The 55842-nt window shown below is 70.0% G+C and carries 51 protein-coding genes, 1 tRNA gene and 1 pseudogene; 32 read left to right on the top strand and 21 right to left on the bottom strand.

Annotation, left to right across the window (positions count from 1 at the left end; all coding sequences use genetic code 11):
• Positions 1-202: 202 nt before the first annotated feature.
• Positions 203-1705, top strand: a complete 1503-nt coding sequence (locus tag ABIA38_RS42425; RefSeq protein WP_424644363.1) for a polysaccharide biosynthesis protein — start codon at positions 203-205, stop codon at positions 1703-1705.
• A gap of 110 nt (positions 1706-1815) precedes the next feature.
• Entirely contained in the window at positions 1816-2256 is a 441-nt protein-coding gene (locus ABIA38_RS42420; protein ID WP_424644362.1) for a pyridoxamine 5'-phosphate oxidase family protein, read from the top strand.
• Positions 2257-2324: 68 nt separating this feature from the next.
• On the opposite strand, the gene ABIA38_RS42415 is transcribed toward ABIA38_RS42420, so the two are convergent.
• Together ABIA38_RS42415 and ABIA38_RS42410 are read right to left on the bottom strand one after the other, a co-directional pair.
• Complete coding sequence (locus tag ABIA38_RS42415) at positions 2325-2588, bottom strand: hypothetical protein (RefSeq protein ID WP_424644361.1); 264 nt, start codon at positions 2586-2588, stop codon at positions 2325-2327.
• Between the two features lie 169 nt (positions 2589-2757).
• A complete protein-coding gene (locus ABIA38_RS42410) occupies positions 2758-3219 on the bottom strand; it encodes a VOC family protein (protein WP_424644360.1) in 462 nt (153 codons plus the stop codon).
• A 181-nt stretch (positions 3220-3400) separates the two neighbouring features.
• Here ABIA38_RS42410 and ABIA38_RS42405 point away from each other — a divergent pair, with 181 nt between their 5' ends.
• Positions 3401-4546 carry a helix-turn-helix transcriptional regulator gene (locus ABIA38_RS42405; RefSeq protein WP_424644375.1) on the top strand — a complete coding sequence of 382 codons (1146 nt, stop codon included), beginning with the start codon at positions 3401-3403 and terminating at the stop codon, positions 4544-4546.
• Positions 4547-4688: 142 nt separating this feature from the next.
• On the opposite strand, the gene ABIA38_RS42400 is transcribed toward ABIA38_RS42405, so the two are convergent.
• Entirely contained in the window at positions 4689-5894 is a 1206-nt protein-coding gene (locus ABIA38_RS42400) for an ROK family transcriptional regulator (protein ID WP_424644359.1), read from the bottom strand.
• Positions 5895-5992: 98 nt separating this feature from the next.
• Between ABIA38_RS42400 and ABIA38_RS42395 the strand changes: the two genes are divergently transcribed.
• Together ABIA38_RS42395 and ABIA38_RS42390 are read left to right on the top strand one after the other, a co-directional pair.
• Positions 5993-6334 (top strand): hypothetical protein, encoded by a 342-nt coding sequence (locus ABIA38_RS42395; protein WP_424644358.1) that lies wholly within the window; start codon positions 5993-5995, stop codon positions 6332-6334.
• Between the two features lie 191 nt (positions 6335-6525).
• Positions 6526-7629, top strand: coding sequence for an MFS transporter (locus tag ABIA38_RS42390; RefSeq protein ID WP_424644357.1), 1104 nt, complete (start codon positions 6526-6528; stop codon positions 7627-7629).
• A gap of 1157 nt (positions 7630-8786) precedes the next feature.
• Here ABIA38_RS42390 and ABIA38_RS42385 read toward each other — a convergent pair.
• Positions 8787-8999 (bottom strand): annotated as a pseudogene (locus tag ABIA38_RS42385) (hypothetical protein); the annotation flags it as partial.
• 326 nt (positions 9000-9325) lie between these two features.
• Here ABIA38_RS42385 and ABIA38_RS42380 point away from each other — a divergent pair.
• The gene (locus tag ABIA38_RS42380; RefSeq protein WP_424644356.1) at positions 9326-9754 is read left to right on the top strand and encodes a phosphotransferase; all 429 of its coding nucleotides are present in this window, start codon (positions 9326-9328) and stop codon (positions 9752-9754) included.
• Between the two features lie 319 nt (positions 9755-10073).
• Here the strand turns inward: ABIA38_RS42380 and ABIA38_RS42375 are convergent, their stop codons facing one another.
• Positions 10074-10499: a hypothetical protein gene (locus ABIA38_RS42375; RefSeq protein WP_424644355.1), complete on the bottom strand. Its 426-nt coding sequence runs from the start codon at positions 10497-10499 to the stop codon at positions 10074-10076.
• Positions 10500-10664: 165 nt separating this feature from the next.
• Between ABIA38_RS42375 and ABIA38_RS42370 the strand changes: the two genes are divergently transcribed.
• Positions 10665-11231, top strand: a complete 567-nt coding sequence (locus ABIA38_RS42370) for a TetR/AcrR family transcriptional regulator (RefSeq protein ID WP_424644354.1) — start codon at positions 10665-10667, stop codon at positions 11229-11231.
• Between the two features lie 80 nt (positions 11232-11311).
• Here ABIA38_RS42370 and ABIA38_RS42365 read toward each other — a convergent pair whose 3' ends face one another.
• Positions 11312-12154: an oxidoreductase gene (locus ABIA38_RS42365; protein ID WP_424644374.1), complete on the bottom strand. Its 843-nt coding sequence runs from the start codon at positions 12152-12154 to the stop codon at positions 11312-11314.
• Between the two features lie 75 nt (positions 12155-12229).
• On the opposite strand from ABIA38_RS42365, the gene ABIA38_RS42360 reads away from it, so the two are divergent.
• On the top strand, positions 12230-12901 hold the full coding sequence (locus tag ABIA38_RS42360) for a DNA-binding response regulator (RefSeq protein WP_424644353.1): 672 nt from the start codon (positions 12230-12232) through the stop codon (positions 12899-12901).
• 271 nt (positions 12902-13172) lie between these two features.
• On the opposite strand, the gene ABIA38_RS42355 is transcribed toward ABIA38_RS42360, so the two are convergent.
• The 5 genes from ABIA38_RS42355 to ABIA38_RS42335 all read right to left on the bottom strand — a co-directional run bounded on the left by ABIA38_RS42355 (position 13173) and on the right by ABIA38_RS42335 (position 19531).
• Complete coding sequence (locus tag ABIA38_RS42355; protein WP_424644352.1) at positions 13173-13682, bottom strand: hypothetical protein; 510 nt, start codon at positions 13680-13682, stop codon at positions 13173-13175.
• 145 nt (positions 13683-13827) lie between these two features.
• Positions 13828-14295 carry a barstar family protein gene (locus ABIA38_RS42350; RefSeq protein WP_424644351.1) on the bottom strand — a complete coding sequence of 156 codons (468 nt, stop codon included), beginning with the start codon at positions 14293-14295 and terminating at the stop codon, positions 13828-13830.
• Positions 14292-18773, bottom strand: a complete 4482-nt coding sequence (locus ABIA38_RS42345) for a DUF6531 domain-containing protein (RefSeq protein WP_424644350.1) — start codon at positions 18771-18773, stop codon at positions 14292-14294. The genes ABIA38_RS42350 and ABIA38_RS42345 overlap by 4 nt, the downstream gene beginning before the upstream one ends.
• Before the next feature lie 13 nt (positions 18774-18786).
• Entirely contained in the window at positions 18787-19152 is a 366-nt protein-coding gene (locus tag ABIA38_RS42340) for a hypothetical protein (RefSeq protein ID WP_424644349.1), read from the bottom strand.
• The gene (locus ABIA38_RS42335) at positions 19145-19531 is read right to left on the bottom strand and encodes an SseB family protein (protein WP_424644348.1); all 387 of its coding nucleotides are present in this window, start codon (positions 19529-19531) and stop codon (positions 19145-19147) included. Before ABIA38_RS42335 ends, ABIA38_RS42340 begins: the two co-directional genes overlap by 8 nt.
• Before the next feature lie 162 nt (positions 19532-19693).
• Between ABIA38_RS42335 and eno the strand changes: the two genes are divergently transcribed.
• From eno to ABIA38_RS42315, 4 genes are all read left to right on the top strand, one after another.
• Positions 19694-20974 (top strand): phosphopyruvate hydratase, encoded by a 1281-nt coding sequence (gene eno, locus ABIA38_RS42330; protein ID WP_424644347.1) that lies wholly within the window; start codon positions 19694-19696, stop codon positions 20972-20974.
• Between the two features lie 55 nt (positions 20975-21029).
• A complete protein-coding gene (locus ABIA38_RS42325) occupies positions 21030-21692 on the top strand; it encodes an FtsB family cell division protein (RefSeq protein WP_424644346.1) in 663 nt (220 codons plus the stop codon).
• 167 nt (positions 21693-21859) lie between these two features.
• Positions 21860-22375, top strand: coding sequence for a DUF501 domain-containing protein (locus ABIA38_RS42320; protein ID WP_424644345.1), 516 nt, complete (start codon positions 21860-21862; stop codon positions 22373-22375).
• Complete coding sequence (locus ABIA38_RS42315) at positions 22372-23325, top strand: exopolyphosphatase (RefSeq protein WP_424644344.1); 954 nt, start codon at positions 22372-22374, stop codon at positions 23323-23325. Before ABIA38_RS42320 ends, ABIA38_RS42315 begins: the two co-directional genes overlap by 4 nt.
• Positions 23326-23329: 4 nt before the next feature.
• On the opposite strand, the gene ABIA38_RS42310 is transcribed toward ABIA38_RS42315, so the two are convergent.
• Entirely contained in the window at positions 23330-23602 is a 273-nt protein-coding gene (locus ABIA38_RS42310; RefSeq protein ID WP_424644343.1) for a type II toxin-antitoxin system Phd/YefM family antitoxin, read from the bottom strand.
• Between the two features lie 445 nt (positions 23603-24047).
• On the opposite strand from ABIA38_RS42310, the gene ABIA38_RS42305 reads away from it, so the two are divergent.
• Positions 24048-25397: an NAD(P)/FAD-dependent oxidoreductase gene (locus ABIA38_RS42305; RefSeq protein WP_424644342.1), complete on the top strand. Its 1350-nt coding sequence runs from the start codon at positions 24048-24050 to the stop codon at positions 25395-25397.
• Positions 25398-25477: 80 nt separating this feature from the next.
• Here the strand turns inward: ABIA38_RS42305 and ABIA38_RS42300 are convergent, their stop codons facing one another.
• Positions 25478-26233, bottom strand: coding sequence for an ABC transporter ATP-binding protein (locus ABIA38_RS42300; protein ID WP_424644341.1), 756 nt, complete (start codon positions 26231-26233; stop codon positions 25478-25480).
• Between the two features lie 435 nt (positions 26234-26668).
• Here ABIA38_RS42300 and ABIA38_RS42295 point away from each other — a divergent pair.
• Both ABIA38_RS42295 and ABIA38_RS42290 read left to right on the top strand, forming a co-directional pair.
• Positions 26669-26753: transfer RNA gene (locus tag ABIA38_RS42295), tRNA-Leu, on the top strand.
• A 2624-nt stretch (positions 26754-29377) separates the two neighbouring features.
• Positions 29378-30232, top strand: a complete 855-nt coding sequence (locus tag ABIA38_RS42290; RefSeq protein WP_424644340.1) for a Bax inhibitor-1/YccA family protein — start codon at positions 29378-29380, stop codon at positions 30230-30232.
• 248 nt (positions 30233-30480) lie between these two features.
• Here ABIA38_RS42290 and ABIA38_RS42285 read toward each other — a convergent pair whose 3' ends face one another.
• Positions 30481-30714, bottom strand: coding sequence for a DUF4287 domain-containing protein (locus tag ABIA38_RS42285; protein ID WP_161360502.1), 234 nt, complete (start codon positions 30712-30714; stop codon positions 30481-30483).
• 109 nt (positions 30715-30823) lie between these two features.
• Here ABIA38_RS42285 and ABIA38_RS42280 point away from each other — a divergent pair, with 109 nt between their 5' ends.
• Positions 30824-31255 carry a hypothetical protein gene (locus ABIA38_RS42280; protein WP_424644339.1) on the top strand — a complete coding sequence of 144 codons (432 nt, stop codon included), beginning with the start codon at positions 30824-30826 and terminating at the stop codon, positions 31253-31255.
• A 123-nt stretch (positions 31256-31378) separates the two neighbouring features.
• Here the strand turns inward: ABIA38_RS42280 and ABIA38_RS42275 are convergent, their stop codons facing one another.
• The 3 genes from ABIA38_RS42275 to ABIA38_RS42265 all read right to left on the bottom strand — a co-directional run bounded on the left by ABIA38_RS42275 (position 31379) and on the right by ABIA38_RS42265 (position 34642).
• Positions 31379-31963: a hypothetical protein gene (locus ABIA38_RS42275; protein WP_424644338.1), complete on the bottom strand. Its 585-nt coding sequence runs from the start codon at positions 31961-31963 to the stop codon at positions 31379-31381.
• 197 nt (positions 31964-32160) lie between these two features.
• Positions 32161-33381 (bottom strand): acetyl-CoA C-acetyltransferase, encoded by a 1221-nt coding sequence (locus ABIA38_RS42270; RefSeq protein ID WP_424644337.1) that lies wholly within the window; start codon positions 33379-33381, stop codon positions 32161-32163.
• Between the two features lie 157 nt (positions 33382-33538).
• A complete protein-coding gene (locus ABIA38_RS42265) occupies positions 33539-34642 on the bottom strand; it encodes an SGNH/GDSL hydrolase family protein (protein ID WP_424644336.1) in 1104 nt (367 codons plus the stop codon).
• A 255-nt stretch (positions 34643-34897) separates the two neighbouring features.
• Here ABIA38_RS42265 and ABIA38_RS42260 point away from each other — a divergent pair, with 255 nt between their 5' ends.
• The 6 genes from ABIA38_RS42260 to ABIA38_RS42235 all read left to right on the top strand — a co-directional run bounded on the left by ABIA38_RS42260 (position 34898) and on the right by ABIA38_RS42235 (position 38837).
• A complete protein-coding gene (locus ABIA38_RS42260; RefSeq protein ID WP_424644335.1) occupies positions 34898-36274 on the top strand; it encodes a cystathionine beta-synthase in 1377 nt (458 codons plus the stop codon).
• Between the two features lie 168 nt (positions 36275-36442).
• Entirely contained in the window at positions 36443-37036 is a 594-nt protein-coding gene (locus ABIA38_RS42255) for an N-acetyltransferase family protein (protein WP_424644334.1), read from the top strand.
• A 98-nt stretch (positions 37037-37134) separates the two neighbouring features.
• The gene (locus tag ABIA38_RS42250; protein ID WP_424644333.1) at positions 37135-37761 is read left to right on the top strand and encodes a helix-turn-helix domain-containing protein; all 627 of its coding nucleotides are present in this window, start codon (positions 37135-37137) and stop codon (positions 37759-37761) included.
• A 10-nt stretch (positions 37762-37771) separates the two neighbouring features.
• Entirely contained in the window at positions 37772-37894 is a 123-nt protein-coding gene (locus ABIA38_RS42245) for a hypothetical protein (protein WP_424644332.1), read from the top strand.
• Positions 37895-37985: 91 nt separating this feature from the next.
• Entirely contained in the window at positions 37986-38330 is a 345-nt protein-coding gene (locus ABIA38_RS42240) for a hypothetical protein (protein WP_424644331.1), read from the top strand.
• Positions 38331-38594: 264 nt separating this feature from the next.
• Complete coding sequence (locus tag ABIA38_RS42235; RefSeq protein WP_424644373.1) at positions 38595-38837, top strand: chaplin; 243 nt, start codon at positions 38595-38597, stop codon at positions 38835-38837.
• Positions 38838-39361: 524 nt separating this feature from the next.
• Here ABIA38_RS42235 and ABIA38_RS42230 read toward each other — a convergent pair.
• On the bottom strand, positions 39362-40132 hold the full coding sequence (locus tag ABIA38_RS42230; protein WP_424644330.1) for an SDR family NAD(P)-dependent oxidoreductase: 771 nt from the start codon (positions 40130-40132) through the stop codon (positions 39362-39364).
• A gap of 257 nt (positions 40133-40389) precedes the next feature.
• Here ABIA38_RS42230 and ABIA38_RS42225 point away from each other — a divergent pair, with 257 nt between their 5' ends.
• Complete coding sequence (locus tag ABIA38_RS42225; RefSeq protein WP_424644329.1) at positions 40390-40845, top strand: Asp23/Gls24 family envelope stress response protein; 456 nt, start codon at positions 40390-40392, stop codon at positions 40843-40845.
• A gap of 84 nt (positions 40846-40929) precedes the next feature.
• Here ABIA38_RS42225 and ABIA38_RS42220 read toward each other — a convergent pair whose 3' ends face one another.
• Positions 40930-41982, bottom strand: coding sequence for a hypothetical protein (locus tag ABIA38_RS42220; RefSeq protein WP_424644328.1), 1053 nt, complete (start codon positions 41980-41982; stop codon positions 40930-40932).
• A gap of 199 nt (positions 41983-42181) precedes the next feature.
• Here ABIA38_RS42220 and ABIA38_RS42215 point away from each other — a divergent pair, with 199 nt between their 5' ends.
• The 6 genes from ABIA38_RS42215 (at position 42182) to add (ending at position 49112) form a co-directional block, all read left to right on the top strand.
• Entirely contained in the window at positions 42182-43066 is an 885-nt protein-coding gene (locus ABIA38_RS42215; RefSeq protein ID WP_424644327.1) for a menaquinone biosynthetic enzyme MqnA/MqnD family protein, read from the top strand.
• Positions 43067-43148: 82 nt separating this feature from the next.
• On the top strand, positions 43149-44339 hold the full coding sequence (gene mqnC / locus ABIA38_RS42210) for a cyclic dehypoxanthinyl futalosine synthase (protein WP_424644326.1): 1191 nt from the start codon (positions 43149-43151) through the stop codon (positions 44337-44339).
• Between the two features lie 23 nt (positions 44340-44362).
• Positions 44363-45607 (top strand): amidohydrolase family protein, encoded by a 1245-nt coding sequence (locus ABIA38_RS42205; RefSeq protein WP_424644325.1) that lies wholly within the window; start codon positions 44363-44365, stop codon positions 45605-45607.
• Positions 45608-45820: 213 nt separating this feature from the next.
• Complete coding sequence (locus ABIA38_RS42200) at positions 45821-46519, top strand: demethylmenaquinone methyltransferase (RefSeq protein ID WP_424644324.1); 699 nt, start codon at positions 45821-45823, stop codon at positions 46517-46519.
• A gap of 119 nt (positions 46520-46638) precedes the next feature.
• On the top strand, positions 46639-47949 hold the full coding sequence (locus ABIA38_RS42195) for a geranylgeranyl reductase family protein (RefSeq protein WP_424644323.1): 1311 nt from the start codon (positions 46639-46641) through the stop codon (positions 47947-47949).
• 137 nt (positions 47950-48086) lie between these two features.
• Positions 48087-49112 (top strand): adenosine deaminase, encoded by a 1026-nt coding sequence (gene add, locus ABIA38_RS42190; RefSeq protein ID WP_424644322.1) that lies wholly within the window; start codon positions 48087-48089, stop codon positions 49110-49112.
• Between the two features lie 125 nt (positions 49113-49237).
• Here the strand turns inward: add and ABIA38_RS42185 are convergent, their stop codons facing one another.
• Both ABIA38_RS42185 and ABIA38_RS42180 read right to left on the bottom strand, forming a co-directional pair.
• Complete coding sequence (locus ABIA38_RS42185; RefSeq protein ID WP_424644321.1) at positions 49238-50410, bottom strand: hypothetical protein; 1173 nt, start codon at positions 50408-50410, stop codon at positions 49238-49240.
• Positions 50407-50985 (bottom strand): SigE family RNA polymerase sigma factor, encoded by a 579-nt coding sequence (locus tag ABIA38_RS42180; protein WP_424644320.1) that lies wholly within the window; start codon positions 50983-50985, stop codon positions 50407-50409. Before ABIA38_RS42180 ends, ABIA38_RS42185 begins: the two co-directional genes overlap by 4 nt.
• Before the next feature lie 186 nt (positions 50986-51171).
• Here ABIA38_RS42180 and ABIA38_RS42175 point away from each other — a divergent pair, with 186 nt between their 5' ends.
• The 3 genes from ABIA38_RS42175 (at position 51172) to ABIA38_RS42165 (ending at position 55591) form a co-directional block, all read left to right on the top strand.
• A complete protein-coding gene (locus tag ABIA38_RS42175) occupies positions 51172-51495 on the top strand; it encodes a PadR family transcriptional regulator (protein WP_078975830.1) in 324 nt (107 codons plus the stop codon).
• On the top strand, positions 51492-52934 hold the full coding sequence (locus tag ABIA38_RS42170) for a hypothetical protein (protein WP_424644319.1): 1443 nt from the start codon (positions 51492-51494) through the stop codon (positions 52932-52934). The genes ABIA38_RS42175 and ABIA38_RS42170 overlap by 4 nt, the downstream gene beginning before the upstream one ends.
• Positions 52935-53368: 434 nt before the next feature.
• On the top strand, positions 53369-55591 hold the full coding sequence (locus ABIA38_RS42165) for a BTAD domain-containing putative transcriptional regulator (RefSeq protein ID WP_424644318.1): 2223 nt from the start codon (positions 53369-53371) through the stop codon (positions 55589-55591).
• Positions 55592-55842: the final 251 nt, after the last annotated feature.

Below are 55842 nucleotides of genomic sequence, written 5' to 3'. Positions count from 1 at the left end.
CCGATGTGCCTGGGCCGCAAGTGACGCCGTGACCGTGGGGCCGTCGGGGTTGTGGGGGCAATAGGGGCAGTCGCGGGTACGACCGCCGGGGTGGGCGTGGTGCGATGGGGCGGGACGCCCATCCGCACCGGCGTGTCGGTGCCGCATGTGGTCGGTGCACGATCCTGAGCCGACCACGCTGCTCCCGACCGAGGGGGGCTTGATGGGTCGGAGTTCGGCAGCGACGGACATATCGGGAGCGGGTCTGCGGACCCTGGTCGTGGGGGCCGGGTCGGCGGGCAGCGCGTTGGCGCGAGATCTGTTGCGGACACCCGATTTCGGGTTGCGTCCGATCGGATTTCTCGACGACGACCCCGACAAGGACGGGGTTCGCGTCGCCGACGCGGACAACCCGCAACATCTGCTTCCGGTCCTGGGCGGGCTCGACGCCCTGACCGACGTGGCATTGGAGCACGGCATCGAGGTGGTCGTACTGGCCATCCCGGGGCTTGCGCACGAGGAGTTTCGCAAGGTGGCCGCCGGTGCCGCCGCGATCGGCGCCGCGGTGCGCTATCTGCCGTCCTTCCTGGTCGCGTTGCGGCGCGACGTGGTCGGCAGCGACATGCGCATGCTCGACGTCAACCGGCTGATCGGCCGCCAGGAACTGCACGTGGTCTCGGCGTCCGTACGCGAGGTGATCGCCGGCCGCCGAGTGCTGATCACCGGCGCGGGCGGCTCGATCGGCAGCGAGTTGTGCCGGCAGGTGTACGGCTTCGGGCCGAGCCGGATGTACATGCTCGACCACGACGAATCCAACCTGCACCGGCTGCAACTCGACGTGTGGGGCGAGGCGTTGCTCGACGACGAGACGTTGGTGATCGCCGACATCCGGGATCGGCCGCGGATCGAGCAACTCTTCCACGACCTCAAGCCCGAGGTGGTCTTCCACGCCGCCGCGCACAAGCACCTGCCGCTGCTCGAACGGCATCCGTGCGAGGCGGTCAAGTCCAATGTGCTGGGTACGGAAAACCTGGTTCGCGCGTCGTTGGACGTGGGGGTCGAGCGGTTCGTGCTGATCTCCACCGACAAGGCGGCGGATCCGGTCTCGGTGCTCGGCGCGACCAAGCGGCTCGCCGAGCTGATCGTGCAGGCGAACACGCAGGCGCCCGGGGTGTTCGCGGGTGTGCGGTTCGGCAACGTGCTGGGCAGCCGGGGTTCGCTGCTGTCCGTACTGGCCGAGCAACTGCGCGCGGGCGGCCCGGTCACCGTCACCCACCCGGACGTCACCCGGTTCTTCATGACCATCGAGGAGGCCGTGGGCCTGGTCCTGGAGGCGGGCCGGATGGCCCAGGGCGGCGAGATCTTCGTATTGGACATGGGCGAGCCGGTACGGATCGTGGACCTGGTGCACAAGTTCGCCGAACAGGTGAACCTGCCCAATGTGCCGATCCGCTTCACCGGCCTGCGCCCGGGCGAGAAACTCAACGAGACGCTGTTCGCCGCCGGCGAGGAACGACTGCCCACCGAACACCGGCGGATCCAGGCCACCGTGCCGCCGGGCCAGGCCCTGGACGCGGTGGTCCGGCTGCCGGAGCTGTACGAGGCGGCGGCGATCAACGACACCAAGGGGGTGCGCACGCTGCTGTCCGAGCTGCTCCCGGGCTACGTCACACCGGGGCCGGCCGGCGTCGAGGTGTTGTCGGCGCCGTACCCGGACGACTTCTAGCCCATTGGTCCGTCTCCGTACATATTTGGGACGGTAATCCCGTGACCGGTGGGGTGGAGGGCGCAGTACGGTGGCGGTGAGGCCCCTGTGCTGCGAAAGGCGGATCCTCCATGATCGACCCCGAATTGAAGACGGCTCTGGACGCGATGCTCGGCGATCCGGAGCACTGGGTGCACGTGGGCACGGTGACCCCGACGGGGGAGCCGCACGTGACCCCGGTGATGCTCGCGTACGACGACGAGTATCTCTACCTCAGCCTCACCGGCCGGACCAAGAAGGCGAACCTGGAACACGACCCGCGCGTATGCCTGTCGATGGCGCGGGACGGCGACATCGCGCACGTCATCGTGTGGGGCGAGGTGGCCATGCGCGAGGACGAATGGGCCCAGGAACGCTGGGAGTTCGCGATGCGACACATCCTGGGCGAGGCGGGTCTGGCGCAACAGCGCCGCCCGCTGTCCCGGGAGGGCACGAGCCTGGGGGTGGTGACGCCGAAGCGGTGGCGGGTCTTCGGGTTGGGACCGGGGCCGGGGGTCGACGCGGGTTTTTGACCGGGGGTCGGGAGGGGGCTCGGCGGGGGCTTCCGGCGGGGGTTCCGGCGGGGCTTTCTGACGTGCGGTCAGCAGCGCCGGGTGGCCTCGTCCGCCGCCCGGTGGATCTCGGCCTGGGCGAACAGGACCGAGGCCACGTAGCAGGGCAGTGCGATCAGCCCGGCCACGAGTACGACATCCTCGGCCCGAAACAGGCTCGTGGCCACCCCCAGCAGTGCCAGGGCCAGGGGCAACAAGCGTCGCCAGGCCACGAGTTCGGACATCCGAGCCACCTGCCCGGCCCGCACGAGCACGCCCCCGCCGGCCAGGGACACCAGAAGAATCGCCAACAACTCCACGACAGTACAAGGGCCTTTCCGCGCCGAATGCGAGTACGTGAGCAGGTGGGTACCTGAGCACGTGAGTACGCAGCCCTTAGCAAAGCAGAAGTCCCGGGCGGATTGGCATTGTTCAAGATCGCGATGCGGCCGGCCGGCGGGGGTATGGCGTGCGCGCGTCGGGTCAGTCCAGGCAGAACTCGTTGCCCTCGGGGTCGGTCAGCACGATGGTGCCGGCGCCCAACGGGGGAGCGGGCTCGAAGCGACGCACCCGCGTCGCGCCCAGTGCGACGAGCCGGGCGCACTCGGCTTCGAGGGCCGCCATGCGCTCGTCGCCGGCCAATCCGGGGGCTGCCCGGACGTCGAGGTGGACCCGGTTCTTGGCCACCTTGTCCTCCGGTACCTGCTGGAAGAACACCCTCGGGCCATGGCCGTCCGGGTCCTCGATGGCCGACCTCGAGTTGCGCAGTTCCGGCGGTACGCCGATCCGGGCGAGGAAGTCCTCCCACCCGGCGAGTGGATCGGCGCCCTCGGGCAGGTCGACACCGGGCGGGGCCGGGTGGACGTAGCCGAGCGCCTCGGCCCAGAAGGCCGACAGGGCCCGGGGGTCGTGGGCGTCGAAGGTGACCTGGATGTGGCGGCCCATGGGTGGCTCCGTTCGGGGTGGGGGTGTGTCTCGTCCCGGTGGGGGTGTGTGTCTCGTTCACGCCCTGACGCCCTGACGCCCTGACGCCCTGACGCCCTGACACCCTGACACCCTGACACCCTGACACCCTGACACGCATTGCGGACGGAATCGGTCCGCAATGACCGACAGGGTGGGCGACATGGACGTGGCGGATGGTGACCAGCGCGGTACGACGGAGCGCGTGCTGACCCTGCTCGGGCTGCTTCAGCGACGCCGGATGTGGACCGGCCCCGAACTGGCCGACCGGCTCGGGGTCACGCCGCGCACGGTGCGCCGGGATGTCGAGCGGCTGCGCGTGCTGGGCTATCAGGTGGAGGCCGGTCCGGGGGTGGGCGGCGGTTACCGCCTCGGCTCGGGGCAGGACCTGCCGCCGCTGTTGCTCGACGACGAGGAGGCGATCGCCACCGCGGTCTCGCTACTCGCGGGGGCGGGTGGTGCGGTCGCGGGTGCGGGTGCGGGGGACGCCGCGCTGCGGGCGTTGGCCAGGCTCGACCGGGTGCTGCCCACGCGGCTGCGGCACGAGGTGCGGGCGTTGGCCGGGTCGGTGGAGTTCTTCGGGGTGGGGGTGGGGCGGGCGCCGGTCGATCCGGAGGTGTTGATGACGTTGGCCGGGGCGTGTCGGGATGGGGTGGAGGCGGGCTTCGGGTATCCGTCTGGGGGCGCTGGGGGCGCTGGGGGCGCTGGGGACGCTGGGGGTTCCGGGGGCAACGGGGGTGCTGGTGGCCCTGGGAGTCTTGGTGGCTCAGGTGGCTCAGGTGGCTCAGGTGGTTCGGCTGGTTCGGCTGGCTCCGGTGGCTCCGGTGGCTCCGGGAGTTCCGGGGGTGAGGTGCGACGGCGGCGGGTGGAGCCCTATCGGTTGGTTGCCTCCGATCGGCGGTGGTACCTGCTGGCCTATGACCTCGATCGGGACGACTGGCGCAACTTCCGGGTCGATCGGATGACCGAAGTCGCCGCCCGGACCTGGCGCTTCCGGCCGCGCCCGGCGCCCGAGGCGGCGACGTATGTACAGGAGGGGGTGGCGAGTCGGGTCTACCCGCACCGGGCGCGTTTCCTGGTGCATGCGTCGGCCGAGACGGTACAGGCGCAAATTTCCGCGTCGGCGGCCGTCGTACGACCGCTGGACGGTGACCGCTGCGAGGTGCTCAGCGGTGCCCGCAGCCTCGACGCGGTGCTGATGCACGTACTCCTGCTCGGCCACCACTTCGAGGTCCTCGACCCGCCGGAACTCGCGGGCCGCTGCCGCGAATTGGCGGCGCGACTGCGGTCGGCGGCGGGCGAGTCGTGAGGTCGCGGCGGGGTTGGGTGGGTGAGGTTCGGCAACCGGGTACTGGGCAGTGGGGTGCCCGGCAATCGGGCGAGCGGCGGTCGGGCGCGCGGTGGTCGGCCCCGGTCCGGCGGGTCCTGGTCCGGGCCATTCGGTGCCCGGTTCAGTCGCCGGAGGGGAACAGCGCGTCCTGGGCGGCCTGTTGGGCGGCGAAGAGGGCACCGTGGAGGACGGCGGAGCCGCCGAGGGTGGTCGCGCGGACGACGGTGTCGACCGGACAGAGTGCGGCCACCTTGGCCTGGACACGTTCGGCGAGGTCGTCGCCGCCGGCGTGGCCGAGTTCGCCGGCGAGGACGACGCAGCCGGGGTCGAGGACGGCGGTGACGGCGGAGACGCCGAGGGCGAGGCGTCCGGCGTACTCGTCGAGGAAGGCGGAACCCGCGGGGCCGGCGTCGCGGGCGGCGTGGATGACGGTGGCGCCGAGCGGCTCGACCGCCTCGTCGTGCGGGGTGTGGATGGTCGGGATGAGGTGGCCCAGCCCGTGCCGTTCGGCAAGTTCGCATACGGCGGGGTTGTTGACGAGGGAGTGGAAGCCGCCGTCGCAGTCGTCGCGCGAGGGCAGGCCGGCGGTGCCTGGGACCGGCAGGAAGCCGAGTTCGCCCGCGCCGCCGGACGCGCCGCGGCGCAGTTTTCCGTCCAGGACGACGGCGGCGCCGATGCCGTTGGCGAGCCACATGAGCACGAACGTCTCGTAGTCGCGGGCGACGCCGAGGCGGCGTTCGGCGAGGGCGGCGAGGTTGGTCTCGTTCTCCGACCGGACGGTGGTGTGCAGGCGGTCCTGGAGGGCGCCGGCGAGGCGGCGGTGCCAGGCGGGGACGCTGCATGCCTGGCGCAGTTCGCCGGTGGTGGGGTCGATCAGGCCCGGCGCGCCGATGCCGATGCTGTGCAGGCGGGTGGCGCCGGCGTCGTGTGCGGCACGTTCGACCAGCGCGATGGTCTGGTCGACGGCGGCCTGTACGCCGTCGCTGATGTCGATGGGCGCGGCGGCGTCGCCCAGGTGGGTGCCCAGGAGGTCGGCGATCACGACACTGACGGTCTCGGTGCGGACGTCGAGCGCGGCCAAGTGCGCGATGTCGGCGACGATCCCGTACAGCCGTGCGTTGGGGCCGCGCCGGCCGGTCTCGGACTCGCCGACGTCGTGGATGAGGCCCGAGCTCTGCAGGCGTTCGACGAGGTCGGCCACGGTCGGCCGGGACAGTCCGGTGAGCGCCTTGAGCTGCCCCGCCGTCAGCGGGCCCTGCTGCTGGAGAAGCCGCAGGGCGAGCCGGTCGTTGTGGGCCCGGGCGGTGCTGGGGGAGGCAGGAGGCATGGGGTCGATCCTCGCAGATATTACTTTCAGGGAGGCTTCCTGATAGTTTATCGTCAGGTAGCAGGGCAGGCAAAGCCAGCGACCCAGGGGAGGGTTTCATGTCTTTCGAAGCGATTCAGGCGGCAGGCATCGTCGGTGCCATCCAGGCGGTCCGCTGTGGCCGGGGGCGGGAGCTGGGCATCGGTGGCGCTACCGGCGTCGCCGCCGTCACGCCGAGGCCCGGCATCGCGGATGCCTTCGATCCGCGTGGCCGGAAGGCCCGGCGGCGCCGAAGGCCGCGCGCCGGCGGCAAGACCTACGTCTGGCAGGCCACCGAGCCGGCCACCGCGAACACCTGCGATGTGGACGGCGCTCGCGGTGCGGACGGAGCTCGCAGTGCGGAGGGTGCTCGCAGTGCGGAGGGTGCTCGCGGTACGGATGGTGCGGATGGGCGGCGGTGACGGACGCCGGGCCGGCCGGGGCCGTCCCTGCGGCGGTCCCGGGCGCCGGGCCCGGGAGTGACCCCGGTGACGTAGGTGACCCCGGTGTCGTAGGTGACATCGGGGACGTAGATGGCGTCAGTGATGTAGGCGACATCGGGGGCCTCGCGGAGCGGGCGCGCGTCGTCCGCGGGCGTCGGGCCATCGCGGCGGTGTTCGCCGTGCACGGTGCGGTGACCGGCAACTTCGCCACCCGCGTGCCGTGGATCCAGGACCATGTGGGCCTCGGACCGGGGCAGTTGGGCGTCGCGCTGGCGTTCCCGGCGATTGGTGCATCGCTCGCGATGCCGCTTGCCGCGGCGATCAGCCACCGGCTCGGTGCGCGCTTCGCGCTGCGGATCCTGCTGTCGCTGTGGACGCTCGCGCTCGCGCTGCCGTCGCTCGCGCCGAACCTCGTCGTGCTGTGCGTGACGCTGTTCGTGTTCGGCGCGTCGGCCGGGATGCCGGACGTCGCGATGAACGCGCTCGGCGTGGAGACCGAGAACCGGCTGGGCCGGTCGATCATGTCGGGCCTGCACGGCATGTGGAGCCTGGGGGTGCTGTTCGGCTCCGCCGTCGGCACGCTCGCCGCGCACCTGGACCTCGACGCGCGGCTCCACCACCCGGGTGCCGCCGTCGTATTGCTGCTGCTCGGCGTGGCGGCCACGCGCGGTGTGCTGGACGTGCCGGCGGACCCGGACGAGGAGGCCCCGCCGAACTTCGCGCTGCCGCCGAAGTCGGCGCTGCTGATCGGCGTCGTCGGATTCTGTGCGGTGTTCGGGGAGGGGGCGAGCCTGGACTGGTCGGCGGTCTACCTGAAGGACGAACTCGGTACGTCGGCGGGCCTGGCGGCGGCGACCACCACGGCGTTCGCGCTGACGATGGCGGTGGCGCGGTTCGCGGGCGACGCGGTGGTGGACCGGTTCGGCCCGGTCCGCACGGTGCGCGCCGGGGGCGTACTGGCCACGACGGGCGGCCTGTTGGTGGTCACCGCGCCGGCCCCGGCGTGCGCGATGGCGGGCTTCGCCCTGCTCGGCCTGGGCGTCGCGGTCGTCGTCCCACTGGCCTTCGCGGCGGCGGCCCGCAGCGGCCCCAACCCGAGCCAGGCCATCGCGGGTGTCGCGACGGTCACCTACACCTCGGGCCTGATCGCCCCGTCCCTGATCGGCGGATTGGCACATGCGACATCCCTGGTGGCCTCGTTCGGCGCGGTAACGGCCCTGTCCTTCGGCCTGATCGCGGGCGCGAACGTACTGCGGACGAAGGCGAGGAGTTAGGACGCGTCGGGGGATTTGTGGTGTCCGTCCACGGTGTGGCCGCTGCTACCTTGGTCGGCTTGGCTGGCTCGTGGTCGGGGGCGGTTGGCGGCTTGGCGTCGTGGTGTTGGGCTGGTGCTGCGCTTGCCCTGGGTCCGTTCGGCGGGGCGGGGTCGAGGCGGCTGCCACCGTCTCGTCGTTGCACGTCCCCTCCGGGGCCGGGGTCTTTGCTTGGTGCTCCGCATCCGTTGTTGCCCGTCCACTACGTGGCCGCTGCCGCCCTCGACGGCTTCCCTGACTCGTGGTCGGGGGCGGTTGGCCGTTGGGCGTCGTGGGGTTGGGCTGGTGCCGTGGTTGGCCCTGGGTCCGTTCGGCGGGGCCGGGTCGTGACGGGTGGCCGCCGCCTCGTCGTTGCACGTCCCCTCCGGGGCCGGGGTCTTGCTTGGTGCTTCGCATCCGTTGTTGCCCGTCCACTACGTGGCCGTTACCACCCTGGTCGGCATCCCCCGACTCGCGGTCGGGAGCCGTTGTCCCGGCGGCGGCCCCCGGCGGTCGGTGGCCATGGCGCGTCTCGCAGCCCGTCACGGCTCCCGCTCTCTCCTCGGGACCGAAACCGGATCCCGACGAGACTCCCAAGGCTCGAGACGAAGCGCGACCTGCGGTTTTACCCGGCACCCGCATCTGCGCGGGCCGGCGAGTGCGGGTTTCGTGCTCCCCGAGCCGAAGCCGAGGCACGACAAGGCAGAAAAGGCCGCGCACCACGCCGGAAACGAAGCACCGGACACACACCCCGCCCAAGACCCCGAGCCGGCGCTCCACATGCACACCGCAACACCCGCCACCCAACCCCAGCGACCCCGGAACGCCTGCGCAGCGGCCGAACACCCCGACGCCCAATGCACAACGGCCCCCGACCGCGAGTCGGGGGATGCCGACCAGGGTGGTAACGGCCACGTAGTGGACGGGCAACAACGGATGCGAAGCACCAAGCAAAGACCCCGGCCCCGGAGGGGACGAGCAACGACGAGACGGCGGCAGCAGAGCCCGGATCGCTCGGGTCGACCCGCGCAGAACCGGCCGCCCCCGGGCAGGCTGCGCCGCCTACTTGCCCGCTTCGAGCCGGTTGCCTGGCCGCTCCGCAACCGGATCCTCGTTCACAACGCGGTGGCCCGGCATTCTCAGCTCGGCGCTCTACACGTGGCGGCCCGACACACGCCGCTGCTGGCGGCCGGGGGCTGGTCCTGGTCGTAGTACTTGGCGGCGTTTGCCCACGCCTCGTCGGTGACGCCGCTGGCCGGGTCGGCCATGCGGGCGCCCTATTCGGCCGGTTCGAGGGCGGCGCGCTCGGCGTCGATCTACACCGACGCCTTGCGCCAGGCTGTGACGAGATCCGTGTACGGGAGTTCGTAGCATCGGTCAAAGGTCCCGTGGAGTCGGTTGCGCCGGTGGTGGGTCCGTATACCAGTTCCTTTGCCGGGATGGCCGTTACGGCGGCGGGTCCGGTGTTCGTGAAGGCCGCCGAGGAGGCGTCGGCGCCGCGGTCGGCTCGGGCGCAGACCAGTGAGATCGCGGCGAACGCGATCACCGGGGTCATGTCGCCACACTGCTGCGACAGGGCGCCGTCGACGGGTGGCGCGTCCTCGTCTTCGAATACGTCGAGGACCGCCCGGTTCGGCTGTGCCTCGACTCGCCGGATCTGGCGCAGGTGGTCGGTGTCGTGGATCGGATCGGGCGGATCCGGCCCGGTCGTAGTGCCGGGTTGCCGACGCTGGTGGGGCGGTTGCGTGATCATGCCCCGCCCGGTCGGTGCGGGCCGCTGTGCGGGGATCGGCTGCTGCACACGGATCTGACGGCGGCGAACATGATCGTTCGGCCGGATGGGCGGCCGGCGGTGGTCGACTGGGGGCAGGTGGCGATCGGGCCGCGGTGGGCGGAAGTCTCCTTCCTCGGCGCGAACTTGGTGCGCGCGGGGGAGAATCTCGAGGAGGTTCGCCGGTGGATGTGGCACTTCCCGGAATGGCGCCGCACCCCGTACAGCGCCCGGCGCGCACTCGCGGAGACGTTGATCGCGCGCTCGGGCGGCGAGGCGCCCTGGTGGTTGAGGCTGGTGGATGTGCCGTTTCGGCCCGACGAGGTGAGCCGGTGACCGTGAGCGTGGTCGATCGGAGTGTCGATCGGAGTGTCGAATATCCCTGAGCTTTAGGGCACTTGGTGCGTACGTGCCACTCCGGCGGCGACTGGAGCCGAAGCAGCAGCGGGCAAGGGAGACACGGCCAAAGGCAGACACGGCCATTCGTACGCGGACCTGGCCGCCGCGCACAACGCGCCGTCGGGCTTGCCTGTGGCACCCTCGCGTCGCCCGACCGTGCGTGTCGGCATGCGCGGTCGGGCGACGGGCGAGGACCTGCCGAACGTGTCGATACGGGTTGATCTTCCGCCGGTGGGTGGGCAGTTCTTCGGTACGGCTACCTGCCGGCCGCAGCCGTCACGGCTTCGATCAAGTCCTGTCCGGTGTACGCGCGCCCGGCGATGCCCCAGCCGCCGTCCGGGGCGTTGAGTACGTTCACCCACGTGTCCTCGCGCCGATGGCCGGCGACCGTCAGCGCGTCGACGGTGTCGGTGGCCGCCGCGATGAACGCGGCGCGTGCTTCGAGGGAGTCGAGCCCGATGTTGGGGAGCTTGAGCTCGACCATGACAAGGGGGCGGTTGGCGCCGCCTCCATAGACGCGCTGGGCGTCGAGTACGTGGAGAGTGCCGCCGATCATCGCGATGAACGCCGCGTTGCCGCTCAACCCGCCGGCTCGGGCCAGGTCCTCGGTCAGGCGAGGCAGGATTTCCTGTTCGCCGGTGGGGGTGAGTACTCCCTGTGGGGCGGTGACGGTGATGGGCATGGTCGTGCTCCTTGTCTGCGTCGCCCGGTGGTGGTCCGGAGCGGGCATCGCTAGTACGTACGTACTAGCGAGAGGGAGTCTGGAGTAGGATGCCCGTACTAGTCAAGAGTTCGAGGTCTCGTCTGGTCTGGTCTGGTCTGGTCGGGGCGAAGGGCGGGAGCGGCGATGGCGGCGGATACGCGGGACCGGGTGGTCGAGGCCACGGTGGCGGCCCTGCAGCGGCACGGCGTCGCCGGGATGTCATTCACCGATGTGCTTCGGGAGAGCGGCGCGGCACGGGGCGCGATCTACCACCACTTTCCCGGCGGCAAGCGCCAACTCGTCGCCGAGGCCGCCGGGTTGAATGGCCGTCAGGTACGCGAGCGACTGGCCGAACTGCCCGCGGACAGCCCGTCGGCGGTTGTGGCGGCGTTCCTCGCCGCAGTACGTCCCGTCGTCCACGCCTCGACCACCGGCGGCGGCTGTGCGGTCGCGGCGGTCACCGTGGACGCGGGTTTCGAGCCCGGAGGGCAGGAGGACCTGCGGCGCGCCGCGGACACGGCGTTCTCGGCGTGGACCGAGCAGTTGGCCGAGCGGCTGGCCACCGCCGGCCTCGGTGGCGATCAGGCCCGCGACCTCGCGACCACGCTCGTCATGCTGCTGGAAGGTGCGCACGTATTGTGCCGCGCGTCCGGAAGCCTCGACCCCTTCGAACGCGCGGCTCGCACCGCCGCCGGACTGGTGCGCGACTGAACTCCGAGTATCCGTCCGGAGGCTGGTCCGGCGGTTGCGGCAACTGTCTTACGGGTTGGGCGACTTGCCGAGGCGAGTGGTCAGCCACGCAGGGTGGCCAGGTCCTCGTCGCTGAGGGTGAGGGCGTCCGTCGCGAGGTTTTCCTCCAGGTGGGCGAGCGTGCCGGTGCCGGGAATTGCCAGCATCGACGGGGACGTTGCCAGCAGGGCGGCGAGGGCGACCTGGGGGGTGGTCGCGCCCAGGCGGGCCGCTATCTTGCCGAGGCGTTCGGTGTCGAGCGGGGTGCCGCCACCGCCGAGCGGGAAGAACGGTACGAATGCGATACCGGCCTCCTCGCATTCGGTGAGCAGACCCATGTCATTGGCGTGCGGGTTTTGCACCGCCGCGACGGGCGCGATCGCGCGGGCCTCGGCGAGTTGGGCGGCGTCGACGTTGCTGACGCCCAGGTGTCGGATCAGCCCCTCGGCTCGGAGTTCGGCCAGTACGGCGAACCGGTCGGCGATCGACTCGCCGCCGGGGCCGATCATCCCGCCCACCCGCAGGTAGACCAGGTCGAGCCGGTCCAGGCCGAGGGCGCGCAGGTCGGCCTCGACCAGGCCACGCAACTGGTCGGGCGTCGCCTGCTCGGTCGGAATGCCGTTCGGCCCGAGCAACGGCCCGACCTTCGTCGCGATCACCAGGCCGTCGCGGTAGGGGGTCAACGCCGTACGGATCAGCTCGTTGGCCCGCACCGTCCCCCGGCCGTAGAAGCCGGCTGTGTCGATGTGGTTCACGCCCAGCTCGACGGCGCGCCGCAACACCGCGATGCCGCTCTCGGGAGCGCGCGTCGGGCCGTCGAAGGTACCCATCGCCAGGCGCATCGCGCCGAAGCCGAGTCGGTTGACGGTCAGGTCGCCGCCGAGGGAGAAGGTCTTGTTCGTCATGCCGTTCATGGTGTCCGCCGCGACGGTGTCGGGACAGCTCATGGCAGCTTGCTGCCGGCCTGGCAGACTGGCGGGGTGCGGAGTGAAGAGGTGTTCTCGGTCCGAGGGGACGCGGAGTTGGTCGCGCGTGCCGGTCATCTCTTCGAGTCCGCGCACAGCGAGTTCCTGTGCGCCGCCCGGGACCTCGACACCTGGTCGCAGCCGGAGGCCAGGACGGCGATCGTGAACCGGATGCGCGCCGGGGATGCTCCGGGCTTTCGGCCGCGCAAGCTGCTCAGCCCGGTGGCACTGGCCAACGAGGACACGCGCGCGCACCTGCGGCTGGTTCAGCGGGAGGGCGCGCTGGTGCGGATCAGCGCCTCACCGCTGCCGCACGAGACGATCCTGATCGACCGGCGGGTGATGATCCTGGCCGGCTCGGACACCCCGACCGGTCGGGAGTACACCGTGACGACCTCACCGATCCTGGTCGAGGGCGTGCACTCGCTGTTCTCGGCGATCTGGGACAACTCCCTTGATTTCGACACCTATCTTCAACGGGACATCCCGCACCTCGACGCCGACGGCCGCACAATCCTCGACGCCCTCGGCTCGGGACGCACCGACGAATCGGCGGCCAAACGGCTCGGCATCTCGCTGCGCACCTACCGCCGCCGCGTGGCCGACCTGCTGACCAAGCTGGAGGCTAACTCCCGCTTCCAGGCGGGGCTGCGCGCGGGCGAACTGGGATTGCCGCGTGGGGTGTAGCTGCTGTCCGGCAACTGCTAGCAGTGCGTGCCGATTTCGGGCCAGCCGTGGTCAGGCGGTGAGTCGAAGTGGGGAGCGGGGAACGTCAGACCAGCTTTCGCCGACAAAGTGGATCCGTGGCTCCCAGAGTGCCCAGATGCCCTTGGGCAACACCTCGAACCTACCATCCATCCCGATACCACATCTCGTGCAGCCCGCAGGCCCATGCCGGACTGGTTCGAGCGTGCTCTCGGCTGTCGCGTTGCGGTATGGGCGAGCCAATCTCGGGCAGTCAGCGGCGGACGAACCTGAACCCTTCGGCATCACTGCCTTCCTGATATCCCATGCCTCGGATTCCGCGATCTTCCGAAGAGCGCCGGCCAAAATTGATCAGAGGATCTTCGGTGTCCTCCACGTGCAATTCATGTGGGGCTTGAAAGGGCACACCCTGATCAGCCAGCAGCTCCCACGCCAGGTAGAGAAGGCTCAAGGTCGGGAGGACTTCGCGCTCATCGTCCGTTGATTTCATCGAAATCAGAGCCGAGACGATCCCTCGCCGAAGCGCCAGGGGATCACGATTTCGGACGGCGAGCGATGCCATGCGAAAGGCGTAGGTATCGAGAATTTCCCATCGCCCGTTTTGCTTTCCGAGTTCTATTGCATAGGTCAAATCTTTGCCGTCGCCGATGAGATCGATGAATGATCCAATCAGCCGATCCTTCTTGCTTCCGAGAGGACTGCTCGCGTAATCATGACTTCCGCGTGTTTTCAGCGCGTTCAGCTGCGCATTTGTTGGATCCATGGAGATTGCCTTTGTCGGCCCGTGCCTGGAAATGATTTGGTGGATGGTTCGTGAGGGACGACTTGCCGTGCGTGCAGGAAAGTCAGGAGTTTTGCCCGATCGAGCATCTGAAAGAGAGGCCAGTGGCATCGGGGCGGCGCCTTCTCTACATCAGCAAATTGCGTTTCGTATCTTCCAGCAATAGAGCATCGCAGTAGCACACGACATTGAATGCGATTTCTGTCCCTTGTGGTTTGGCCGGCTGATCCGGTGAAGTGCCGAATGTTCGAGCGGTCCGGTTCAGGATCTCGGAGAGAACCCGCTTACCCTCGGGTTCGTCTCGGAGGAGCAGCTCTGCTTGGAGAATGATCAACAGATACTTTTCGGCGGGGATCCATGAAAGATCTCTCGTGCACTCTGCGAGCGCGGGCCAGTTCCAGCCGAAGTGGATAGGAAATTTCAGCTCGCGAGAGAATGATTCGAACACCCCCTGGCTGTCGAGCATCTGCACTCCGTCCATTCGTGCGCAGTAGATGCTGCCACTTGAGGGCGCCGGGAGGACGAGTGGTTCGGTGTCGGGCACGAAGTGGAACCAGGGCTCCGAATGTTCCCAAATGCCTTCGTCAATACTCATTTGTATACAATCCATGATTTATAGTGATTGGGGCTGTAGTATATCGAACCATCCGATCCGGTGACGATTCTTTCGGTGCTTCTACTGGGGTCTCCTTTGGTTTGAAGAGATCCCCATTCCCTGTACGTAACGGGGGTTCCGCTCGCATCTTGAGCCGGCAAGAGTGTGCTGCCATTTCTGCCATCGTTCTGGAATGGAGTGGGCAAAGACTCCCCGTGTATACCATCCGCGTGTCCGTAGGGGTGTACACCGCGGTCCTCGATCCAGTGGATCACCTCCAATGATTCCTGCGGGATTTCCGATGGTAGCCACCAGCCGGCGGGCGGGTTGCCGAACGACGAGCCTGGACTGTACGGAGCAAGCCCCAATGGGTCGATCCACGTGAGCGGATTGATCACGTACCCGTGTGGATTGGGTGCAGGTTTTAGCCCCCAGGGATCCGCGCTTGCATACCCACCGAAAGTCGCGTCGTAGTGGCGGAAATAGTTCGATGAAAAACAACTCTCCTCATCGCGATACTGTCCCGGGAATCCCAGGGGGCAATATATCTGGTCTTTGCTTGGATGCCCGGCGTGACCCCATAGTGAAGTATGTGTTCCTCCTGTTCTCATGCCGAAAGGATCGATAATATCTGTGGGAGTTCCCGCAGGGTCGGTCAATATCGCATGGACGTTTATTTCTGTATTTGATCTTGTTTCCGAAATTGTGACCTGAGATATCGGGCGCGGAGTGTTGGGCTGATAGTCCCAATAGACAATCCTGCCGACATCCGTCGACTCCTCTGCGAGCTCGGATTGATCCCAGGCGTAGGTGTAACTCTGTGGTGGATTGTCGAGCGGTGGAAGGAGGCTCTTGGCGACTCGGCGCCCTAACGGGTCGTACGTATACGTCCATTTATCGCCGCTAGGAGTTTCTGTAGAGATGAGACGATCATCGGCATCCCATGTATATTTCCAGGTCTTTGAGCTCCCGGAGAGGGACTTCTTGGTGCGTCGCGTGATGCGTCCCTGGGCGTCATGGATGAAATGAGTGCGACCAGCGCGGCGGGTAAGGGTTCCGGATACCTCTCGTGATCCTTGTGCGCTCTTGCCAGTTCGTGGCCATTCGCCGTGGGTCTGATTTCCGGTCGCATCATATGCATAACGTTCGATCCAGCCGGGTGCATTTACTGCGAGTACCCGGCCGATTTCATCAAGATCGAAAGTTCTCGCACCTTCGACCGAATCGTCGATGGAGGTGACGTAGCCGTCGGCGCGATAGGCGAAGGTGCGATGAAGTGTTTGCGATGCTTCGCTGCTCGGATCAAGGATTGCAGCGAGACTGGTTGGAGATGATCCGACCTTTACTGCCTGGTCGACGAGACGATTGGTCTCATCCCATTCTTGAACGAGGGTGACATTCTCGCCCAAATTACGCCGCGTTTCGCGGCCTGCGGCGTCATGGGCGAACTCGAACATCCGGCCGGACGTGTGCAGGGTTATTGGCTTCCCGCCGGCATCGTATGTCCACGCGCTGACCTGGCCACTCGGGGTTTCGCGACGCGTCCGTCGCCCGAGCGCATCGTAGGTATTTCGGAGAGTACGACCGTTACAGGTTTCGGCGGTAAGTCGGCCTAGCGCATCCCGGACGAGAACCAGGTCTGCGTCCGGGTTGGTGGCCCTGCTGAGTCGGCCCAGAACGTCGTGCTCGTAGCGGGTTTCGCGACCGGTGCCTTCATGACGCTGGGTGCATATTTGACCCCGTTCGTCGCGAGTATATGTGACAGCCTCCCCGGCTCCGTTGACGCGACGAACCAACCGGCCAGAAGGGTCGTGGCGATAGGTCAGTTCTCGTCCGTTGAAATCGGTTTCCCCGAGTAGACGACCTGCCGGGTCGTATGCGTACTTCCAGATATGGCCTGATGGGTTGGTAACCCTGGTGAGGCGCAGTTCGGCGTCGTAGGTGAACTCCAACCTGGCGCCGTCGGGGCCGGTTTGGGCGGCTGGTAGGTCGAAGTGGGTTGACTCGTAGCTGGTGGTGAAGCCTGCCGGGTTTGTGTGGTGGCGGAGGTTGCCCTCTCCGTCCCAGGTCCAGGATTCGTGGGTGCCGTCTGGGCGTTCGCGGTGGGCGGGTTTGCCTTCGATGGTCCAGGTGGTTTTGGTGGTGTTGCCGATTGGGTCGGATGTGGTGATGGCTCGGCCGAAGGCGTTGCGGGTGACTCTTGTGGTGGCGCCCAATGGGTCGGCTATCGCTACCGGGAGGCCGGTTGGGTCGTGAGTTATCTGCGTGGTGTGGCCCAGGGCGTTGGTGGTGGCGCTCATGCGACCGGCCTCGTCGTACACGTACGACGTGGCCGCGCCCAGTTCGTCGGTGGCGGTGAGGAGGTTGCCGCGGTCGTCGTAGGTGTAGCGCCGTAAGCCGCCGTCGAAGCCGGTCACTAGCGTGGGGCGCGACAAGACCGGGTCGAAGTCGGCAACCGTGAAGGTGCCGTCGGGTAGGACGATGCCCACCGTGTTGCCCTGGGCGTCGTACGCGTAGCGGGTGGTGTGGCCGAGTTCGTTGGTTACCGCCACACGGCGGTTGTAGGCGTCCCATTCGGTGCGCTTGGTGCCGCCGAGGGGGTCGGTTGCGCGGACGACCTGGGACCAGTCGTTGTACTCGTACTCCGTTGCGGCGCCGAGGGCGTTGGTCATCCGAGTAGTCCGGGACGCCTCGTCGTACTCGAAGGTGTTGTCCATGACGCCCGCCACGCCGGAGCCGCGTACGCAGCGGCCCGCTTCGTCGTATTCGTACTGGTACCAGGTGCCGTTGCGGTCGGTCCAGGACGTCATGCGGTGGTGGTCGTCGTAGGTGAAACGCAGTGGGCGCCCGGAGGAGTTGAAGACTTCGGTGAGGTCGCCGCCGGATTCGTCGTACGTGAAGGAGACGAGGGGGATCGAGGACGACGGGTCGTCGGTCCTCATGTGGGTGACTGGGTCCGCGCCCACCAATCGGAACCCCGTGATCAGGCCGGCCGCCGAGTCGACCGCGACTCGGTAACCACCCGAGTGGGTGACCTCGCAGGGGACACCCCCGCCGTCATACCCGTAGTCGATCCGGTTCCCGTTGCGATCCGTCAACGCCCGCACCGGTATTCGCCGCGAGACTGTCCCCGGGAGCGCCGCGAACGACCAAGTCCACCCCCGCTGCGGATCGGTCACGGTGAATGTCCCGTTCGGCGTCCCGTCCCATACCAGCGGCCACCGATACCCGCCCATCGGCATGACCCGCTCACCCGGCCTCGGCACCGGATAGCGCAGCACCATCCCGTCCGCCGCCGTGAAGGTGACCCGGTCCGCGGCCAGTTGCAGGTACTGGTCGAACGTCGACGCCCATCGCTCGCCGAACCACCGCCCACCCCGAAACGCCGTACGGTGTTGCCGCTCCAGGACCAGCGGCAGCGCCCCCGCCAACGTCACGTCCGTCTGCGTCAGCACCATCTCGCCGGTCACCACGTCGATCGGCTCGCCCTGCCGCGTACACGCCTCCGCGCCCCGGCAACGCGGGTTGTCCCGCCTGGCGCTGTTCTTCTCGGCCTGTTCGATGGGCGTCAACGCCTTGTTGCCACCGCGGGTCGCAAACGTCAGCGCCAGGTCGGGGGCGATGTGGCCGAGCGTACGGGCCGGATTCTTCTTGAAGTCCTCCCAGGTCTTGGCGATCTGGTCCACCTCGAACCCGATCGGATCCCGGGCCATGGCCAGGAAGCCGGTGGCGATCTGCTTCAGGTCCGTCGCGTAGGCGCCCGGTTCGAGGTAGACCCGGGCCGGGTCGATGACCCCCGCGAAGCTTGCCAATTCGAGGAAGGCGTCGGCGCCGCCCTTGGCGAAGTCGACCCCCGCCTTCCCGAGCGTCTTCCAGATGTCCGGGTCCAGCTCCAGCACCCCGACCGACTTGCGCAGCTCCAACAGGGCGTGCGCGTCGGCCTTTTCGACCCGCTCGCGGACCCGCTGCAACTGCGCCTGCGCCTCGCGCAACATGTCCGCGCCCGGATGACCCTCGGGCTTGTGCGGCAACTGCGGCAGGCACTCCTTGCCGACGCCGTTGGCCTTCTGTACGTCCTGATTGCGCTTGGCGAGGTCGTACGACTCCTGCTCGCGCGCCTGTGCCTCGATCAGCCAGAAGGCCTGCTTCGCCTTGGGGATGATCTCGTTGGCGCACTCGCCCTGGGCGAAGCGGAGCACCTCGGCGAACTCGCGCAGCTTCTTGGCGACGCTCGGGTATTCCTTGCCGTGCACCTTCAGTACGTCGGTGACGAGCTTGAGGTCATTGCGGAAGCCCTCGGCCGCGCCGCCCTGCCACAGGTCCTTCCCGTCGACCTTGCCGAGGCGGTCCTTGGCCTCCAACGCCTGGACCGAGAACCGGGTCAGCACATCGGCGACGGTCTGTAATACCTCCCAGTCGCCCGGTATCAGGCCGCGTGGCTGCGAATCGGACGTGAGTGGTTCGCCGGACACCAACACCGTGCAACCTCCGTCAGTCCGAGCCGTCCGAGTCGGTGCTGCGCATGTCGTCGCCCGCGTGAATCGAAGCCGCGCCGCCGGGTGTGAAGAAGCGGGCCTCGGCGTCGCGTTCGGCGTCCTCGTACTGCTGGGCGGCCATCTCCAACGCGATCGCGATGTTCTCGCCGAGGCTGACCAGTGCGGCCATCGCCTTGGCGGACGTCAACACGATCTCCCCGGCCTGGTACGGCGAGGAGTAGTACTTCTGCAGCGCCACCAACTGATCCCGCAACGGCTGCTGCTTCCGGGCGATTTCCCGGGCGACCGACAACGCGTCGATCAACTCCGTACTCGCCCCGCGCACGAAGGCGCTGTCGACCTTGAACCCGTCGTCACCCATCCGCGCCGGCCTCCCCGTTCCACAGGCTCGCCCGCAGCCGTACCGGTCGGGGGCCGGCCAGGTCGATCGCGATGTCGTAGCCGGGCGGCAACAGCCGCACCAGGTCGGCGCCGTCGGTGGCGAACCACTCGCACGGGCCCTGGACGAACCGGGCCAACTGCTCCTCGGACGTGAACACCGGTACGACCCCGCCACCCGGTGGGCCGATCGCCGCGAAGCCGACCTGTTCGGGGCGTTCGCAGTACAGCCGGGCCGCGAGCAGCGCGGCCAGCAACGCGGGTGGCTCGCCTTCGCCCGCGAGCAGTCGGGATATCTCGTCCTCGAGCTCGCCTTCGAGCGGCGACGCGCCGCCCGCGACGCGCCCGTTCGGTTCGGTCATCCGTGCGCCCCCGCCCCTCGACCGTGCGGCACCCTACCGAACCGTTCGCCGCCGTGTCACCGATTGGTCGCCCACAGCTACCCGTTCCCGGGCGAATCCCACCGCGCGCTCCTACTAGGCTGGCCGGGCAGAGCAGCGTGCCCCTTGATCAAGGAGAAACTCGTGCCGTCCATCGACGTCATCCACGCCCGGGAGATCCTGGACTCCCGAGGGAACCCCACGGTCGAGGTCGAGGTCGTCCTCGACGACGGCAGCTCGGGCCGGGCCGCCGTGCCCTCCGGTGCCTCCACCGGCGCCTTCGAGGCCGTCGAGCTGCGTGACGGGGACGCGGCCCGCTACGGCGGCAAGGGCGTGCAGAAGGCCGTCGACGCGGTCAACGAGCGCATCTACGAGGAGATCGCCGGCACCGAGGCGGACGACCAGCGGCTGATCGACCAGGCGATGATCGACCTGGACGGCACCGAGAACAAGTCCGAGCTGGGCGCCAACGCGATCCTGGGCGTCTCGCTCGCCGTCGCGCACGCCGCCGCCGAATCGGTGAACCTGCCGCTGTTCCGCTACCTGGGCGGCCCGAACGCGCACGTCCTGCCGGTGCCGATGATGAACATCCTCAACGGTGGCGCGCACGCCGACACCAACGTGGACATCCAGGAGTTCATGATCGCGCCGATCGGCGCGGAGACCTTCGCCGAGGCGGTCCGCTGGGGCACCGAGGTGTACCACTGCCTCAAGTCCGTACTCAAGGCCCGCGGCCTGGCCACCAGCATCGGCGACGAGGGCGGCTTCGCGCCGAACCTGGAGAACAACCGCGCCGCGCTCGACCTGATCGTCGAGGCGATCGAGATGGCCGGCTACACCCCGGGCGCGGACATCGCGCTCGCGCTCGACGTGGCGGCGAGCGAGTTCCACTCGGACGGCGGGTACGTGTTCGAGGGCGCCAAGAAGACCTCCGCCGAGATGTCGGCCTACTACGCCGAACTGGTCGCCGCCTACCCGCTGGTGTCGATCGAGGACCCGCTGGACGAGAGCGACTGGGAGGGCTGGGTCGCGCTCACCGCGCAGCTCGGCGACAAGGTCCAGCTGGTCGGCGACGACCTGTTCGTGACCAACCCGGAGCGCCTGGCCCGCGGCATCGACGAGAAGGCCGCCAACGCGCTCCTGGTCAAGGTCAACCAGATCGGCACGCTGACCGAGACGTTCGACGCCGTGTCGCTCGCACACCGCAACGGCTACCGGTGCATGATGAGTCACCGGTCCGGCGAGACCGAGGACACCACGATCGCGGACCTCGCGGTGGCCACGGACTGCGGCCAGATCAAGACCGGCGCCCCGGCGCGCTCGGACCGCGTGGCCAAGTACAACCAGCTGCTGCGCATCGAGGAGATCCTCGACGACGCGGCGGAGTACGCCGGCCGCGGCGCGTTCCCGCGCTTCGACGGCTGACACCGGTCGCGCGGGGCAGCGCCGGCACCGAATCGACGGAACGGCGGGAGGACGCGTGAGCGAGCAGCGCGAGAGCGGTCGGCGCCAGACCGCGCCGACCCGGGCCGCGCGCGCGTCCCGGGCGGTCGCGCCGCCGCGCCAGGCCCGCGGCGCGCGGCCGGCGACGCCCGCCGCGCCGAAGGCCGCCGAGGCCGCCAAGGCCGCTCGGCCCAAGGTGCGCAAGCCGAAAGCCGCGGCCGGGTCCGGCAAGGGCTCGGCCGCGGCGGCCCGGCTGGCCCGGCTGCGGCGGCGCGGCGGTGGCAGGTGGATCGTGCTGACCCTGGTGGTGCTGAGCCTGGCGATCGCGCTGGTCTATCCGGTACGGCAATACCTGGCCCAGCGCTCCGAGGTGGCCGACCTGCGCGAGAGCACCCGCAAGCAGCAGTCCGAGACGGAACGCATGCGGTCCGATCTGGACCGCTGGAACGACCCGGCGTATGTGCGGCAACAGGCGCGCGAGCGGCTGCACTTCGTCTACCCCGGGGACACCGCCTACCTGGTGGTGCCGCCGCCGGGCGCGGCCGGCAACCCGGCGCCGCTGGCGCCGGCCCAGGCCGGTGCGGGACCCTGGTACCGCAAGTTGTGGGACTCCACGCGCGACGCGGACAAGACCACCGGTACACCGACCCCGAGCGCGTTGCCCAAGCCGACGTCCACGCCCCTGACGTCGATCGGGTAGCGGTCGGGCCGTCATCGGTCGAACCGGCCGGGACGGTCGAACCGGCCGGGACGGCCGGGACGGTCGGGACGGTCGGGGCGGTCGGATCGAACCGGCCAAGGCGGCATCCGGTACGTGGATCGAACGTCGGTCCGAGTCATCGAGCGAAACAGGACATACTCGCAGGCATGGATCAGCAGGACATCGACGCCGTCAAGGCGCAGCTCGGCCGTACCCCGCGTGGTCTGCGCGGTGTCGCGCACCGGTGCCCGTGTGGGCTGCCGGACGTCGTGGAGACCGCCCCACGCCTCGAGGACGGCTCGCCGTTCCCGACGTTGTACTACCTGACCTGCCCGCGCGCGGCGTCCGCGATCGGCACGCTCGAGGCGAACAACGTGATGCGCGAGATGAACGAGCGGCTGGCCGAGGACGCGGACCTGGCCGCGCGGTACGCCGCGGCGCACGACGACTACATCGCCCGCCGCGATGCGATCGAGGTGCTGGAGGGCTTCCCGTCGGCGGGCGGCATGCCGGACCGGGTCAAGTGCCTGCACGTGCTCGCCGGTCACGCGCTGGCCGCCGGGCGCGGGGTCAACCCGCTCGGCGACGAGACGCTGGACGCGCTGCCCGAGTGGTGGGCCAAGGGCCCGTGCGTGTGCGTCGGTACGGATGCCCCGGCCCCCGAGGAGGACGAGAACCGATGACCCGACGCGTCGCCGCGATCGACTGCGGTACCAACTCCATCCGCCTGCTCGTCGCCGACCTCGACCCGGTGGCCGGGACGCTGGTCGACCTGGACCGGCGGATGCGGATCGTCCGGCTGGGCCAGGGCGTGGACCGGACCGGGCGGCTGGCGCCCGAGGCGCTGGAACGCACCTTCGCGGCGTGCCGGGAATACGCCGCGGCGATCGGCGAACTCGGCGCCCACCGGCTGCGGTTCGTGGCCACCAGCGCGAGTCGCGACGCGGAGAACCGGGACGTGTTCCGGGCCGGCGTACGGGAGATCCTGGGCGTCGAGCCGGAGGTGATCAGCGGCGACGAGGAGGCCGCGTTGTCGTTCGCGGGGGCCACCCGGGAACTGGCCGGGACCGGCGCGGTCGAGACGCCGTATCTGGTGGTCGACATCGGCGGCGGGTCCACCGAGTTCGTATTGGGCACCGATCGGCCCGAGGCGGCCCGGTCGGTGGACGTCGGCTGCGTCCGGATGACCGAGCGGCACCTGCGCGATGATCCGCCGACGCCGGCCCAGATCGCCGCCGCGACCGCCGACATCGAGGCCGCGATAGCCCGCGCCGCCGAGGTGGTCCCGATGGACCGCGCCCGCACCCTGGTCGGCCTGGCCGGCTCGGTGACCACGGTCGCGGGGATCGCCCTGGGCCTGCCCGAATACGACTCGACGGCCATCCACCACGCCCGCCTGACCCTCGACCAGGTCCGCACGGTGACGGCGAACCTCCTGGCGAGCACCCACGCCGAACGCGCCGGCATCCCGGTCCTGCACCCGGGCCGCGTCGACGTGATCGCCGCGGGCGCCCTGGTCCTCCGCACGATCATGGAACGCACGGGCTTGAGCGAGGTAGTGGTCAGCGAACACGACATCTTGGACGGGATCGCCTGGTCGCTGGCGGACGCTCCGGCACCGGCCGCCGAGTAGCGCCTCACATTTCGGAGGCGGCCCGCTCGCCGAACAGATCCACGAGCAACTCGGCCATCGACACGGTCGGGCCGCCCTCCGCCAGAACGGCCTCGGCGGCCCGCGCGAGTGCCTCGTCGGCCGCCTCTTCCAGAGCCTCGTAGGCCGCGATCGGCACCAGGGCGGCCACCGGAACGCCGTTGCGGGTGAACACCGTCGGGGTGCCCTCTGCGGCGCGGTCGATGTGGTCCGCGAGGCGCGCGCGGGCCTCGCGAATGGTCACTCGGCTCTCGGTCATACCCGGAGTCCGCACGTGGTCGGGCGCGTGGGTCGGCGCATTGCCGGGATCGCCCGTCGAGTCGACAAAGAAGCAAGCAGCCATGTCCAACGTCCGGACACGGGGGAAAGTTTGTGAATCCCTTCACATGGTCGGCGGGACAAATCTTCGCCATGCGAGGCCGTTTTCCTCCCGATGGGTCGGTCGGATGCGGGCGCCGCCTTCGGATGGGGTGGGCCTCGGGGGTTCGAGGTGGAGATCACATTGCGTCGGACCGGGGGCTTACCGGCAGGATCGACGCAGGTCATCGGATCGCGGTGGCGAGCCCGGCGGTCGAGTGGATCTTCCTCGGTCGCACATCGTGCACAAATGCACAAGCAAAAGGACGAAGGGTACCAGACGGCCCCTTCGATACTGCGCGCGGCCTCGAAGCACCGGCGAGTTCGATCGGTGGATACTTCCAAACATGAGCAACACGGATCGCCCTCGCATCCTTATCGTCGGCGGCGGCTACGTTGGTCTGTACGCCGCGCAGCGCATCCTCAAGAAGATGCGCTACGGCGAAGCGACCGTCACGGTCGTCGACCCGCGGTCGTACATGACCTACCAGCCCTTCCTCCCGGAAGCGGCCGCCGGCAGCATCTCACCGCGCCATGTCGTGGTGCCGCTGCGCCGTGTCCTGCCCAACGCCGAGATCGTCAACGGCCGGGTCACCTCCGTCGACCACGACCGCAAGGTCGCGCTCGTCGAGCCGCTCGCGGGTGAGTCCTACGAGCTCGGCTTCGACTACATCGTCATCGCGCTCGGCTCGATATCGCGTACCTTCCCGATTCCCGGCCTGGCCGAGAACGGCATCGGTCTCAAGACCATCGAAGAAGCCATCGCACTGCGCAACCACGTGCTCGGACAGCTCGACCTGGCCGACTCCACCACCGACCAGGAGATCCGCCGCAAGGCGCTGACCTTCTGCTTCGTCGGCGGCGGCTTCGCGGGCATCGAGGCGCTCGCCGAGGTCGAGGACATGGCCCGCGACGCGGTCCGTTACTACAAGAACCTCAAGCGCGAGGACATGCGCTTCGTGATGGTGGAGGCGGCCAACCGCATCCTCCCCGAGGTCGGTCCGGAACTCGGCGCGTGGACGCTGGAGCGGCTCAAGGCCCGGGACATCGAGTTCCACCTGGAGACCTCACTCAAGTCCTGCGTCGACAAGCACTGCGTGCTCTCCAACGACGTCGAGTTCGACGCCTCCACGATCCTGTGGACGGCGGGCGTCAAGCCGAACCCGGTGCTGTCCGAGTACGGCCTGCCGCTCGGCCCGCGCGGCCACGTCGACACGCGCCCCACCCTTCAGGTGGTCGGCATGGACAACGTGTTCGCGGCCGGCGACAACGCGCAGGTGCCGGACCTCGCCGTCGGCGAGGGCGCCTGGTGCCCGCCGAACGCGCAGCACGCGGTGCGGCAGGCGCGGGTGCTGGGTGACAACGTCGTCTCGGTGATGCGTGGGTTCCCGCCGAAGGAGTACAAGCACAAGAACCTCGGCGCGGTGGCGGGCCTGGGCCTGCACAAGGGTGTCGCGGTGATGTTCGGCAGGTTCAAGCTCAAGGGGCTGCCGGCCTGGTTGTTCCACCGCACGTATCACGGTGCGATGGTGCCGACCTTCAACCGGAAGTTCCGGGTGTTCGCGGACTGGACGCTGTCGGCGTTCTTCCGGCGCGAGATCGTCTCGCTCGGGGCGATGGAGCACCCCCGGGACGAGTTCGCCGAGGCCGCGTTGCCGGCGCCTCGACCGGCGGCGGAGCCGGTGGCCAAGGCGTAGGTGTCGCCAGATTGCCGAGGAGCCCGGTACGCGCGGTTGCGCGGGCCGGGCTCCTTCGCGTTCGTCGCCCGGGAGCGCGGTCAGAGCACGCGGGCTGCCTCGAACCGTTTCATGCGCTCCAGAACCAGGCCGGACGTCGGGTCGAACATTTCGTCGACGATCCGGCCGTCGGCCAGGAAGATCACCCGGTCCGCGTAGGACGCCGCGTTGGGGTCGTGGGTGACCATCACGATGGTCTGGCCGGTGTCGTCCACCGAGGTACGCAGGAAGCCGAGCACCTCGGCGCCGGAGCGCGAGTCGAGGTTGCCGGTGGGTTCGTCGGCGAAGATGATCTGCGGCCTGCTCGCCAACGCCCGGGCGCAGGCGACGCGTTGCTGCTGACCGCCGGAGAGTTCGCTGGGCCGGTGCTTGAGCCGGTCGCCCAGGCCGACGATCTCGATCACGTGGTCGAGCCAGGCGCGGTCCGGCCGGGTGCCCGCGATGTCCATCGGGAGCGTGATGTTCTCCAGGGCGTTCAGGGTCGGCAGCAGGTTGAACGATTGGAAGACGAAACCGACCTTCTCCCGGCGCAGCAGCGTGAGTTGCTTGTCCGAGAGCGAGGACAACTCCACGTCGCCCAGCCGTACGGAGCCCGCGGTGATCGAGTCGAGGCCGGCCATGCAGTGCATCAGCGTGGACTTGCCCGACCCGGACGGGCCCATGATCGCGGTGTACTCGGCGCGCCGAAAGCCGACCGAGACCTCGTCGAGCGCGATCACCTGCGTTTCGCCCGTGCCGTAGACCTTGGTCAGATCGGTCGCCGCGGCGGCGAGCGCGGTGGGTTGGGTGACGGTCACAGGGGCCTTCTTTCGGTTGGGTGGGTCGCGGGCGTGATTCCCATTCGGGGGGTCTCGGGTGATCGGGTCTTTGCGCGCTTTCGTATGTGTCTTTCTGCGTACGTGTCCTCCGTACGTGTCTTCCGTGTATGCAGGCGCTGGTCGGCGAGGATCCGGATCCGTCGTACGCGACCACGCGACCACGCGATCCCGGTCGTCCGGGATCGGACCTCGACCCCGTGGTCCTACCCAGGTCCATCGGGTGAATGCGGGATCAGCCCTGCTCAGCTGCCCCAAAACGCGCAATCGGCACTATCCGCGCGGCATTTCGGCGGGTTGTCAGCGCACGGTGGTCGGTCGCTCTCCGCATTCGAACGGTCGACGGAGAGAGGTCCGCGAGGCCGCAAAAAACAGGGGGCCAACCCGGTGCGCCGGGGCCGCTACGCTCAGCATCGCCCCCGGATGGTGGAACGCAGACACGAGGAGCTTAAACCTCCTTGGCCGCAAGGCCGTGCGGGTTCGAGTCCCGCTCCGGGGACCAGATGATCACGGCTCTGACCTGCGTCGGAGCCGGCTTCGAGAACTTGCGTGACGACAAAAGCGACATTACGCCGGCGGCCTGATGGATCATGATCATCAGTTGTCACGCCCCGTAGAGCCCTTGGCATCCTCAGATGAACTCGGGTTTCGGCGCTTCATTCGATAAAAATTCCGATGCCACGGATCGCATCACTGATGCCGGAGCGCCCCACGCGGCACTTGAGCGTCCGCAACGCTCCGATCAATTGACGGTGAGTAAGGGGCGAACGCGACTGGGGACATGGTTGCGGGCGCGACGACGGGCCTATCGAGGCGACGGTGGTGGGGGTGTGGGTGCCGTGCCGTGCGGGGTGGCGTGGGGTGGCGTGGGGTGAGTTGAGGTGGGGAGGAGGTGGGCAAGAGAAGAAGCGCGCGGCGTGGACCCGCATCCCCGGGACGTACACCTATACAACAGACCGGAGTTCATCCGGCTGTTCATCACCGCGGGACCCACCGGTGTACCTGGCACGGTCGACCGAGGTGCCCAAGTCGCGCCGGAGCAACCGAAGTTAGGCCCGAACACACCGCCGCCGACGCCGGTCGATCGCCGGGCGCGGACGGCCAGGGTCGCCGCCGTGCGGCGGGCGACGCCGAACGGCGTGTCGCACGATCGCCGTGCCGTGGTCCGAGTCGCCGCGAGGCGGCAACTGCCGTGGTGGAACGCCGAGCTGAATGCGGGTCGCCGCGCCGTGAACGAGGATCCGATTGCGAGCCGGCCAAGCAACCGGCCCGAAGCGGGCAACCGCGCGGGGCAACCCGGCTGAGGGGTTGGCGTGTTGCCCGCCCGCCCGCCCGCTACGTGGCCGTTGCCGCCGCCGGGTCGGCTTTGCTGGCTCGTGGTCGGGGGCGATTGACCGCTTGGGCGTCGTGTCGCACGCCCTTTCCGCAGTCGCCCCGGGTCCGTTCGGCGGGGCCGGGTCGTGGGGGGTGGCCGCCGTCTCGTCGTTGCTCGTCCCCTCCGGGGCCGGGGTTTTTGCTTGGTGCTTCGCATCCGTTGTTGCCCGTCCACTACGTGGCCGTTGCTGCCCTGGTCGGCTTCCTCTGACTCGTGGTCGGGGGCCGTTGTCCGCTTGGCGTCGTGGTGTTGGGCTGGTGCCGTGGTGACCCTGGGTCCGTTCGGCGGGGCCGACTCGTGGCGGCGGCCACCGCCTCGTCGTTGCACGTCCCCTCCGGGGCCGGGGTCTTTGCTTGGTGCTTCGCATCCGTTGTTGCCCGTCCACTACGTGGCCGTTACTGCCCTCGTTGGCTTCCTCCGACTCGTGGTCGGGGGCCGTTGTCCGTGGGGCGTCGGGGTGTTCGGCCGCTGCGCAGGCGTTTCGGGCTCGCTGGGTTTGGGTGGCGGGTGTTGCGGTGTGCATGTCGACCGCCGGCTCGGGGTCTTGGGTCGGGTGTGTGTCCGGTGCTTGGGTTTCCGGCGTGGTGCGCGGCCTTTTCTGCCTTGTCGTGCCTCGGTTTCGGGTAGGGGAGCGCGAAACCCGCACTCGTCGGCCCGTGCGGGCCCGGGCGCCGGGTAAAACCGCAGGTCAGGCTTCGTCTCGAGCCTTGGGAGTCTCGTCGGGATCCGTTTTCGGTCCCGAGGAGGGAGTGGGAGCCGTGAGGGGCTGCGAGACGTGGCATGGCCACCGACCGCCGGGGGCCGCCGCCGGGACAACGGCCCCCGACCGCGAGTCGGGGGATGCCGACCAGGGCAGTGACGGCCACGTAGTGGACGGGCAACAACGGATGCGAAGCACCAAGCAAGACCCGGCCCCGGAGGGGACGTGCAACGACGAGGCGGTGGCCGCCGTCACGACCCGGCCTCGCCGAACGGGCCCGGGGCCAACCACGGCACCAGCTCAACAGCACGACGCCAAGCGGCCAACGGCCCCCGACCACGAGTCAGAGGAAGCCGACCAGGGCAGCAACGGCCACGTAGTGGACGGGCAACAACGGATGCGAAGCACCAAGCAAAGACCCCGGCCCCGGAGGGGACGAGCAACGACGAGACGGCGGCCACCCCCACGAGCCAGCCCCGCCGAACGGACCCAGGGCCACCACGCCACCAGCTCAACAGCACGACGCCAAGCGGACAACCGCCCCCGACCACGAGCCAGGGGAAGCCAACGAGGGCAGCAGCGGCCACGTAGTGGACGGGCAACAACGGATGCGGAGCACCAAGCAAAAACCCCGGCCCCGGAGGGGACGTGCAACGACGAGGCGGTGGCCACCGTCACGAGTCGGCCCGCCGAACGGACCCAGGGCCACCCCCACACCAGCCCAACACCACGACGCCAAGCGGACAACCGCCCCCACCGCGAACCAGCAAAGCCGACCCGGCGGAGGTTGCTTGGGTGCCCCGCAATCGGGTCCTCGTGCGCCACGCCGTGACCCCCGCCTCGGCTCCGCGTTCCCTATATGGGCGTTGTTTGGCTAACGGGGGTCGGGCTGTCGGTGGAATTTGACGGACTTTTTATGACCGGTCCGTGACCGCGGGCACAAATCGTGTGTCTGGACACGTTGTGGGGGGAGGATGGAGACCCCGGGAGCTTTACTCGGGGATTACTCTCTTAAGCCACGACCCCCACCCGGGGGCATGGAGGAGATGACATGAGGAGCAGCAACCCGGTGCTCACGCGGCGGGGGGCGTTCGAGACCGGCCAACCACAGCAGGCCGGTTACGGAGCGCCGCAGCCTGGGCCGCACGGTGCCCCGTTCGGTGGGCCGCAGCAGCCGCCGATGCAACCGATGAGCCCCGAGCAGCTTCAGGAGATGTACCGGGCGCAGTCCGCCGGTCCGCTCCAGACCGGTCGGATGACGATCGACGACGTGGTCGCGCGTACCGCGATGACGTTGTTGACGGTCGTTGTGACCGGCGCGCTGTCTTGGGCTTTCCTGCCGTTCGAGAACTTCGGCTGGGCGGTCGGCGCCGCGCTCGTGGCGTTCGTCGTCGGCCTGGTCCTGACCTTCAAGCGGGAGGTCAGTCCCGCTCTGGTGCTGACTTACGCGGCGCTCGAGGGCGTATTCCTCGGCGCGATCAGCCACGCGTTCGAGCAGCGTTACCACGGCATCGTGATCCAGGCGGTGCTCGGCACGGCCGCCGTGTTCGCCGGCATGCTCTTCGCGTACAAGTCCGGTCTGATCAAGGTGACGAGCCGCTACGCGCGGATCGGCATCGCGATCGCGATCGGTTTTGTGCTCCTCTCGCTCGTCAACGGCCTCGCGGCGCTGATCGCCGGCGGTGACGGCCTCGGGCTGCGCAGTGGCCCGATCGGCATCCTGATGGGCATCGCGGGCATCCTCATCGGTGCCTTCTTCCTGTCGCTCGACTTCAACGAGATCGAGCAACTGGCCGCCCAGGGTGTCCCGCAGAAGGAGGCGTGGCGGTCCGCGTTCGGCCTCACGGTGACCCTCGTGTGGATCTACATGGAGGTTCTGCGGCTGTTGTCGATCCTTCGGGACTGACGACTGACGGCTGACGACCGACAACCGACAACCGGCGTGCTTCGGACCGACGGCGTAACAGCGTGAAGCGGCGGTGCCCCCTCTTCGGAGGGGGCACCGCCGCTTCACGTTCGCGGATACGGGATCGGCGCGGATCAGCGTGACGGCGGTTGGATCAACGTGACGGCGGTTTCAGCATGGCGCCGGTTGTCGGCGCAGCGGTCTTCGGCGGGCGGTCGACAGCGGGTGGTGGGCCTCGGGCCGGGGGATCAGCTGACCCCGCCCGGCGCGTGCCGGCGACGGTCGTGCTCGCGGACGATGGCGAGAGCGTGTCCGTGTCCGAGGTTGTGCTCGCCCTGGAGCCAGGAGACCCGGTCCTCGAAGCGGGAGAAGGCCGGACCGGCCTCGATTTCCTTGAACCAGTCGGGGAGTTCGCGGCCGGTGCAGGCGGGTACCCGGGCCACGAGGTTCCGGTGGGTCTCTTCGGAGAAGTGCAAGGACATAAGCGCCTCCGGTGAGCGTTCCGTTACCCGAGCGTGCATGACGGGCGAACGGTTGGCAAGCGGTCGAAGCCCACCCGCACGCGGTGTGCGCACTGGGTACGCTCCGGTTATGTCGTCCCGCATCCCCATCCCGCCGGCCGGGAAACCGTCCGTCTCCCTCACGGTCGACCCGGCACCCTTCGTCAAGGAGTCGGGCGCGGTCGCCGATCGACTCCGGCACCTGTCCGAGCCGCGACTGAAGGCGCCGCTGACCGCTCGCCGTGAGGGTTCGCCGAGTCGGGCGGGCGCGGCGCTCGCGCTGGCCCAGTGTCTGGCCGACCTCGCCGCCGCGGTCGAGGGCGAACCGCTGCGCGAGATCCCGGATCTGGGGGTGTTCGTGGTCGGCGATCAGGTCGCCGTCACCTCGGGCGATCTGGCCGCGGCGCTCGAGCCGTTGGCCGAGGAACACGCGCTGATCCTGCAGGACGGCGAAGGCGTGACGGCGGGCGATGTGCTGCGGCGGGCGCGGGAGATGGTCCGGGAGTTGTCGGCGGCGATATGACATAGCCGCCGATCTGGACATGACCGCCGATCTGACATGACCGGCGGTACGACACGACCGGCGATATGACAGAGAACTGTGGCCAGAGGACTGTGGCCGACCCGCTCGGGCCCTGTGCCGCCCCTACGCCGGCGGGCGTACATACAGGCGGTCGGCCAAGGCGTACGCGATCTCCTCGTCCAGGCCGAAGGTCAGGGTCCAGCCGCCGCCGATCTCCGAGGTGCCGAGCAGGCGGACCGGTCGGCCCAGGGACAGGGCCACCTCGATCAGCGAAGTGGCCTCCGGGTCGCCGGGCATCACCACCAGCGAGCTGCCGTCGGCGAAGTCGAGTACGTCCAGGCCGCTTGCGCCGCCGCCGGGCGAGCCGGTGCGGACCCGGGTGATCGGGGTGCCGCCGGCGACCAGGCCGGTCAGGTAGCCGCCGGTCAGGTGGGCCGGCAGCAGCGGGGTCAGGTTTTCCGAGGGGTGCGGCCGGCGGCCTGCGGGGTCCTGGTCCCGCCGGCCGTATTCGTCGTGCCCGGCGCCGGGCACGGTCAGCGGTGGTCGTTCGGCGTCCCGGCTGCGGAAGAGGTGGTCGACGAACGCCTGGTCCCAGATCTCCGTCGCCGCCCGGTCCCGATGCCGCCGGACCAGCCGCCTTACGGCGGCGGTCACCGCGACGGTGCACGCGGCGGTGAGCAGGACGGGGACGATGTACACGTTCGGCATGACGAGATCCGCAACCCTTGGCCAATCCGAGGAACAGCTTCCCTTCCAGGGTCGCGCCGTCGGCGGCTTGCCGCCAGAGCGCGTGATGTCCCGATCCGGGCGGAATCCCGGGCTGCGCGGGGTGGGTGAGCATGCGCCGAGGCCCGCCCGGGAAGCACTCCGGACGGGCCTCGGCGCACGCGTGAAGACGTGCCGGATCAGCTGAGCCGCTCCAGCACCATCGCCATGCCCATGCCGCCGCCGACACACATCGTCTCCAGGCCCCACTGCTTGTCGTGCCACTGCAGCGAGTTGATCAGCGTGCTGGTGATCCGCGCGCCGGTCATCCCGAACGGGTGGCCGATCGCGATCGCGCCACCGTTGACGTTGACCTTGTCCAGGTCGAAGCCCAGGTCCCGGTAGGAGGGCACGACCTGGGCGGCGAACGCCTCGTTGATCTCGACCAGATCGATGTCGGCCGTGGTCAGGCCGGCCCGGGCCAGTGCGATCCGGGAGGCCTCGACCGGGCCGTAGCCCATGATCTCGGGGGACAGGCCGGACACCGCGGTGGAGACGATCCGGGCCAGCGGGGTCAGCCCGAGTTCGCGGGCCTTGGTGTCCGACATCACGATCACCGCGGCGGCGCCGTCGTTGAGCGGGCAGGCGTTGCCGGCGGTGACCGTGCCGTCGGGGCGGAAGACCGGCTTGAGCGCCGAAATGCCTTCGAGGGTGGTGCCGGCGCGCGGGCCGTCGTCCTTGGCCACCACGGTGCCGTCGGCCAGGGTGACCGGGGTGATGTCCTTGGCCCAGAAGCCGTCGGCGATCGCCTTCTCGGTCAGGTTCTGCGAGCGCACCGCGAACTCGTCCTGCTCGGCGCGGGAGATGCCCTTGTGCTGGGCCAGGTTCTCGGCGGTGAAGCCCATCCCGATGTAGACGTCCGGGAGCAGTCCCGCGTCGCGCGGGTCGGACCAGGTCGAGCCCTGCTCGACGGCGGCGGCGGTACGTGCGGCGCCCTCGGCGAAGATCGGGTTCTTGGTGTCCGGGAGCGAGTCGCTGCTGCCCTTGCCCCGGGTGCTGGTGACCATCTCGACACCGGCCGAGATGTACGCGTCGCCCTCGCCCGCGCGGATCGCGTGCATCGCCATCCGGGTGGTCTGGAGTGAGGAGGAACAGTAGCGGGTGATGGTGGTTCCGGGCAGGTGGTCGTAGCCGAGCAGGACCGCGACGTTGCGACCCATGTTGAAGCCCTGCTCGCCGCCGGGCAGGCCACAGCCCAGCATCAGGTCGTCGATGTCCTTCGGGTCGAGCGCCGGGACCTTGTCCAGGGCGGCGCGCACCATCAGCGCGGTCAGGTCGTCCGAGCGCAGGTCCTTCAGGGAACCCTTGAAGGCCCGACCGATCGGGGAGCGGGCGGTGGCGACGATGACTGCTTCGGGCATCGGGACTCCTTGATGGTCTTCGCGGCCGTCGGTACGAGGACCCCGCAGGGACTCTCGTCGTCGCGGAAGCGCAACTGACGCTTGAAGTTACCGGCTGGTAGGCAGAAGTGGGAAGGGCGGGTCGGGCGACCTGTCCCATGCCGTAGCTGACGACCAGTCAGATTTCTTCGGTCACATTACCTCGGGCGTCCTGAAATGGGGTCGATCCCCTGCGCTCGGACTCGGCGGAGGTCTCGGCGGAGGGTTCGCCGGCGGCCTCGTCGGCGGTCTCCGGATCCACCGTCGCGGGCGTGGGCAACTGCTGCCGCCGGCGGTGGCGCAGCAGCGCCCACCGGCCGCGCGGGCCACGCTCGCGCCCGCCGACGTCGGTGCCGGCCACCTCGGTGCCGCCCTCGGCCGCGGCCTCGATCGCGGCCTGGGCGATCGGCAGGACCCCCTCGCCGCGGAAGCTGTCCGGGCGTACCTCGTCCAGCGGCCACAGGTCCAGCGCGGCGCACAACGACGGCAGCGAGGCCATCGCGGCGGTGGCGTAGCCCTCGATCGAGGGGTGGAACCGATCCGGGCCGAACATCGCCTTCGGCCGGGCCAGGAACTCCGGCCCGAGCAGCGCGCCGAGGGACACGGTACGACCGCCCGCCTCGACCACGGCGATGGTCTGCGCGGCGGCCAGATTGCGGCTCCACTGCCGGGCCAGATAGCGCAGCGGCTGGGCGATCGGCTCGATCGTGCCCAGGTCCGGGCAGGTGGCCACGACCACCTCGACGCCGGAGGCGATCAACCGGCGGGTGGCCTGTTCGAGGTGGCGCACCGACTCGGCGGGGCGCATCCGGTGGGTGACGTCGTTCGCGCCGATCATGATCATCACCACGTCCAACTCGTGCCGCAGCGCGAGCGTGACCTGGCGTTCCAGGTCGGACGAACGCGCGCCCGAGCGCGCGACGTTGACCAGGCGTACCGGCACCTCGGCGACCGCCGCCAGGCCGGCCGCGAGCAGTGCGCCGGGGGTCTGCATCGGGTCCTCGACACCGAGCCCGGCGGCGGTGGAGTCGCCGATCACCGCGAATGCGATCGGCTCGCCGGGCAGATCGCCGTACATCCCGTCCGCGGTCGGCGGCTCGCCGTCGGGCTCGCCCACCGTGCGGCGGGCCAGCTTGGCCTCCGCGTACAACACCGCGAACATCGCCCCGGTCAGCACCCCGACGCCGCCACCGCCGTAGGCCGCCGCCGCGGCGACCCGACGGGCCATCCTGGTGCGCATCATCGCCGGACCCCGCGGCCGGCCGCCGTGTCCAAGACCTCGGGCTCCTCCCCGTCGCGAAACTCCACGCCGACCCTAACCGACCGTCAGGTTCCTCGGCGGTACGCACCGGCGCGCCGGCCCGGGCGCGTTGGGGCGGGCCGGCGACACGTTCCGCCGTCGGCTCCGAACCCGCCCACTAGGCTGGGAGAAGTTAGCGCAATGTGAGGATTTTGGGCCATCCGGCCCCGGCTGATGCGCACTCATGGCGGAGGTTCCGTGCGGTACCACGAATCCATGCTCGACCTGATCGGGGACACCCCCCTCGTCAAGCTCAACTCCGTCACCGCGGGGTTGTCGGCAACGGTGCTGGCGAAGGTCGAGTACTTCAACCCCGGCGGTTCGGTGAAGGACCGGATCGCCGTGCGGATGATCGACGCGGCCGAACAGTCGGGCGCGCTGCGCCCGGGCGGCACGATCGTCGAACCCACCTCCGGCAACACCGGGGTCGGGCTCGCGATGGTCGCGCAGCAGCGCGGATACAAGTGCGTATTCGTCTGCCCGGACAAGGTCAGCATGGACAAGATCAACGTCATGCGGGCCTACGGGGCCGAGGTCGTGGTCTGCCCGACCGCGGTCGACCCCGAGCACCCGGACTCCTACTACAACGTCTCCGACCGGCTGGTCCGCGAGACGCCCGGCGCCTGGAAGCCCGACCAGTACTCCAACCCGCAGAACCCGGAGTCGCACTACCTCTCCACCGGCCCCGAGTTGTGGGAACAGACCGACGGCCGGATCACCTGCTTCGTGGCCGGCGTCGGCACCGGCGGCACCATCTCCGGGACCGGGCGCTTCCTCAAGGAGGTCTCGGGCGGCGGCGTGCGGGTGGTCGGCGCGGACCCCGAGGGCTCGGTCTACTCCGGCGGCAGCGGCCGGCCGTACCTGGTCGAGGGGGTCGGTGAGGACTTCTGGCCGACCGCGTACGACGCGGCGGTGCCGGACGAGATCATCGCGGTGTCCGACCGGGACTCGTTCCTGATGACCCGTCGGCTCGCCCGCGAGGAGGGCCTGCTGGTCGGCGGCTCGTGCGGGATGGCCGTGGTCGCGGCGCTGCGCGCGGCCGAGCGGCTCGGGCCGGACGACGTGGTCGTGGTACTGCTCCCGGACTCCGGGCGCGGCTACCTGAGCAAGATCTTCAACGACGAGTGGATGGCCGACTACGGCTTCCTGGACGCGGACCCGAACGTCGCCACCGTGGCCGACATCCTGGCCCGCAAGCAGGGCGACCTGCCGGCGCTGGTACACGTGCACCCGGAGGAGACGGTCGGCGACTCGATCGCGATCCTGCGCGAGTTCGGGGTCAGCCAGATGCCGGTGGTCAAGCCGGGCGCCGGGCACCCGGACGTGATGGCGGCCGAGGTGGTCGGTTCGATCGCCGAGCGCGATCTGCTGGACGCGCTGGTGGCCGGCCGGGCGGCGGCGGGCGACCCGTTGGAGAAGTTCATGTCGGCGCCGATGCCGGTGATCGGGTCCGGTGAGCCGATCGCGCGGCTGGCCCGGGTGCTGGAGCAGGCCGACGCGGCGCTGGTACTGGTGCACGGCAAGCCGCAGGGTGTGGTGACCCGGCAGGACCTGCTCGGACACCTGGCGGGCTGAACCCGCGCCGCGCGCGTTTTGCCGCTTCGCCACCGGAGCGGGGTCGTCATCGGATCGGTCCACGCCGGACACGCCCGCGTAGTCGATGCGTAACACCGCCTCGACACCGTGGGGTTCGGCGGGGACGGACCACGAGGGGACCGCTCCGGTGACGAAGGGCGGCAGGACATGCGGGATACGACGGTGGGCGGGACGCGGGGTCGGGCCCGGCTGACCATGGTGCGCGGGGCGGACGCGGGGGTCTGGCCCGCGCATGTGTGGGTACGGCCGGCCCGGGCCGAGGACGCCGCCGAGGTGCGGGCGATGCACGAGCGCTGCTCGCCGGAGACCCGGCGACTGCGCTACTTCACCTCGGCGCCGCGATTGCCGGAGAGCGCGCTGGGCCGGCTGCTCGTCCCGGAGCACGGGGTGAGTCTGGTGGCGGTCGGCCCGGACGGTGCCATCGGCGCGCTGGCCACACTTGTTTTCAACCGGGTGAAAGAGGGCCACCCGGCCCGGGAGCGGGTCGGCGAGGTGGCGCTGTTGGTCGAGGACGGCTGGCAGCGGCACGGCCTGGGCAGCACGCTGTTGCGTTCGCTGGTCGAGCACGCGGCGGGACGCGGGGCGACCGGGGTGCGGGCGCACGTACTGCCGTGGAATCGGGCGATGCTCGGCCTGTTCGACCGGGCCGGGTTGGCCGCGCGGCGCGGGTACGAGGACGGCGTGGTGCTGGTGGAGGCGGAGCTGCCGGCGGAGGTGTCGGCGGCGGGGCACTGCGCTTGATGATCGGGCGGGTCCGGTGTCGCTCGGGCGAGTCCGGCAAGGTTGCCTCTGAGGCAAGTTAATTGCCTTGGTGGTCAGTGCGTGCCTAGCCTCGAGACATGGTCGCTTCCCCAAGCTACGACACCGATGGACTGGAACCGGCAGCAGAGCCGGTACCGACCGGGCTCGGTGAACGATTGCGCGCGGCCCGGAAGGCCAACGGGTTCAAGCTGGACGAGGCCGCGCAGCTGACCAGGCTGTCCGTCGCCTATCTCTCCCGGCTCGAACGTGAGCACCGGCAGCCGTCGCTGCCCGCGCTGCTCACCCTGGCCCGGGTCTACAACACCACCGTCTCCGAACTGCTCGGCGAGGACGCCGCGGTGGCCGAGCCGGTGGTCCGGGCCCGGGCGGCGGAGCCGGTCGAGGCGCACGGGTGGACGTACTGGCGCGTGGGCAGCCCGCGCCGCGGCATGCAGGCGCTGCGGGTTCGGGTGCCGGCCGGGCGGGCGGACGGGCCCGGGCGGGTGCATCCGGGCGAGGAGTGGCTGTACGTACTGAGTGGGCAGTTGCGGCTGACCTTGGACGGGGCCACCCATCTGCTCGCGCCGGGTGATGTCGCGCACTTCGATTCGGGGCTCGCGCATCGGATGGAATCGGCCGACGCGTATCTGCCCGTCGAGTTCCTGATGGTCCATGCGGCGCCCGCGCTGGTCGCGTTCTCGCCGTGCCTTCCCGCGCATGTCTGAGGAGTTCGCCATGATCGAGAGCGAGAAGAGCCGGGCGACCGGGATGTGGATCCGGATCGCCATCTACATCCTCGGATTCTCCGTGGTGTTCGGGGCGTTGATGTTCACCGCGGTGACGTACGGGCACCGCTGAGGGTGCGGCCGGGCGGGCGTCCGGGGGTGCGGGTGGGTGCGCGGCGCGTCTGCGTGCGGGCGGTCGGGCGTGGGCCCGTAGGCTCGCGCCCATGGACAACGCGACTTCCTCCGCCTCCGATTCCGCGACCCGTTACATCCGGCTCAATCTTGAAATCGTGCTCGAGGTCACCGACGCCGACGCGCTGCGGGCCGCCGCGCTGGACAGCGTCAAGGCGGACGAGGAGCTGTCGCCCGGGGACCGGGCCGACGCGACCGCCGCGATCGAGAGCGACCTGGCCGAGTCGGTGTCGTACCTGATCGACCCGTTCAGCCTGGTCGAGGACATCGCCGGCACCGAACTGAGCGAGGCCGGCTGGCAGTCCGAGGGTGCGGAGTATCTGCCCGAGGATGATGACGAGGACGAGGCCGGCACGGGCGCCGGCTCCGGCGTCTGAGGTTTTTCGACACCCGTTTTCTTTTTCCCGCGCCCCGTGAAGCGAATTCCGCTTCACGGGGCGCCGACGGTTTCGGGGGCGGGCCGGTGCTGGGTCGGTTGCTCCGGGGTGCGCCGGTGCGTGCCGTGGGCGTACGGCGCAAGCACTTGCCCTCGTAGGGGTGAATCGGCGACCAACCCCATGGTGGGGCGTTGCCCATCGGTGTGGGCTTCGTTGTCCCACGTGCCGCATCCGTTCGTGCGGCACTGTGACATGGAGGAAGTTATGAACACGGTCAAGAAGGCGGTCGTCATCACCGCCGCCGCCGGTGGCATTCTCGCCGCGGGCATGGGTGCCGCCAACGCCAGCTCCGAGGCGGGCGGCGCGGCCGTCGGGTCGCCGGGTGTGGTGTCGGGCAACAACATCCAGATTCCGGTGCACGTTCCGGTGAACCTGTGTGGCAACAGCATCGACGTGGTCGGCCTGATCAACCCGACGTTCGGGAACGTCTGCATCAACGGCGGCTGACGTCGGTCACACCTGCGGTGGGCGCCGTACGGGGCATCCGGCCCCGGGACGGCGCCCTTGCGTTTTGGCCTCACGCGCGGGCCGGGCCACTTGGCCTCATGCGCGGGCCAGGCTAGTTGGCCTCATGCGCCGGGCCGGGCTACTTGGCCTCAAACGCCGGCCGGGCTGGTCGCCTCAAGCGCCGGCGGGGCTATTTGGCCTCAAACGCCGGCCGGGCTGGGTGTGTGTGCGGCTGACTTTGGGTGTTGGTTGCGTCGGGTTGGCCTCAAGCGCCGGCCGGGCTGAGTGGCCTCAAACGCCGGCCGGGCTGAATTGGTGCCGGTTGGCTGATGGTGCGCCGGTCGGGCTGAATAGCCCGGCCGGCGTTTGAGGCCAGAGAGCCGGGCCGGCGGGTGAGGCCAAAGAGCCTGGCCGGCGTTTGAGGCCAAGTAGCCTCGCCGGCGCTTGAGGCGACCAGCCCGGCCGGCGCCTGAGGCCAAGTAGCCCGGCCGGCGCGTGAGGCCAAAAAAGGCTCGGCCCGCCGCTCAGGCGTGTGTGCCGCCGTCTATTCGCAACGACGTGCCCGTGACGAACTTGCCGTCGTCGGAGGCGAGTGCGGCGATCATGCCGGCGATGACGTCGGGGGAGGCCATGCCTTCGCCGATGATCGGCATCAGCTTCGCGAAGAGTTCCCAGTCGGCGTCTTCGGGGACCTGGTTGGGGGTGTCGTCGACGATGCCGCTGGAGATGCTGCCGGGGGCCACGTTGACCGCGCGCAGGCCCTGGCGGCTGTACTCGAGGGCGATGGCGTGGGTGAACGCGTCGATCGCGCCCTTGCTCGCGGCGTAGGCCGCCATGTACGGGTGGGCGAAACTGGCCGAGGTCGAGCTGAAGTTGATGATCACGCCGTTGCCGGTCTCCAGGAGCGGGGGCAGCGCGGCGCGGGTCATCAGGAACGTGCCCGTCAGGTTGACGGTGATGATCCGGTTCCACGTTTCGAGCGGGAAGGTGTGGGTGTGGCCGGCTCGTAGGATGCCGGCCGCGTTGACCAACACGTCCAGGCCGCCCAGGCGTTCGATGATATCGGCCACGCCGGCGCCGACCGCCGCCTCGTCGGAGACGTCGAGCACCGCCGTGCTCAGCCGCGCGTCCAGGCCCTGCTCCGCCGCCATCGCGCGGGTCTTGTCCAGCCCGTCGGCGTTGACGTCCGCCGCGTGTACCGTGCCCGCCTCGCGCAGCAGCCGCAGCACCGTGGCCTGGCCGATGCCCGAGCCGCCACCGGTGACGATGATGCGCCGATCCTGGAACCGCTCCACAGTGTTTCTCCTTGGACGGGGTGGGGTGTGGGGTTATGGGGTGTGGGTGTGCGGGTCCCATCACAGGCGGGTTCGCGTTGCGGAGCAAGGCTACTGAACGGTTGGCCGGACGTGAAATGAAACATGTTCCAGTTGGTTGCCGGAGCCGATCGGATTAATTCATCCGGATTGCGTGAGGATTCGACCGGGAAGGGGTCACACCTCATGTGCGGGGAGCCCCCACCTCGCACGAACCGGCGAAAGACGAGGTTCCAGCCATGGCAGACACGCAGCGGCCCGAGCGACAGCCGACCGGTTCCGGACATCTCACGGAAGTGACCGCACTGGCCACCGACCGGGGGCGGACCTCGATCGCGGACGGTGTGGTGGCCAAGGTGGCCGGGCTCGCCGCACGCGAGATTCCCGGGGTGTACGCGCTCGGCAGCGGCGTCTCGCGGGCCTTCGCGGCGATGCGCAAGGCGGTCCCGGGTGGTCGCCCGGACGTGGGGCGCGGGGTCTCCGTCGAGGTCGGCGAGAAGCAGTGCGCGGTCGATCTGAGTCTGGTGGTCGAGTACGGCGCGCCGATTGCCGAGGTCGCGGCGGCGGTGCGCGAGCACGTGATCGAGGCGATCGAGCGGATGACCGGGCTCGAGGTGGTCGAGGTGGACATCTCCGTGGACGACATCCACATCGAGCAGGAGGACGACGACTCGTCCTCGCGCAATCTGGAGTGAGTACGCGGTGGGACGCGTGAGGGCGGGACCGATCGCACCGGTCCCGCCCTTTTCGCGTCGGGCCTCCCCTTTCGGGTGTGCCGGTCAGCGCCGCCGGGCGCCCACGGTCAGGCCCAGGGCACCGACCACGACCGCGACGATCGACGACACCAGGACCCACCACGCCATCGTGGTCAGCGAGTCGGTGAACACGTTGTAGACGGCCTCGATGCCGTCCCGGTTGATCGTGTTGCGGGTGGCCAGGTCGTCGGCGACCGGGCCGCTCGCGGCGTTGAGCAGGATCAACAGCAGGCCGCTGGTCAGGAACAGGCCGACACCGGTCATCACCAGCGCGCGGAAGCGGTTCACCGCCACGGCCAGGCCGACCACCAGGAGCGCGAGGGTCAGGATCGGCAACCACTGGCTCGCACCGTCCAGCTTGCGCAGGGCGTCGCGGTTGTGCGTCGCGTCCGAGCCGTGCGGGAGTTTGGCCAGGTCGATCGGTACGGACGTGGGCAGACCCGACTTGTTGACCGGGATCCCGACCTTCTTCAACTGGGCGACGATCGCGTCCAACGGGCTGGCCAGGTTGATCACGAGCTTGTCGCCGTCGGCGGTGACGTTCTTGCTGGTGCGGCCGAGCAGCGAGTTCAGCACCACGTCGTGTGCGGTGGAGATGCCGTCCTTCCAGACCACCTTGAACGAGGGCTTGTTCATCTCCTCGGTCACCGCGGTCTGCACCACGCCGCGCGGCACCTGGTTGCGGACCTGGTCCGGGAGTCGCCTGAGCACCTCGTCGGTCATCAACCGGGCGACCTCGCTGCGGATCGCCGGCTTGTCGATCAGCGCCACCGCGTTGTCCGTGAAGCCCTGGTCGGAGACCACGTCCGAGCGCAGCCAGAGCGCGGACAGCGCCGGAATCGACAGCAGCACGGCAAGCACCAGGCTCAGCCCCGCGACGGTGCCGCGCAGCGCGCCGAAGGCCGGCCCCGAGGGGCGGCGCGGCGGCGGGCCGTAGTCGCCACCGCCGCCCGGACCACCCGGCTGGTACGGGCTGCCCGGGGCGTAGGGCGGCGGAGCCGGGGTGGACGCATAGGGCGGGGGCGGGGGCGGGTAGCCGCCGCCCTGGCCGGGATACGAGCCCGGGGACGAGTGCATCGCGCTTCCTCCGTCGTCGGTGGTCGGACCGCCGTGACATCGGCCCGGCATTCGAGAATCTCACCCACGCGCCGCCGGCACTGCCGTACGCCCGGTGTTGTACCTGTTCGGTGACACCCGAGGGTGGCGCCGCTCGGGGGTGGTGGCACCCGGCCGGGTCGGTACGGGCGATCCGCGGACCCGGGCATAGCCTGCGTGGATGGACAGTGTGGACAACGCACCGCAAGCCGGCCGCCGGCGACCCCGGGTGGGCCATATCCAGTACCTGAACTGCCTGCCCATCTACTGGGGGCTGGCTCGGACGGGATCGCTGGTGGATCTGGATCTGACCAAGGACACGCCGGACAACCTCAACGACGCGCTGGTGCGCGGCGATCTCGACATCGCGCCGATCAGCGTGGTCGAGTACCTGCGGCACGCCGAGGACCTGGTCGTGCTCCCGGACATCGCGGTGGGCGCCGACGGGCCGGTGATGTCGGTGATGTTGATCAGCCAGGTGCCGATCGAGCAGCTCGACGGGGCGCGGGTCGCGCTCGGCTCGCAGAGTCGGACCGGGGTGCGGTTGGCCCGCCTGCTCCTGGAGGAGAAGTACGGCGTGCGGCCGAAGTTCTTCACCTCCGCGCCCGACCTGGGGCTGATGATGCAGGAGGCGGACGCCGCGGTGGTGATCGGCGACGTCGCGCTGCGTGCGACGCTCTACGACGCGCCGCGGCTCGGCCTGCTGGTCTACGACCTGGCGAAGGAGTGGAAGGACTGGACCGGGCTGCCGTTCGTATTCGCGGTGTGGGCCGCGCGGCGCGACTTCCTGGCCGCGCATCCGGCCGAGGTGCACGCGGTGCACCAGGCCTTCCTGGACTCGCGCGACCTGTGCATGCGCGAGGTGGACAAGGTGTGCGAGCACGTGGCCCGGTGGGAGGCGTTCGACGCGGCCACCCTGGAGCGCTACTACACCGAGGCGCTGGACTACTCGCTCGGCGCGCGACACCTGGCGGGGATGGCCGAGTTCGCCCGGCGTACGGCGCACGACACCGGCTATCGGGCCGACGTACGGGTGCGGCTGCTCGACGCGCCGTCGACCGCGTGAGCGCGCCGGATAGGCTCGTTCACCGGCATTTGTGCCACGCCCGCTCGCTCCACTCGTATTCGTTCCCTGCGGAGGCTTCCCCGTGATCAGCGATCTCCAGCCGGTCCTGGACCGGGCCGCCGACGGTGGGCGGATCACGCCCGACGAGGCGCTCGCCCTCTACGTCCACGCGCCGCTGCACGCGCTCGGCCGGGCCGCCGACGCGGCTCGACGCAAGCGCTACGCGGACACCGTCGACATCGCGACGTACATCATCGAGCGCAACATCAACTACACGAACGTGTGCGTCACCGCGTGCAAGTTCTGCGCCTTCTACGCTCCGCCCAAGAGCGAGAAGGGCTGGGTCCGGGAGATCGACGACATCCTGCGCCGGTGCGCGGAGACGGTCGAACTCGGCGGTACGCAGATCATGTTCCAGGGCGGGCACCACCCGGACTTCGGCGTCGAGTACTACGAGCGTTCGTTCGCCGCGATCAAGGCCGAGTTCCCGCAGCTGGTGATCCATTCGCTCGGCGCGTCCGAGGTCGCGCACATGGCCAAGGTCTCCGGGGTGGGCATCGAGGAGGCCATCGCGCGGATCCACGCGGCGGGCCTGGACTCGTTCGCGGGGGCCGGCGCCGAGCTGCTGCCCGAGCGTCCGCGCAAGGCGATCGCGCCGCTGAAGGAGTCGGGCGAGCGCTGGCTGGAGATCATGGAGACCGCGCACGGCCTCGGCGTGGAGTCCACCTCGACGATGCTGATGGGCACCGGCGAGACCAACGCCGAGCGGATCGAGCACCTGCGGATGATCCGCGACGTGCAGGACCGCACCGGCGGCTTCCGGGCCTTCATCCCGTACACCTACCAGCCGGAGAACAACCACCTGAAGGGGCAGACCCAGGCCACGCTGCTGGAATACCTGCGGCTGATCGCGGTGGCCCGACTGTTCCTGCACAACGTCGCGCACATCCAGGGCTCGTGGCTGACCACGGGCAAGGAGGCCGGCCAGCTCACCCTGCACTACGGCGCGGACGACCTGGGTTCGGTGATGCTGGAGGAGAACGTGGTCTCCTCGGCGGGCGCCAAACACCGCTCGAACCGGATGGAACTGCTGCATCTGATCCGCGCCGCCGGCCGCATCCCCGCACAGCGCGACACCACCTATAACCACCTGGTGATCCACGACGACCCGGCGAACGACCCGGTCGACGACAAGGTGATCTCGCACTTCTCCTCCACCGCCCTCGAAGGCGGCACCGCCCGCAAGCAACTCAAGGTCGTCGACGCGCGCTGAAACCGGCTTGGGATGATGGGCGTATGTCGTTGACCCTGCATGTTGCGCCCGTTGTCCTGCCCATGGCCGGTGTGGAGCCCATCCGCGACGGGGCCGTGCTCGTGGCAGACGGGCGGGTTGTCGCGGTGGGCTCTCGCCGGGAGTTGGCGTCGGCGGGGGCGCGGGAGCGGGTTTGGGGAGGGGTGCTCACCCCGGGCCTGGTGAATGCGCACGCGCATCTGCAGTACACGGACTTCGGGGATCTGGCGTTTTCCGGGCTGGCGTTTCCGGAGTGGATTCGGGTGCTGACCGCGCGGCGGGCGGACTTCTCCGAGGTGATGTGGCAGGAGAGTGCCCGGCGCGGGGTGCATCACATGTTGCGGTCGGGGACGACGGCGGCGGCCGATGTGGTCACCGATCCCTGCGTGTTGGTCCCGGTGGGGCGGTCGGGGCTGCGCGGGATCAGCTATGTCGAGGTGATCGCGGACGACGCGATGTGGGCGGGCGGGCGGCGCGCGGCCTTCCTGGACACGTTGGACGGGGCGAGCGGTGGGCGGGAGTTGGGAGTGTCCCCGCACACCCCGTTCACGGTCGGCACGGGCGTGTTCAAGGAGTGTGTGGCGATCGCGCGCGAGCGCGGGTTGCGACTGCACCCGCACCTGGCGGAGACCGCGCACGAGGCCGAGTTCGTCCGGCACGGCACCGGGCGGTTCGCCGAGGTGAGCCGGGCCATCGGGATGGCGCTCGAACTGCTCGACGGGGGCAGTGGCGGCGGCCCGGGGGCCTACCTGGACGGCTTCGACGGACTGGGGCCGGACGTCCACGTCGCGCACGGGGTGCATTTGGACGCCGGGGATCGGGCGTTGTTGCGCGAGCGGGGTACGGCGGTGGCGTTGTGCGTGCGCTCCAACACGATCCTGGCCGCGGGTGAGCCGCCGGTGGCCGACTATCTGAGCGAGGGCGCGCCGATCGCGCTCGGTACCGACTCGCTGGCCTCTTCCCCGTCGCTCGACCTGTGGGAGGAGGCGGCGGCGGTCCGGGAGCTGGCGGTGCGTCAGGGGTATCGGGCGGACGACCTGGACCGGCGTCTGGTCGAGGCGGTCACGGTCGGCGGCGCGGCGACGATGGGCGGCCTGGCCGGCGCGGGCACCCTGCGGCCGGGCGGGCTCGCCGACCTCGCGGTGTTCGACGTACCGACGGAGGGTGATCCGTACGCGGCACTGGTGGCGCACGGCGCGGGGTCGTGCGTGGCCACCGTGCTGGGCGGGCGGCTCGTGCATCGGCGCTGAGCGGGTGGGCGGCGGCGGTTCGCCGGTGGTTCGGCGGCGATCGCGGCGGCGGGCGGTGGCCGCACGGGCGCTCGTGGCGATACCGGCGGGTGGTGACCCGGGTGGGCACCGGTTCGTCGCGAAGCCGCGCGGGCCGCACGTCGTACCCGGCCCGTCGGTGCGCCGCGTGGCCCCACGGCACGGACGCGGGTCCGGGCACGAGATGATGGCCCGGTGACCCGAGCCTCCCTCGACAAGCAACCGCGTGAAGTCGCGTCGATGTTCGACGCGGTCGCGGCGCGCTACGACCTGACCAACACCGTGTTGTCCATGGGCCAGGACCGCTCCTGGCGCAAAGCGGTGGCCCGCGCCGTGGATGCCCGGCCGGGGGAGCGTGTGCTCGACCTGGCGGCCGGCACCGGTACCTCCTCGCTGCCGTTCCGGGACGCAGGTGCCCACGTGGTGCCGTGCGACTTCTCCGTCGGCATGCTGCGCGAGGGCAAGCGCAAGCACCCCGAACTGCCGTTCACCGCGGGCGACGCGACCCGGCTCCCGTTCAAGGACGCCACGTTCGACGCGGTGACCATCTCGTTCGGGCTGCGCAACGTCGAGGACACCGAGGGCGCGCTGCGCGAGATGTTGCGGGTGACCCGGCCGGGTGGGCGGCTGGTGGTGTGCGAGTTCAGCCGGCCCACCTGGCAGCCGTTCGAGACGGTCTACGTGGAATACCTGATGCGCGCCCTGCCGTCGGTGGCCACCGCGATCAGCAGCAACCCGGATGCCTACGTCTACCTGGCCGAGTCGATCCGCGCCTGGCCCGACCAGGCCGGTCTGGCCGCGCTGGTGCGCGCGGCCGGCTGGGCGCGGCCGGCCTGGCGCAACCTCACCGGCGGCGTGGTCGCGCTGCACCGGGGCTTCCGCCCGACCGGGTGACCGGTGACCCGGATGACCGGGTGACCACGGGCCGGGTCCCGACCCGCTCCTCATAGACTTGTCCGGCCGGAACCGTCCCGGTTTCGGCACTGCCGCAGAGACTTCCAGGGGAGTCGTCCGTGACCGACCCAGCGCCCGTGACAACCACCAAGCGCGCCGACTCGACGCATGAGGCCGACGTCATCGTGGTCGGGGCCGGCCCGGCCGGATCGACCACGGCGTATCACCTGGCCAAGTCCGGCGTGAGCGTGATCCTGCTGGAGAAGACCGCGTTCCCCCGGGAGAAGGTCTGCGGCGACGGGCTCACCCCGCGCGCCACCAAGCAGCTGATCGCGATGGGCGTGGACACCTCGGTCGAGGCCGGCTGGTTGCCCAACAAGGGCCTGCGCATCCTCGGCGGCGGCATGCGGCTGGAACTGGACTGGCCGGACCTGGCCAGCTACCCGGCGCACGGCCTGGTCCGCAAGCGGGCCGACTTCGACGAGATCCTGGCCCGCCAGGCCGTCTCCGCCGGCGCGAAGTTGTACGAGCGGGCCAACGTCACCGGCCCGATCCTGGACGACCGCACCGGCCGGATCGTCGGCGTCAACGCTCGGATGAACGGCTCGAAGGAGGAGACCGTCTTCCGTGCGCCGATCGTGGTGGCCGCGGATGGGAACTCCACTCGGCTGTCGTTGGCGATGGGCCTGCACCGGCGCGAGGACCGCCCGATGGGCGTCGCGGTGCGCACCTACTTCAAGTCCCCGCGCAGCGACGACGACTACCTGGAGTCGTGGCTGGAGCTGTGGGACCGGCGAGCGGGGCAGGAGAAGCTGCTGCCCGGCTACGGCTGGGTGTTCGGCATGGGCGACGGCACCTCCAACGTGGGCCTGGGCCTGCTGAACACCTCCGCCGCGTTCAAGGACATCGACTACCGCGACCTGCTCAAGGGCTGGGTCGCGGGGATGCCCGAGGAGTGGGGCTACACCGACGAGAACCAGGAGGGCCCGATCCGCGGCGCCGCCCTCCCGATGGGCTTCAACCGCCAACCGCACTACACCAAGGGCCTGTTGCTGGTCGGCGACGCGGGCGGGATGGTCAACCCGTTCAACGGCGAGGGCATCGCGTACGCGATGGAGTCCGGCGAGATCGCCGCCCAGGTGATCACCCAGGCGGTGGCCCGACTCACCCCCGAGGGCCGCGAGCGCGCGCTGCACGACTATCCGCGGATCCTCAAGCAGACCTACGGTGGCTACTACACGTTGGGTCGCGTGTTCGTGAAGCTGATCGGCGACCCGCGCGTGATGAACTTCGCGACCAAGCACGGCCTGCCCCACCCCATGCTGATGAGGTTCGTGCTGAAGATGCTGGCCAACCTGACCGACCCGCGCGGCGGGGACGCGATGGACCGGATCATCAACGGCATGGTCCGGATCGCACCTGCCGCGTAACGTGCGCCGGCCGCGTAACGCGCACCCGCCGCGTAACGTGCACCTGCCGTGTAACGTGCACCGACCGCGTGACCCTCGGCGGTGGTGGTGTGCTTGGCTCGGTCGCACACCACCACCGAATCCGGAGGACTACATCCATGCAAGACGCCCGCGACATGCGCGACTTCATCGCCGGCCTGCCCAAGTGCGAGCTGCATCTGCACATCGAGGGCACGCTGGAGCCCGAGCTGAAGTTCGCGCTGGCCGAGCGCAACGGGATCGAGCTGCCCTACGCCTCGGTCGAGGAGATGCGCGCCTCGTACCGGTTCGACAGTCTCGCGTCCTTTCTGACCGTCTACTACGAGGGCATGCAAGTCCTGGTGCACGAGCCGGACTTCTACGACCTGACGATGGCCTACCTGCGCAAGGCCGCGGCCCAGAACGTGCGTTACGTGGAGATGTTCTTCGACCCGCAGGCGCACACCGGCCGCGGAGTGCCGTTCGACGTGGTCGTGCGCGGGCTCACCCGGGCGATCGGGGACGCCCGGCGCGAACTGGGCATCCGGGCCCAGTTGATCATGTGCTTCCTGCGCGACTTCCAGGCCGAGTACGCGATGGCCACCCTCGTGCAGTCGCTGGCGTACCGCGAGTGGATCGTGGGGATCGGCCTCGACTCGGACGAACGCGGCAACCCGCCGGCCAAGTTCGCCGCCGTGTACGCGCGGGCCCGGGCCGAGGGCTACCGGCTCACCATGCACTGCGACGTCGACCAGGAGAACAGCGTCGAGCACATCCGCCAGGCGATCGAGGACATCGGCGTGGACCGGATCGACCACGGCTCCAACGCACTGGAGGACCCGAAACTGGTCGCGGCGATCAAGGAGCGCGGCCTCGGGCTGACGGTGTGCCCGGTGTCCAACTCCTTCGTGGTGGACGGGATCAAGGAGCGGGAGATCCGGCAACTCCTCGACGAGGGCGTCCTGGTCACCATCAACTCGGACGACCCGGCCTACATGGACGCCTACGTCCTGGAGAACCTGGAGCGCACCCAGGCCGTGCTCGGGCTGAGCAAGGCGGAGGTGGCCCGGTTCGAGTACAACGCGTTCGCGATCGCGTGGCTGCCGGAGGACGTGAAGGATGGGTACGTCGCCGAGCTGGATGCGTGGGTGGCGGCGGCGGGGTGAGTTGATTGCCGGGAACGGCCGGAACTCCCGTGTGCGGCAGGGGAGTTCCGGCCGTCGGGGTGGTGCTGTGCTGCTGTGCTGCTGTGGTGGTGCGGTGCCGCGGTGCTGTGGTGCTGCGGAGGTGCTCAGGGCAGCGGCGGGACCCATGTGTTCGGGGCCGCGCAGTCACCGAAGGTCATCGACGTGAACATCTTCTCCAGCGTCGATTGGGGCACCACCTTGGTGTCGGCGACGGAGATCACCACCTCGCAACCCTTCACCTTGGCGACCAGGACCGCGCCGCCGTCGGGCACCATCAGGCCGGCGTCGGCCTTCGTGAAGTACCAGGTGTCCTGGCCGGCGAGCACCTTGGGCGGGCCGCTCTGCGCGATGGCGGCGAAGTGGCCGCTGTCGCGGGCCAAGAACTGGAGCCGCAGCGCGCCCGCTTCCGTCAGGCCGCCCAACTCGCTCCGCTTGATCACGGGTTGTGTGGCGGCGCTGAAGACCATTACGGAGTTCGCCTCGCCCGGCGGCCTGTGGGTGAACGAGCCGCCGAAGTCGAGCCGGAGGTTGTCCGGCACGAAGCCGAGCCGGTACGGAGTGGTCGGCGCGGTGGGCTTGAGCCGGACCGCCTCGGCCATGCGCTGCAGGTCGGCACGGTTGCCGGGGCCGAAGCCGAAGCCGAAGCTGGAGACGAGCACCCACGAGCCGGATGCCTCCTGCCAGGCGACCACGGGTTCCCGCTGGTCCAACGGTGTCTGGGACGGCGTGCCGTCGGGGGTGGGGAATCTCGGCCTGGGCGAGGCCGCTTTCGTGGCCGGATCGATCCGGTAGTCGGCGACGTAGCGGGCCGGATGCCCCTGCACGGTGATCGCCTCGCCGGCGTTCAGCGCGGACACGTCGACGTCGGCGGGCGCGTAGACGCCGACGACGCCGCCCGGGCCGAGCTCCGATCGGCCGTCCTCCGTGCGGATGGCCGCGAGTGTGGTGGTGCCGGAGAAGCCCTGCGTGAGGGCGAAGAAGCCGGAGTTGCGATCGACGTCGACGGTCAGGGCCGGCGGCTTGACGGCGGCGGCCGGGGTCTTGCCCGCGGCGGGGCCGGACGTGCTGTTCGGCCCGTCGTCGCCGAGCCGGGCCAGCGTGCCGGGGGCGACGGCACCCACGGTGAGTACGGCGGCCACGCCCACTCCGGCGACGACCAGGCGCCGCCGGCGGATCCGGCGGGCGCCGGTGTACGCGGCCTCGATCATGCCGTCGGCGGTGGGGGCGAGGTGCTCGTGGCGGGCGAGCGTGGCTTCGAGATCTCGAGTGTCGGTCATGCCGGGTCTCCCTGGGTCAGCGAGGGGATTCGGGTCGGGTGGGTGGGTTCGGTCGGGTCGGAGGGTCGGGTTGATTCGGGGGTTTTGGTCGAGTCCCGGGTCATCTCCACGCGCAGCGTCGCCAGGGCCCGGGACGCGTAGCCGCGGACGGTGCCGGGGCGGCAGTTCAGGGTTTCGGCGATCTCGTTGTCGGTGAGCCCCTCGTAGTAGCGCAGGACCAGGACGGCCCGTTGCCGGCGCGGCAGTTCGGTCAGCCGGTGCCACAGGTCCTCGCGCGCCCCCGGGTCGGCGGCGTGGTCCGGCACGCTAGGCGCGCCGCGTCCGTCCAGCGCCTCGTGGGTCAGCGCCACCGTGCGGATCGCCCGGCGCCTGCGCAGGGACAGGAATTCGTTGGTGACCATGGTCCGCACGTAGGCGTCCGGTCGGTCCATGGCGCCGATGCGTTTCCAGCGCACGAGAGCTTTGGTCAGCACGTCCTGGACGATGTCGCGGGCCAACTCCCGATCCCCGCACAGCAGCGCGGCATAGCGCAGCAGGCCGGGCAGGCGAGCCGCCGCGAAGTCCTCGAACCGCATGGTGTTCGTCTCCTTGCTCGAATGCCTCCGCCGGATGCCTCGATCGAAGGCCTCTGCCTCTTGAAACGCGGATGAGGGTCGATCCGCTGCGCAGTTGCCGTGAGTTGTGCGGAGCCCGAGGATCAACGCTTCGAGTACTACTGTGCATTGCGTGGTACCGTGCAACGCACAAGAGCTGGAGGCGTCATGGATCCCAGTCAGTTGCTCAAGGGTGTGCTGGACCTCGCGGTGCTGGCCGTACTGCGCGAGGAGGACGGCTACGGATACGACGTACTGCGCCGGTTGCGTAAGGCCGGCCTGGACGACGTCGGCGACGCGTCGGTCTACGGCACGCTGCGGCGGCTGTACAACGCCGGACTCCTCACCTCCTATGTGGTGGCGAGTGACGAAGGCCCGAACCGTAAGTACTACGCGCTGAACGAGCCCGGCCGGCAGCGGTTCCGGGAGTCCACCGACACGTGGAACTCGTTCGCCCGGACGATGTCGGAACTGGTGGGGGAGACCCGATGAAGGACACCGCACTGCACCCCGTCGCGGCGGACTACCGCGTCGAAGTCGCCCGCATCCTGGGTGATCTGCCCGTCGTCGAGGCGGAGGAGATCCTGGACGACGTCGAGGTGAACCTGACCGAGGTGGTCGGCGAACTCGGCGAGCTCGGCGCCGCGGTCACCTCGGAATCGTTGCGGGCCCGCCTTGGCACCCCGCACGAATACGCCGCCGAACTGCGCGCGGCGGCCGGGTATCCGACGCCGGCGCCGGCCGGTTCGGGTCGCCTGACGCGCTTCGGCAAGGTCGAACTTCTGCTTGTGGGACTGCTGTTGGCGATGGGCGCGACTTTTGTGACCGGCGTCGCGATGGGTTTGGAACAGGACGCGTCCGGGCGCTGGTGGGTCTTTCCGTGCCTGCTGGGCCTGGTGGTCGAGGCGGTGAACGCGCTGTGGCTGCGCGGCCGGGCGCCGGGTCTGCCCGAGGTGGCCGCGCTGTCGATCACCCGTCGTGCGAGGGCCCTCGGGGAGTCCTTGCGCACGGGTCGATGGGCCGAGCCGGTGCGGTTTCTGATCGGGTTGCAGAGCGCGTGGTGGGTGCTGCGGGCGCTGGTCGTGGGGATGTTCGTCTGGGTCCAGCGGGGCGGACTGTGGGAGCCGGTGGGGGCCGGGGCGGTGGCCCTGGTCGGCTCGTTGTGGTTGGCCTCGCGGTCGGCGCGGGATCGCCGACTGCTGTGGGCGGTGTTGCCGGTCAACGCGCTGGTGGTGGGGTTGGCGATCGGGATCGTCGGGTCCGGGCGGCTCGGGCCGTCCGGGCACGGCAACGGCCGGACCGCTCAGGAGAGTTACTCCATAACAAACTCGCCGGTGTACGTCGGCAGCGTCGACGGCCGGGCCGCCGACGGCGGTGGTCTGCTGGGGACGATGGACGGAAAGCGATTGGAGAACGTCTATCCGTTCGACGCACAGGGGCGTCCGCTCACCGGCGTGCTGCTCTTCGACCAGAACGGCAAGCAACTCGGACTGGCCGACGGCGACAACGACCGCGCATGCGGGCTCGGGCCCCAGCAGGAACGGTTGATCCCGAATCGGACCAAGCTGCCGTTCCCGCAGCCGCGCGTGGTGCTCTCCCCGAACGGGACGGCCTGCCGGGTCGAGGAGGGCGCGGCGCCGTTCACCATCGCGATCCCGCTCCAGCCGGGCCAGGCGCCGGGGACGAACCCGCCGGCGAGCGCGGCTCCGCCGGCAGGGGCACCGGCCGGCCAGGGGGTGCCGTCGACGGCACCGTCCGGGGCGGGTTCGGCCGCTCCGGTGAACCCGCCCGGGTCCGTGACGCCGGCGGACCCGAAGGCGGGCGGCCCGAAGGCGGGGGAGTCGGGTGGCGTGACGGGTGGGTCGGGCGGCGTGGCGGGTGGGTCGGGTGCGCCCGCCGCGCCTGGTGCGCCTGCTTCGTCCGGGAGTTGAGGTTCGGGGTGGATGGTGGGTGGAGCAGGTGGGCGCCGGGTCGATTCGCCTCGACCCGCTCCGTCTCGACCCGCTCCGTCTCGACTCGACTCGCCGATGACCGGGAAGAATCGGCCATTCCGATGGATCCGAAGGCGGTGGCGTCAGGCCGCCGCCGGCGGATCCATCGGGCTTGTGTCGTCCGGGAGTTGCCCCTCCGGGCCGGTGCACCGAGGAGTCGGCGGGTGCCGGCCGGAAAGCGTGGCTCGGGTGTGGGCGGCGGTCGGCCCCGGATACGAGTGCGGCCAGTGGCCGGCCAGTGCGCGGCGGGACGATGGCAAGGGCGTTGACCGGGCGGACGGTTGGCGTTCGATCCGGCGTGGGAGAACAACCCGACGGCTTCAGCCCCGGCCGCCGCACGGCCGCTTGTGACGCATCAGTAAGGTCTCTTATCCATGCTGACGTTTCGTGTTCTGGGAGCGCTCGAGGCGTGGGACGGGGACCGGCCGGCGGACCTTCGTGGCCCGCGCCATCGGGCCGTTCTCGCGCGGCTCGTCCTGGCGCGTGGGCACGTGGTACCGGTCGACCGGCTGATCGAGGACCTGTGGCGCGGTGAACAACCGCACCGGGCCCTCGGCTCGGTGCAGACGTTCGTGTCGCACCTGCGCCGTGCGCTCGAACCCGACCGCGCGCCGCGTACGCCCTCGACCGTATTGGTGACCGCGCCGCCGGGCTACGCGTTCCGGGTCGGTACCGACGAGGTCGACGCGTGGCGGTTCGAGGCCCTGGTACATCGGGCCGGCGGGCTGCTCGCGGCCGGCGCCGCCGAGGACGCGCTACGCGAGTTGACCTCGGCTCTCGACCTGTGGCGCGGGCCCGCGTACGCGCAGTTCGCCGACGAGCCGTGGGCCCGGCCCGAGGCCGCCCGACTGGAGGAGTTGCGGTTGGTCGCGGTGGAGCGGCGGGCCGAGGCGGGCCTGGCCATCGGGCAGGCGTCCGGGATCGTGCCGGGCCTGGAGGCGCACGCGGCGGCGCACCCGTTGCGGGAGGAGAGCTGGCGACTGCTGGCGCTGGCGCTGTACCGGTGTGCCCGACAGGGGGACGCGCTCGCGGTGCTGCGCCGGGTACGGACCGCGCTGCGCGAGGAGTTGGGGGTCGAGCCGGGCGCGCGGTTGCAGCGCCTGGAGGCGGACATCCTGGCGCACGCGACCGAGTTGGACGCACCGACGGCGCCGGTGTCGGGCGGGGCGACGGCCGGGGCCTCGGCGAGCGTGGTCGTGGCGCCGGCGCCGGGCGGGCCGGCCGCGGTGCAGGTTGTCGACGAGGCGACGGAGGACGGATTCGTGTCGCGGATGACCACGTTGATCGGCCGGGCCGAGGAGACCGCCACGCTGCTGGGCGCGGCGAAGCGGGCCGACGGACGGCTCGCGGTGGCGCTGGTCAGCGGTGATCCGGGCGAGGGCAAGACCGCGTTGACCGAGCATGTCCGGGAGTTGCTGGCCGCCGAGGGTTGGCGGGCGGCATGGGGGCGCTGCCCGGAGTCCGGTGGCGCGCCGGCCGGGTGGCCGTGGACCCAGATGTTGCGTACGCTCGCCGCGGTCAGTCCCCCGGACGAGGAGACCGCGCGGGTGCTGGCGCCGCTGTTGGCCGATTCGTACATCCCGGTCGGCGATCAGGCCGCGGCGAAGCTGATGTTGCATCAGGCGGTGGTGGGCTATCTGGCCCGGGCCACCGCCGAGACGCCGTGGCTGCTGGTCCTGGACGACGTGCACCGCGCGGACGAGGAGACGTTGGCCCTGCTGTGCCACCTGGCCACCGACCGGGATGCGGCCGGCCGGGTGCTGCTCGTGGTCACCTATCGGCACAACGAGGTGGGCGACCTGCTCGCCGACGCACTCGCCCGGCTCGCGCGTTGTGGCCCGGAACGCATCGAACTCACCGGCCTGGCCCCGGAAGCGGTGGCCGACCTGGTCCGCGGCGCGGTCTCGGCGGCGATCGACGAGGACACGGTCCGGGCGATCGTGGACCGGACGGCGGGCAACCCGTTCTACGTTCTGGAGACGGCTCGGGTACTGGCCGCCGAGGGGGCGCACGCGGCGGTGTCCGAGGTGCCGGTAGGGGTGCGGGACGTCATCCGGCGACACGTCGCGGGGCTGCCGAAGGCCGCGCAGGAGGTGCTCAAGCAGGCGTGCGTACTGGGCCGGGACATCGACGTCGACGTGCTGTTGGCGCAGAGTGGCACGGACGAGGACACGGTGTTGGACGCGGTCGAGTCGGCGCTGTTGACGGGGTTGTTGGTCGAGCCGGACGCGGGTCAGTTGCGGTTCACCCACGCGTTGGTTCGGGACACCCTGTACGAGGACCTCTCCCAGCTGCGCCGAGCCCGGATGCACGCGCGCACGGCCGAGGCGATCGAGGCGGTACGCCCGCGGGACGTCGCGGCGTTGGCCCACCACTACCTGGCCTCGGCCTCGCGGGCGACGGCGGCGAAGGCCACCCACTTCGCGCGACTGGCGGCGCTGGACGCGGAGATCCACTTCGCCTACCGCGAGGCGGCCGAACTGTGGCGCGGCGCGCTGGTGGCCTTCGAACGCTCGGGGGCGACGGACGAGGCGGTCCGACGGGAACTGACGGCGGGCGCGGAACGATCGTTGGCCCAGTCGGGGGACCACACGTAGGCACGGGGTGGGGGCGGCGGTCGCGTTGCTTGTTTGGTGCGTGGCGGTTGCTGACTTGGACGGCTTGGCTGGGTCGTGGTCGGGGGCGGTTGGCCGCTTGGCGTCGTGGGTTGGGCTGGTGGCGTGGTGGCCCTGGGTCCGTTCGGCGGGGCTGGCTCGTGGGGGTGGCCGCCGTCTCGTCGTTGCTCGTCCCCTCCGGGGCCGGGGTTTTTGCTTGGTGCTTCGCATCCGTTGTTGCCCGTCCACTACGT

Source organism: Embleya sp. AB8, from assembly GCF_049739465.1.
In the GTDB taxonomy this organism is placed as follows: Bacteria; Actinomycetota; Actinomycetes; order Streptomycetales; family Streptomycetaceae; genus Embleya.
This window is presented reverse-complemented; position numbering and strand designations above follow the sequence as displayed.

Bases quoted from the DNA above. Each gene is read 5' to 3' on its own strand.
- ABIA38_RS42425 (WP_424644363.1), top strand. From the start codon at position 203: ATGGGTCGGAGTTCGGCAGCGACGGACATATCGGGAGCGGGTCTGCGG.
- ABIA38_RS42420 (WP_424644362.1), top strand. From the start codon at position 1,816: ATGATCGACCCCGAATTGAAGACGGCTCTGGACGCGATGCTCGGCGAT.
- ABIA38_RS42410 (WP_424644360.1), bottom strand. From the start codon at position 3,219: ATGGGCCGCCACATCCAGGTCACCTTCGACGCCCACGACCCCCGGGCC.
- ABIA38_RS42405 (WP_424644375.1), top strand. From the start codon at position 3,401: ATGGACGTGGCGGATGGTGACCAGCGCGGTACGACGGAGCGCGTGCTG.
- ABIA38_RS42400 (WP_424644359.1), bottom strand. From the start codon at position 5,894: ATGCCTCCTGCCTCCCCCAGCACCGCCCGGGCCCACAACGACCGGCTC.
- ABIA38_RS42395 (WP_424644358.1), top strand. From the start codon at position 5,993: ATGTCTTTCGAAGCGATTCAGGCGGCAGGCATCGTCGGTGCCATCCAG.
- ABIA38_RS42375 (WP_424644355.1), bottom strand. From the start codon at position 10,499: ATGCCCATCACCGTCACCGCCCCACAGGGAGTACTCACCCCCACCGGC.
- ABIA38_RS42370 (WP_424644354.1), top strand. From the start codon at position 10,665: ATGGCGGCGGATACGCGGGACCGGGTGGTCGAGGCCACGGTGGCGGCC.
- ABIA38_RS42365 (WP_424644374.1), bottom strand. From the start codon at position 12,154: ATGACGAACAAGACCTTCTCCCTCGGCGGCGACCTGACCGTCAACCGA.
- ABIA38_RS42355 (WP_424644352.1), bottom strand. From the start codon at position 13,682: ATGGATCCAACAAATGCGCAGCTGAACGCGCTGAAAACACGCGGAAGT.
- ABIA38_RS42350 (WP_424644351.1), bottom strand. From the start codon at position 14,295: ATGAGTATTGACGAAGGCATTTGGGAACATTCGGAGCCCTGGTTCCAC.
- ABIA38_RS42340 (WP_424644349.1), bottom strand. From the start codon at position 19,152: ATGGGTGACGACGGGTTCAAGGTCGACAGCGCCTTCGTGCGCGGGGCG.
- ABIA38_RS42335 (WP_424644348.1), bottom strand. From the start codon at position 19,531: ATGACCGAACCGAACGGGCGCGTCGCGGGCGGCGCGTCGCCGCTCGAA.
- ABIA38_RS42320 (WP_424644345.1), top strand. From the start codon at position 21,860: ATGGATCAGCAGGACATCGACGCCGTCAAGGCGCAGCTCGGCCGTACC.
- ABIA38_RS42315 (WP_424644344.1), top strand. From the start codon at position 22,372: ATGACCCGACGCGTCGCCGCGATCGACTGCGGTACCAACTCCATCCGC.
- ABIA38_RS42310 (WP_424644343.1), bottom strand. From the start codon at position 23,602: ATGACCGAGAGCCGAGTGACCATTCGCGAGGCCCGCGCGCGCCTCGCG.
- ABIA38_RS42305 (WP_424644342.1), top strand. From the start codon at position 24,048: ATGAGCAACACGGATCGCCCTCGCATCCTTATCGTCGGCGGCGGCTAC.
- ABIA38_RS42290 (WP_424644340.1), top strand. From the start codon at position 29,378: ATGAGGAGCAGCAACCCGGTGCTCACGCGGCGGGGGGCGTTCGAGACC.
- ABIA38_RS42285 (WP_161360502.1), bottom strand. From the start codon at position 30,714: ATGTCCTTGCACTTCTCCGAAGAGACCCACCGGAACCTCGTGGCCCGG.
- ABIA38_RS42280 (WP_424644339.1), top strand. From the start codon at position 30,824: ATGTCGTCCCGCATCCCCATCCCGCCGGCCGGGAAACCGTCCGTCTCC.
- ABIA38_RS42275 (WP_424644338.1), bottom strand. From the start codon at position 31,963: ATGCCGAACGTGTACATCGTCCCCGTCCTGCTCACCGCCGCGTGCACC.
- ABIA38_RS42270 (WP_424644337.1), bottom strand. From the start codon at position 33,381: ATGCCCGAAGCAGTCATCGTCGCCACCGCCCGCTCCCCGATCGGTCGG.
- ABIA38_RS42265 (WP_424644336.1), bottom strand. From the start codon at position 34,642: ATGATGCGCACCAGGATGGCCCGTCGGGTCGCCGCGGCGGCGGCCTAC.
- ABIA38_RS42255 (WP_424644334.1), top strand. From the start codon at position 36,443: ATGCGGGATACGACGGTGGGCGGGACGCGGGGTCGGGCCCGGCTGACC.
- ABIA38_RS42250 (WP_424644333.1), top strand. From the start codon at position 37,135: ATGGTCGCTTCCCCAAGCTACGACACCGATGGACTGGAACCGGCAGCA.
- ABIA38_RS42245 (WP_424644332.1), top strand. From the start codon at position 37,772: ATGATCGAGAGCGAGAAGAGCCGGGCGACCGGGATGTGGATCCGGATC.
- ABIA38_RS42240 (WP_424644331.1), top strand. From the start codon at position 37,986: ATGGACAACGCGACTTCCTCCGCCTCCGATTCCGCGACCCGTTACATC.
- ABIA38_RS42235 (WP_424644373.1), top strand. From the start codon at position 38,595: ATGAACACGGTCAAGAAGGCGGTCGTCATCACCGCCGCCGCCGGTGGC.
- ABIA38_RS42225 (WP_424644329.1), top strand. From the start codon at position 40,390: ATGGCAGACACGCAGCGGCCCGAGCGACAGCCGACCGGTTCCGGACAT.
- ABIA38_RS42220 (WP_424644328.1), bottom strand. From the start codon at position 41,982: ATGCACTCGTCCCCGGGCTCGTATCCCGGCCAGGGCGGCGGCTACCCG.
- ABIA38_RS42215 (WP_424644327.1), top strand. From the start codon at position 42,182: ATGGACAGTGTGGACAACGCACCGCAAGCCGGCCGCCGGCGACCCCGG.
- ABIA38_RS42205 (WP_424644325.1), top strand. From the start codon at position 44,363: ATGTCGTTGACCCTGCATGTTGCGCCCGTTGTCCTGCCCATGGCCGGT.
- add (WP_424644322.1), top strand. From the start codon at position 48,087: ATGCAAGACGCCCGCGACATGCGCGACTTCATCGCCGGCCTGCCCAAG.
- ABIA38_RS42185 (WP_424644321.1), bottom strand. From the start codon at position 50,410: ATGACCGACACTCGAGATCTCGAAGCCACGCTCGCCCGCCACGAGCAC.
- ABIA38_RS42180 (WP_424644320.1), bottom strand. From the start codon at position 50,985: ATGCGGTTCGAGGACTTCGCGGCGGCTCGCCTGCCCGGCCTGCTGCGC.
- ABIA38_RS42175 (WP_078975830.1), top strand. From the start codon at position 51,172: ATGGATCCCAGTCAGTTGCTCAAGGGTGTGCTGGACCTCGCGGTGCTG.
- ABIA38_RS42170 (WP_424644319.1), top strand. From the start codon at position 51,492: ATGAAGGACACCGCACTGCACCCCGTCGCGGCGGACTACCGCGTCGAA.
- ABIA38_RS42165 (WP_424644318.1), top strand. From the start codon at position 53,369: ATGCTGACGTTTCGTGTTCTGGGAGCGCTCGAGGCGTGGGACGGGGAC.